The sequence below is a fragment of the Pseudomonas sp. NFACC16-2 genome (assembly GCF_900119205.1).
Classification (GTDB): domain Bacteria; phylum Pseudomonadota; class Gammaproteobacteria; order Pseudomonadales; family Pseudomonadaceae; genus Aquipseudomonas; species Aquipseudomonas fluorescens_Q.
The window spans coordinates 1-46370 of sequence record NZ_FPIX01000045.1 but is presented as its reverse complement, the minus strand read 5'-3'; the positions used below and the strand labels follow the sequence as shown (position 1 = coordinate 46370).

Annotated in this window: 39 protein-coding genes, 2 other RNA genes and 1 pseudogene; 26 read left to right on the top strand and 16 right to left on the bottom strand. The window is 60.9% G+C overall.

Annotated features, from left to right (window positions below):
- Nucleotides 1-298 precede the first annotated feature (298 nt).
- Nucleotides 299-991 carry an alpha/beta family hydrolase gene (locus BT116_RS25595; protein ID WP_072348154.1) on the bottom strand — a complete coding sequence of 231 codons (693 nt, stop codon included), beginning with the start codon at nt 989-991 and terminating at the stop codon, nt 299-301.
- A gap of 96 nt (nt 992-1087) precedes the next feature.
- On the opposite strand from BT116_RS25595, the gene ccoN (BT116_RS25590) reads away from it, so the two are divergent.
- The 19 genes from ccoN (BT116_RS25590) to BT116_RS25500 all read left to right on the top strand — a co-directional run bounded on the left by ccoN (BT116_RS25590) (nt 1088) and on the right by BT116_RS25500 (nt 18759).
- Nucleotides 1088-2512 (top strand): cytochrome-c oxidase, cbb3-type subunit I, encoded by a 1425-nt coding sequence (ccoN, locus tag BT116_RS25590; protein ID WP_060738426.1) that lies wholly within the window; start codon nt 1088-1090, stop codon nt 2510-2512.
- 10 nt (nt 2513-2522) lie between these two features.
- On the top strand, nt 2523-3131 hold the full coding sequence (gene ccoO, locus BT116_RS25585; protein ID WP_063322200.1) for a cytochrome-c oxidase, cbb3-type subunit II: 609 nt from the start codon (nt 2523-2525) through the stop codon (nt 3129-3131).
- 3 nt (nt 3132-3134) lie between these two features.
- Entirely contained in the window at nt 3135-3338 is a 204-nt protein-coding gene (locus BT116_RS25580) for a cbb3-type cytochrome oxidase subunit 3 (protein ID WP_072348152.1), read from the top strand.
- Nucleotides 3335-4288 carry a cytochrome-c oxidase, cbb3-type subunit III gene (gene ccoP, locus BT116_RS25575; RefSeq protein ID WP_072348150.1) on the top strand — a complete coding sequence of 318 codons (954 nt, stop codon included), beginning with the start codon at nt 3335-3337 and terminating at the stop codon, nt 4286-4288. Before BT116_RS25580 ends, ccoP (BT116_RS25575) begins: the two co-directional genes overlap by 4 nt.
- 481 nt (nt 4289-4769) lie before the next feature.
- Complete coding sequence (gene ccoN / locus BT116_RS25570) at nt 4770-6212, top strand: cytochrome-c oxidase, cbb3-type subunit I (RefSeq protein ID WP_003199607.1); 1443 nt, start codon at nt 4770-4772, stop codon at nt 6210-6212.
- Nucleotides 6212-6820 carry a cytochrome-c oxidase, cbb3-type subunit II gene (gene ccoO / locus BT116_RS25565; RefSeq protein ID WP_003199605.1) on the top strand — a complete coding sequence of 203 codons (609 nt, stop codon included), beginning with the start codon at nt 6212-6214 and terminating at the stop codon, nt 6818-6820. Before ccoN (BT116_RS25570) ends, ccoO (BT116_RS25565) begins: the two co-directional genes overlap by 1 nt.
- Before the next feature lie 6 nt (nt 6821-6826).
- Nucleotides 6827-7012, top strand: a complete 186-nt coding sequence (locus tag BT116_RS25560; RefSeq protein ID WP_003183474.1) for a CcoQ/FixQ family Cbb3-type cytochrome c oxidase assembly chaperone — start codon at nt 6827-6829, stop codon at nt 7010-7012.
- Nucleotides 7009-7992 (top strand): cytochrome-c oxidase, cbb3-type subunit III, encoded by a 984-nt coding sequence (ccoP, locus tag BT116_RS25555; RefSeq protein WP_003199603.1) that lies wholly within the window; start codon nt 7009-7011, stop codon nt 7990-7992. Before BT116_RS25560 ends, ccoP (BT116_RS25555) begins: the two co-directional genes overlap by 4 nt.
- A 147-nt stretch (nt 7993-8139) precedes the next feature.
- Nucleotides 8140-8394: a type II toxin-antitoxin system Phd/YefM family antitoxin gene (locus BT116_RS25550; RefSeq protein WP_072348148.1), complete on the top strand. Its 255-nt coding sequence runs from the start codon at nt 8140-8142 to the stop codon at nt 8392-8394.
- A complete protein-coding gene (locus tag BT116_RS25545) occupies nt 8394-8804 on the top strand; it encodes a type II toxin-antitoxin system VapC family toxin (protein ID WP_072348146.1) in 411 nt (136 codons plus the stop codon). Before BT116_RS25550 ends, BT116_RS25545 begins: the two co-directional genes overlap by 1 nt.
- 252 nt (nt 8805-9056) lie before the next feature.
- Nucleotides 9057-10055 (top strand): metallophosphoesterase family protein, encoded by a 999-nt coding sequence (locus tag BT116_RS25540; RefSeq protein ID WP_072348144.1) that lies wholly within the window; start codon nt 9057-9059, stop codon nt 10053-10055.
- Nucleotides 10056-10310: 255 nt separating this feature from the next.
- A complete protein-coding gene (ccoG, locus tag BT116_RS25535; RefSeq protein WP_003199601.1) occupies nt 10311-11726 on the top strand; it encodes a cytochrome c oxidase accessory protein CcoG in 1416 nt (471 codons plus the stop codon).
- A gap of 11 nt (nt 11727-11737) precedes the next feature.
- Nucleotides 11738-12277, top strand: coding sequence for a FixH family protein (locus tag BT116_RS25530; protein WP_072348142.1), 540 nt, complete (start codon nt 11738-11740; stop codon nt 12275-12277).
- Nucleotides 12278-12433: 156 nt separating this feature from the next.
- Nucleotides 12434-14884 carry a heavy metal translocating P-type ATPase gene (locus tag BT116_RS25525; RefSeq protein ID WP_072348140.1) on the top strand — a complete coding sequence of 817 codons (2451 nt, stop codon included), beginning with the start codon at nt 12434-12436 and terminating at the stop codon, nt 14882-14884.
- 24 nt (nt 14885-14908) lie between these two features.
- Nucleotides 14909-15127: a cbb3-type cytochrome oxidase assembly protein CcoS gene (ccoS, locus tag BT116_RS25520; RefSeq protein ID WP_072348138.1), complete on the top strand. Its 219-nt coding sequence runs from the start codon at nt 14909-14911 to the stop codon at nt 15125-15127.
- Entirely contained in the window at nt 15120-15803 is a 684-nt protein-coding gene (locus BT116_RS25515) for a sulfite exporter TauE/SafE family protein (protein ID WP_072348136.1), read from the top strand. The genes ccoS and BT116_RS25515 overlap by 8 nt, the downstream gene beginning before the upstream one ends.
- Before the next feature lie 119 nt (nt 15804-15922).
- Nucleotides 15923-17305 carry an oxygen-independent coproporphyrinogen III oxidase gene (gene hemN / locus BT116_RS25510; RefSeq protein WP_072348134.1) on the top strand — a complete coding sequence of 461 codons (1383 nt, stop codon included), beginning with the start codon at nt 15923-15925 and terminating at the stop codon, nt 17303-17305.
- A gap of 94 nt (nt 17306-17399) precedes the next feature.
- Nucleotides 17400-18134: a fumarate/nitrate reduction transcriptional regulator Fnr gene (gene fnr, locus BT116_RS25505; RefSeq protein ID WP_072348132.1), complete on the top strand. Its 735-nt coding sequence runs from the start codon at nt 17400-17402 to the stop codon at nt 18132-18134.
- Between the two features lie 76 nt (nt 18135-18210).
- On the top strand, nt 18211-18759 hold the full coding sequence (locus BT116_RS25500) for an adenine phosphoribosyltransferase (RefSeq protein WP_063322214.1): 549 nt from the start codon (nt 18211-18213) through the stop codon (nt 18757-18759).
- A gap of 123 nt (nt 18760-18882) precedes the next feature.
- Here BT116_RS25500 and recR read toward each other — a convergent pair whose 3' ends face one another.
- The 4 genes from recR to dnaX form a co-directional block, all read right to left on the bottom strand.
- A complete protein-coding gene (gene recR, locus BT116_RS25495) occupies nt 18883-19485 on the bottom strand; it encodes a recombination mediator RecR (RefSeq protein ID WP_003199585.1) in 603 nt (200 codons plus the stop codon).
- Between the two features lie 66 nt (nt 19486-19551).
- The gene (locus BT116_RS25490; protein WP_072348130.1) at nt 19552-20586 is read right to left on the bottom strand and encodes an NADP-dependent oxidoreductase; all 1035 of its coding nucleotides are present in this window, start codon (nt 20584-20586) and stop codon (nt 19552-19554) included.
- Nucleotides 20587-20819: 233 nt separating this feature from the next.
- On the bottom strand, nt 20820-21158 hold the full coding sequence (locus tag BT116_RS25485) for a YbaB/EbfC family nucleoid-associated protein (protein WP_003183512.1): 339 nt from the start codon (nt 21156-21158) through the stop codon (nt 20820-20822).
- A 64-nt stretch (nt 21159-21222) separates the two neighbouring features.
- Complete coding sequence (gene dnaX / locus BT116_RS25480) at nt 21223-23298, bottom strand: DNA polymerase III subunit gamma/tau (protein ID WP_072348128.1); 2076 nt, start codon at nt 23296-23298, stop codon at nt 21223-21225.
- Between the two features lie 143 nt (nt 23299-23441).
- Here dnaX and BT116_RS25475 point away from each other — a divergent pair, with 143 nt between their 5' ends.
- A complete protein-coding gene (locus tag BT116_RS25475; RefSeq protein ID WP_072348126.1) occupies nt 23442-24212 on the top strand; it encodes a substrate-binding periplasmic protein in 771 nt (256 codons plus the stop codon).
- Here BT116_RS25475 and BT116_RS25470 read toward each other — a convergent pair.
- Nucleotides 24158-25906 (bottom strand): putative bifunctional diguanylate cyclase/phosphodiesterase, encoded by a 1749-nt coding sequence (locus BT116_RS25470; protein ID WP_072348124.1) that lies wholly within the window; start codon nt 25904-25906, stop codon nt 24158-24160. The genes BT116_RS25475 and BT116_RS25470 overlap by 55 nt on opposite strands.
- 338 nt (nt 25907-26244) lie before the next feature.
- Here BT116_RS25470 and BT116_RS25465 point away from each other — a divergent pair, with 338 nt between their 5' ends.
- A complete protein-coding gene (locus tag BT116_RS25465; RefSeq protein ID WP_063322219.1) occupies nt 26245-26559 on the top strand; it encodes a helix-turn-helix domain-containing protein in 315 nt (104 codons plus the stop codon).
- Nucleotides 26560-27089: 530 nt separating this feature from the next.
- Nucleotides 27090-27938, top strand: coding sequence for a hypothetical protein (locus tag BT116_RS30860; protein ID WP_139209492.1), 849 nt, complete (start codon nt 27090-27092; stop codon nt 27936-27938).
- A gap of 162 nt (nt 27939-28100) precedes the next feature.
- On the opposite strand, the gene ffs (BT116_RS25455) is transcribed toward BT116_RS30860, so the two are convergent.
- The 9 genes and pseudogenes from ffs (BT116_RS25455) to BT116_RS25415 all read right to left on the bottom strand — a co-directional run bounded on the left by ffs (BT116_RS25455) (nt 28101) and on the right by BT116_RS25415 (nt 39518).
- Nucleotides 28101-28197, bottom strand: an RNA gene (gene ffs, locus BT116_RS25455) — signal recognition particle sRNA small type.
- A gap of 232 nt (nt 28198-28429) precedes the next feature.
- Nucleotides 28430-28936 (bottom strand): annotated as a pseudogene (locus tag BT116_RS25450) (Pr6Pr family membrane protein).
- A gap of 247 nt (nt 28937-29183) precedes the next feature.
- An RNA gene (ffs, locus tag BT116_RS25445) (signal recognition particle sRNA small type) lies at nt 29184-29280 on the bottom strand.
- Between the two features lie 461 nt (nt 29281-29741).
- Nucleotides 29742-30092, bottom strand: a complete 351-nt coding sequence (locus tag BT116_RS25440; RefSeq protein WP_139199631.1) for a hypothetical protein — start codon at nt 30090-30092, stop codon at nt 29742-29744.
- Between the two features lie 162 nt (nt 30093-30254).
- Entirely contained in the window at nt 30255-31415 is a 1161-nt protein-coding gene (locus BT116_RS25435) for a zinc-binding metallopeptidase family protein (RefSeq protein WP_072348118.1), read from the bottom strand.
- 231 nt (nt 31416-31646) lie between these two features.
- Nucleotides 31647-34004 (bottom strand): NAD-dependent DNA ligase LigA, encoded by a 2358-nt coding sequence (ligA, locus tag BT116_RS25430; RefSeq protein ID WP_072348116.1) that lies wholly within the window; start codon nt 34002-34004, stop codon nt 31647-31649.
- Nucleotides 34005-34263: 259 nt separating this feature from the next.
- Complete coding sequence (zipA, locus tag BT116_RS25425) at nt 34264-35109, bottom strand: cell division protein ZipA (RefSeq protein WP_063322223.1); 846 nt, start codon at nt 35107-35109, stop codon at nt 34264-34266.
- 258 nt (nt 35110-35367) lie between these two features.
- Entirely contained in the window at nt 35368-38856 is a 3489-nt protein-coding gene (smc, locus tag BT116_RS25420) for a chromosome segregation protein SMC (RefSeq protein ID WP_072348114.1), read from the bottom strand.
- A gap of 2 nt (nt 38857-38858) precedes the next feature.
- The gene (locus BT116_RS25415) at nt 38859-39518 is read right to left on the bottom strand and encodes a GntR family transcriptional regulator (protein ID WP_072348112.1); all 660 of its coding nucleotides are present in this window, start codon (nt 39516-39518) and stop codon (nt 38859-38861) included.
- 265 nt (nt 39519-39783) lie between these two features.
- On the opposite strand from BT116_RS25415, the gene xdhA reads away from it, so the two are divergent.
- The 4 genes from xdhA to guaD all read left to right on the top strand — a co-directional run bounded on the left by xdhA (nt 39784) and on the right by guaD (nt 45951).
- A complete protein-coding gene (gene xdhA / locus BT116_RS25410) occupies nt 39784-41238 on the top strand; it encodes a xanthine dehydrogenase small subunit (protein WP_072348111.1) in 1455 nt (484 codons plus the stop codon).
- Nucleotides 41231-43630, top strand: coding sequence for a xanthine dehydrogenase molybdopterin binding subunit (xdhB, locus tag BT116_RS25405; RefSeq protein WP_072348109.1), 2400 nt, complete (start codon nt 41231-41233; stop codon nt 43628-43630). Before xdhA ends, xdhB begins: the two co-directional genes overlap by 8 nt.
- Nucleotides 43631-43784: 154 nt before the next feature.
- Complete coding sequence (xdhC, locus tag BT116_RS25395) at nt 43785-44627, top strand: xanthine dehydrogenase accessory protein XdhC (protein ID WP_072348107.1); 843 nt, start codon at nt 43785-43787, stop codon at nt 44625-44627.
- Nucleotides 44628-44646: 19 nt separating this feature from the next.
- Nucleotides 44647-45951 carry a guanine deaminase gene (guaD, locus tag BT116_RS25390; RefSeq protein WP_072348105.1) on the top strand — a complete coding sequence of 435 codons (1305 nt, stop codon included), beginning with the start codon at nt 44647-44649 and terminating at the stop codon, nt 45949-45951.
- 106 nt (nt 45952-46057) lie between these two features.
- Here the strand turns inward: guaD and BT116_RS25385 are convergent.
- On the bottom strand, nt 46058-46370 hold a 313-nt coding region (locus BT116_RS25385), incomplete at its 5' end, for an IS4 family transposase (protein ID WP_305883636.1).

Sequence of the window (46370 nt, the reverse complement as noted above, 5' to 3'; positions counted from 1 at the left end):
GGACAGTCGGGTGTGATCTCTGTTGGAGCGTAAAGCAGAAACTCCGCGCAGCGGGGGTCGAGACCATCAGGAGGTAGGAGCCGGAAGCTCCGAGGGCCGGTCTGGGCGCTTAGATACCACAGGCGACACATCAACGGAACCAAGCTCGCTGAAGCTGTTTATCAGTAGGCAGGAACCGCCGTATACGGAACCGTACGTACGGTGGTGTGAGAGGACGGCGGCCGTGAGGCCGCCTCCTACTCGATCCTGGCAGACCGCTATCGCGAGCTTGCTCGCAAAGAGGCCGGGACAGGCACTATCAATCCTGAAGAAGAAACGCCGCCACCTTGCCCGCCGCCGCCTCCAGATGTTGCTCATGGCTAAACCCCGAAGCCTTCAGCGGTTTCAGGTCATGATCCCCCGCCACCAACCACATCACCTCGATGCCCGGTGACAATTCATACCCCTGCACCGCCTCCCGATTGCCCAACGCATCGCGCTCGCCCTGGACGATCAAGGTGGGGGTCTTCAACGCCACCAGGTGTTCGACCCGCGGTTTCTGCGGCTTGCCCACCGCATAGAAGGGATACCCCAGGCACACCAGCGCGTCGGCGCCCAATTCATCGGCCAGCAAACTCGCCATGCGCCCGCCCATGGACTTACCGCCAATGGCCAACCGCCCAGCGACATAAGGCCGCACCGTGGCGTACACCTGTCGCCAGCATTCCAGTAGCTTCGGTGCCGGATTGGGTGGGCGCTTGCCCCCATCCAAACGTCGTTGGGCCATGTAGGGAAACTCGAAGCGCAGCACGTTGACCCCATGCGCGGCAAGGCCCGCAGCCATTTCCTCCATGAATCCGCTGTCCATCGGTGCACCGGCGCCGTGGGCCAGGATCAGGGTCGGCGCCTCGGCACGGGCACCCGGCCGCGCCGCCGTCCATAGCCAACCGTGTTCGGCCACACACTGCGCCCATTGATCCCCGTCAATACTGGCCTTGTGCTGTTTGTCCATGCTGATCTCGCTTTTAGTCTGCCTATAACTCCAGGCGAAGAACGCCGCACTGCCTTGCGCAGGCGCTCACTTCGGCTGAACCGTGGATGGGGAACCATGAACACTTCTATCAGTACCGCCTACAACTACAAGGTGGTCCGCCAATTCGCCATTATGACGGTGGTGTGGGGCATCGTCGGCATGGGGCTCGGGGTTTTTCTCGCCGCCCAATTGGTCTGGCCACAGCTCAACTTCGATTTGCCCTGGACCAGCTTCGGCCGCCTGCGCCCGCTGCACACCAACGCGGTGATCTTCGCCTTCGGTGGCTGTGCGTTGTTCGCCAGTTCGTTCTATTCGGTGCAGCGCACCTGCCAGACTCAGCTGTTTGCGCCGAAAATCGCCGCGTTCTGCTTCTGGGGCTGGCAACTGGTGATCCTGCTGGCGGCCATCAGCCTGCCACTGGGCTACACCAGTTCCAAGGAGTACGCCGAACTGGAATGGCCGATCGACATTCTGATCACCATCGTCTGGGTTGCCTACGCGATTGTGTTCTTCGGCACCGTGGCCAAGCGCAACACCAAGCACATCTACGTTGGTAACTGGTTCTTCGGCGGGTTCATCCTGACCGTGGCGATCCTGCACATCGTCAACAACCTGGAACTGCCGGTGAGCCTCACCAAGTCCTACTCGGTCTACGCCGGGGCCACGGACGCGATGGTGCAATGGTGGTACGGCCACAACGCCGTAGGCTTCTTCCTCACCGCAGGCTTCCTGGGGATGATGTACTACTTCGTGCCGAAGCAGGCCGAGCGCCCGGTGTATTCCTATCGCTTGTCCATCGTGCACTTCTGGGCCCTGATCACCCTGTACATCTGGGCCGGCCCTCACCACTTGCACTACACCGCGCTGCCGGACTGGGCACAGTCCCTGGGCATGGTGATGTCGCTGATTCTGCTGGCGCCAAGCTGGGGTGGCATGATCAACGGCATGATGACCCTGTCGGGCGCCTGGCATAAGTTGCGCAGCGACCCGATCCTGCGGTTCCTGGTGGTTTCCCTGGCGTTCTACGGCATGTCGACCTTCGAAGGTCCGATGATGGCGATCAAGACCGTCAACGCCCTCTCCCACTACACCGACTGGACCATCGGCCACGTCCATGCCGGCGCACTCGGCTGGGTGGCAATGATTTCCATCGGCGCGCTGTACCACATGATCCCGAAAGTCTTCGGCCGGCCACAGATGCACAGCATCGGCCTGATCAACGCGCACTTCTGGCTCGCGACCATCGGCACCGTGCTCTACATCGCCTCGATGTGGGTCAACGGCATCGCCCAGGGCCTGATGTGGCGTGCGGTGAACGAGGACGGCACGCTCACCTACTCCTTCGTCGAAACCCTGGTGGCCAGTCACCCAGGCTTCGTCGTGCGGCTGGCGGGCGGGTCGATCTTCCTCCTCGGCATGCTGCTGATGGCCTACAACACCTGGCGCACCGTGCGGGCCTACCAGCCTGCCGAAGCCGCCGCTGCCGCGCAGATGGCCTGAGGAGTCCACCATGAAACACGAAACAATCGAAAAAAACGTCGGCCTGCTGATGCTGCTGATGGTCCTGGCCGTGAGCATTGGCGGCCTGACCCAGATCGTGCCGCTGTTCTTCCAGGACGTGACCAATAAACCGGTAGACGGCATGAAGCCCTACACCGCCCTGCAACTGGAAGGCCGTGACATCTACATTCGTGAAGGCTGCGTCGGCTGCCACTCGCAGATGATCCGTCCGTTCCGCGCCGAGACCGAGCGCTACGGCCACTACTCGGTGGCCGGTGAAAGCGTCTGGGACCACCCATTCCTGTGGGGTTCCAAGCGTACCGGGCCGGACCTGGCCCGGGTTGGCGCGCGCTACTCCGATGATTGGCACCGCGCCCACTTGTACAACCCGCGCAACGTCGTGCCCGAGTCGAAAATGCCGGCCTACCCGTGGCTGGTGACCCAAGCGGTAGACAGCAGCCACACCGAAGGCAAGCTGCGCGCCATGCGCACCCTGGGCGTGCCGTACACCGACGACGACATCACCGCCAGCGTGGCCTCGCTCAAGGGCAAGACCGAAATGGACGCCCTGGTGGCCTACCTGCAAGTGCTCGGCACTGCCATCAAGAGCAAGAGGTGAGCCATGGTTCTTGAAATGAGTACTGGAATGATCCGCGGCCTGGGCACGGTCGTGGTGTTCATCGCCTTCATCGGCCTGACCCTGTGGGTATTCAGCAGCAAACGTCGTCCAGAGTTCGCCGAAGCGCGCCTGCTGCCGTTCGCCGACGAGCCAACTGCCGACATCGCCACCCCCCAAGCCCCTGCAACAAGGAGTACCCGGCCATGACCACCTTCTGGAGTACGTGGATCTGCGTACTGACCATCGGCAGCCTCATCGGCCTGACGTGGTTGCTGATCGGCACCCGCAAGGGCGAAACCAAGGGCAGCGTCGACCAGACCATGGGCCACAGCTTCGACGGCATCGAGGAGTACGACAACCCGCTGCCGCAGTGGTGGTTCCTGTTGTTCGCCGGCACCCTGGTGTTTTCCGTCGGCTACCTGGTCCTCTATCCGGGCCTGGGCAACTGGAAAGGCATCCTGCCAGGCTACGAGAACGGCTGGACCGGCGCCCATGAATGGGAAAAGGAGATGGCCAAGGCCGATGCCAAGTTCGGACCGATCTTCGCCAAATTCGCCGCCATGCCCGTGGAGGAAGTGGCCAAGGACCCACAGGCCTTGAAGATGGGTGGCCGCCTGTTCGCCTCCAACTGCTCGGTCTGCCACGGCTCGGACGCCAAGGGTGCCTTTGGCTTCCCGAACCTGGCCGACAGCAACTGGCGTTGGGGCGGTGCTGCCGACACCATCAAGGCCACCATCATGGGCGGTCGCATGGCGGCGATGCCCGCCTGGGGCGAAGTACTGGGGGACGCCGGGGTCAAGAACGTAGCCGCCTATGTCCGCCACGACCTGGCCGGTCTGCCGCTGCCGGCAGACAGCGGTGCCGACCTGCAAGCCGGCCAGCAAGTGTTCAGCACCACCTGTGTCGCCTGCCACGGCGCCAATGGCAAGGGCACCGAAGCCATGGGCGCGCCAAACCTGACGCAACCGGCCGGCTTCATCTACGGCACCAGCCTGGCCCAGTTGCAACAGACCATTCGCCATGGTCGCCAGGGCCACATGCCAGCGCAGAGTGAGTTGTTGGGCAATGACAAGGTGCAACTGCTGGCCGCCTACGTCTACAGCCTGTCCCACACCGCCGGTGCCGAGCGCCTGCAAGCCGAACACAAAAGCGAATAAATCTTGACCGCGTGAACAGCCGTATCCGTCTGGATGCGGCTGCTCCGTGTCCCTGCGCGACGCATTGTCGCACCCTCCCATAGTCTTTCTTTCGGTTCCCCGGAATCGGGTCTAAGCTTGCCTTTGCGTGCGCTGGCGACTGCCGGTTTCAGGTCGACCCGACCCGATGCGTTCGACAATCGTTCATCAAAAAGGCCGCAAAGGCAGGTGAATACCGGCTGTTGCGACAGTTGCCTGGCATCACCCGAACGCTGTGTTTGAACACACCCCGTTACAACCGACCCGACCCCCTCGCCTCTTTCCTTCGTTGCGACATTTTGCCGAGGGTCAATTTTGTCCCTACACGGAACATGGAAAGGCCGCAGAATCAGCTTTGGAAAGCATTGACCCAGGTCATGGCGCGTTGCAATGACCCCCCGCTTTCTCCATACTTGCGACCGATTTTTATCCTAATAAAACACCCAAACCGTGGAACCTTAGAATGAGCACAGCAATCAGTCCGACTGCTTATAACTATAAGGTAGTCCGCCAGTTCGCCATCATGACGGTGGTCTGGGGGATCCTTGGCATGGGGCTCGGTGTCTTCATCGCCTCGCAACTGGTCTGGCCGGAGTTGAACTTCGATCTGCCATGGACGACATTTGGACGCCTGCGCCCGCTGCACACCAACCTGGTGATCTTCGCCTTCGGTGGTTGTGCATTGTTTGCCACTTCTTACTACGTCGTGCAGCGAACCTGCCAAACGCGACTGATCTCCGACAGCCTCGCCGCCTTCACCTTCTGGGGCTGGCAAGCGGTCATCGTCGGTGCGATCGTGACCTTGCCACTGGGTTACACCACCACCAAGGAATACGCTGAGCTGGAATGGCCCCTGGCTATCCTGCTGGCCATCGTCTGGGTGACCTACGGTCTGGTGTTCTTCGGCACCATCGTCAAGCGCAAGACCAAGCACATCTACGTCGGTAACTGGTTCTACGGTGCCTTCATCGTCGTGACCGCCATGCTGCACATCGTCAACCACGCTTCCCTGCCGGTCAGCTTCTTCAAGTCGTACTCGGCCTACTCGGGCGCGACCGATGCGATGATCCAGTGGTGGTACGGCCACAACGCCGTGGGCTTCTTCCTGACCACCGGTTTCCTGGGAATGATGTACTACTTCGTGCCGAAACAGGCCGAGCGTCCGATCTATTCCTATCGCCTGTCCATCGTGCACTTCTGGGCGCTGATCACCCTGTACATCTGGGCCGGTCCGCACCACCTGCACTACACCGCGCTGCCAGACTGGGCGCAGTCCCTGGGCATGGCGATGTCGATCATCCTTCTGGCGCCAAGCTGGGGCGGCATGATCAACGGCATGATGACCCTGTCGGGCGCCTGGCATAAGCTGCGCACCGACCCGATCCTGCGCTTTTTGGTGGTGTCGTTGGCGTTCTACGGCATGTCGACCTTCGAAGGCCCGATGATGGCCATCAAGACCGTCAACTCCCTGAGCCACTACACCGACTGGACCATCGGCCACGTGCACGCTGGTGCGCTCGGCTGGGTGGCGATGATTTCCATCGGCGCCATCTACCACATGATCCCGAAACTGTTCGGTCGTGCGCAGATGCATAGCACCGGCCTGATCAACGCGCACTTCTGGCTCGCGACCATCGGTACCGTGCTCTACATCGCCTCGATGTGGGTCAACGGCATCACCCAAGGCCTGATGTGGCGTGCAATCAACGACGACGGCACTCTGACCTACTCGTTCGTCGAAGCCCTGCAAGCCAGCCACCCGGGCTATATCGTTCGAGCCCTGGGCGGCGCGTTCTTCGCCAGCGGCATGCTGTTCATGGCCTACAACGTGTACCGCACCGTTCGTGCCTCTGACCCGGCTGAAGCTGAAGCCGCCGCCAAGATCGCCGTAGTTGGAGCTCACTGATGAAGCACGAAGCAGTAGAGAAGAATATCGGCCTGCTGGCCTTCTTCATGGTCATCGCCGTGAGCATCGGCGGCTTGACCCAGATCGTTCCGCTGTTCTTCCAGGACGTGACCAACAAGCCGGTCGAAGGCATGAAGCCACGTACCGCCCTTGAACTGGAAGGCCGTGACATCTATATCGCCAACGGTTGTGTCGGCTGCCACTCGCAGATGATTCGTCCGTTCCGCGCCGAAACCGAACGCTATGGCCACTATTCGGTCGCCGGTGAAAGCGTCTGGGACCACCCATTCCTGTGGGGTTCCAAGCGTACCGGTCCGGACCTGGCCCGCGTTGGCGGCCGCTACTCCGACGACTGGCACCGTGCGCACTTGTATAACCCGCGCAACGTGGTGCCTGAGTCGAAAATGCCGGCCTACCCGTTCCTCGTAGAAAACAAGCTCGACGGCAAAGACACCGCCAAGAAAATGGAAGTCCTGCGCACCCTGGGCGTGCCTTACACCGACGAAGACATCGCCGGTGCCAAGGATGCCGTCAAGGGCAAGACTGAAATGGACGCGCTGGTGGCCTATCTGCAAGGCCTGGGCACCATCATCAAAAGCAAACGGTGATTCTTTATGGATATCGGGATGATTCGCGGCCTGGGCACCGTCGTCGTGATGGTGGCCTTCATCGGTCTGGCCCTGTGGGTGTTCAGCCCCAAGCGCAAGTCGGAGTTTGACGACGCGACCTTGCTGCCGTTCGCGGATGATCCCGAAGCCATCAAGCACGTCGAGCAAGCTTCTAGGAGTAACAAAGAATGACTACATTCTGGAGTCTGTACGTCACAGTCCTCAGCCTGGGAACGATCTTCTCCCTGACCTGGCTGCTGCTGTCGACCCGCAAGGGCCAGCGCGCCGAGCAGACGGACGAGACCGTCGGCCACTCGTTCGACGGGATCGAGGAGTACGACAACCCACTGCCGAAATGGTGGTTCATGCTGTTCGTGGGCACCATCGTGTTCGCCCTCGGTTACCTGGTGCTCTACCCAGGCCTGGGCAACTGGAAAGGCCTGCTGCCAGGCTACAACTACCTGGACACCGAAAAGCAGACCGCCTTCGCCAACGGCCAGACCGGCTGGACAGGCGTTCACGAGTGGGAAAAGGAAATGGCTCGCTCGGACGCCAAGTTCGGTCCGATCTTCGCCAAGTTCGCCTCCATGCCGATCGAAGAAGTCGCCAAGGACCCGCAAGCCCTGAAGATGGGTGGCCGCCTGTTCGCCTCCAACTGCTCGGTTTGCCACGGTTCCGACGCCAAGGGTGCCTATGGCTTCCCCAACCTGACCGACGCCGACTGGCGCTGGGGCGGTGAGCCGGAAACCATCAAGACCACCATCATGGGCGGTCGTCACGCCGTGATGCCGGGCTGGGCTGCGGTGGTCGGCGAGCAAGGTGTCGCTGACGTGGCTTCCTACCTGGTGACCAGCCTGCACGGCCGTAAACTGCCGGAAGGCGCCAAGGCCGATCCGGCCAACGGCCAGAAACTGTTCGCGGCCAACTGCGTGGCCTGCCACGGCCCAGCCGGCAAAGGCACGCCCGCCATGGGCGCACCTGACCTGACGCACCCTGCGGCGTTCATCTACGGTTCGAGCTTCGCTCAACTGCAGCAGACCATCCGCTACGGTCGCCAGGGCCAGATGCCTGCCCAGGCCGACCTGCAAGGCAACGACAAGGTCCACTTGCTGGCCGCCTACGTCTACAGCCTGTCTCATGGCGAAAAGGCTCCTGCGGCTGACGCCCAGTAAAGTCAGCGCCTGATGCCCCCAAGGCCCCGTCAACCCAGGTTGACGGGGCCTTTTTGTTTGCCGGTGCGACAGGGCAATGGTTTTATCTTGCCCGCAATCAGCGACGGTAGTAACGTGCCTACATTCAGTTTTCTCGAGGACGCCGCCATGTCCATCACCACCATTTCCAGCCGCGAATTCAACCACGACACAAGTGGTGCCAAAAAAGCCACCCGCCAGGGGCCGGTCATCATCACCGATCGTGGCAAGCCGGCCCATGTGCTGCTAAGCATTGAGGAGTACCAGAAACTGACCGGCATCGGCACCAGCATTGTCGAGTTGCTGGTCATGCCCGACGCGCCGGATATCGATTTCGATACCGAACGTGCCGTCATCTCTCCTCGACCGGTGGACCTGTCCTGATGTACCTGCTCGACACTAACGTCATCTCGGAACTGCGTAAGCCTCAGGCCGATAAAAACGTACTGGCTTGGGCGCGTAGCGTGCCCGCCCCCAGCCTTTACCTCTCGGCGATTACCGTATTGGAACTGGAAACGGGCGTGTTGCGCTTCGAACGCAAAGACCCGGCCCAAGGCAGCCGCCTGCGCGCGTGGCTGGATAACCACGTCATGCCCGCATTCGCCGGAAGAATCCTGGCGGTCGACCGCGCCGTCGCGCTACGCTGCGCTCGCTTGCACGTTCCGGATCGCAGCAATGAATGCGATGCACTGATTGCTGCCACCGCGTTGGTTCATGGACTGACCGTCGTGACCCGCAATGTGACTGATTTCCAAGGCCGCGGCGTGGCGTTGCTTGATCCGTGGTCAAGCTAGTACATCCCACAGCGTGAGCCGCTGGCACGATCTGTTTTTCAACAGCGCTTTTGAAAGACCATGGCGAAGAGCGGTTCCACGGAGTTGGACTGTTACGCTGATGGCGACGAGGCTTTGCTCTTCCCAACCACTTCATCGAAATAAACATTATCAATATAACCGCGGCACTTTCTGGCGCCCGCATGTACGCCTCGATAAAGTCCCGCCCAGTAACACAAGAACCACTCACTATTTTCATAGAAAAGGATTTCGATGAAGAACCCAATCCATCTGAGGCTTTTATCAGCCTTACTATTTTGCTGCTGCGTAGCGGTCACCCATTCATTTGCTGCTGATACACCCCCCGACCACATCGTATTCGCTGCAAGCCCGAAGTACCCCTCCAGTGAAAGATCCGAAAACGGCGAGGCAGAGCCAGCCAGCGACACAGAGTCGCGGTCCCGATGGCTGATCGAGGCCCAGTACGCCAGCATTGCCGCGTTCCGTGGGCAGTCGGGTGGGCCTGCTGCCGTCCCGGTCATGATCAACGGCAACCTGACCCAATCAGGCCACTCCAGTGAGCGCAGCTATATCAAGACAGTCCTGCAGAACAAACTGAACAATCTTTACGACTACGGCCTGGGTAACCATGACTACGACTTCAATGTCGAAAGTTGCGCCAGTTGCTCCGCAGGAAGTGTCGATGACCTCAAAGCGCGATACTGGGGAAAAGTCCCGAACATGGACCTTTCGGCCAGAGCTTCTGGCCTGACGAAAACCTGGTACGGAAGCCTCGCCTATTCCAAGGATTTTGGCGACGTACATCTGGTTCAGTTGCACAACCAGCCGGCCTATTCAGCAAATTTTTCCACCCATGCCATTTTCAACACCACAGCCTATGAAATTACCTCGTCCCTCGACTGGCTGGAACGTGATCTGCAAAAAGCACGCTCACAGGGAAAAATCATTCTGCTGAACTTGCACCAGGCGTTCCACTGGCCCGTCAGGGAGACGGAAATCCATCGTTTCAAAAAGTTGATTGATGATTACGGCGTCACCGCCGTGTTTTCCTACAGCGCGGACAAGAAGCACGGGCATTACCCGTCCAACTATATCTACGGCGATGTGCCGCTGTTCATGAGCGGCTCGGCCGCGCGCAAGACCTGGTTGTATGTAAAGATCGCCGACGACAGAAAACAACTGACCGTCAATGTCATTGCCGACAACGACTGGCGCAACCCTGTCGCCAGCCACACCATCGACGTTCGATAAGACTCAAGGCGACGCCGATCGAATGCTCATCGGCGTCATCTGCTTCGGCTAGACAGCTATACTCGACAAGTCAATTGATCTGGATCATGCCTTGTTACATTCGCTACACCATTAACTCCCAGCACCCAACGCGACCAAAGGTCGCACCCTTGGGCTAGACCTACAGGCGTATCATTGCGCCACCGCAACACCCTTTCTGACCGTGGTCGGCACGTACTGGCCACGGCACTTTTCCACTGCCGTGGGATGCATTTGATGAGTAACCAGATTCCGGTACATGACGTCACCCCGCCTGCCAAGGACGCGAACAAAAGCGTCGACCTGTATGCCTCTCGGGAAAAAATCTACACCCGCGCCTTCACTGGCCTGTTCCGCAACCTGCGAATGGCTGGCGGCGCGCTATTGTTCCTGCTGTATTTCGGTACGGTCTGGCTGAACTGGGGTGGGCATCAGGCCGTCTGGTGGAACCTGCCGGAGCGCAAATTTTTTATTTTCGGCGCCACCTTCTGGCCCCAGGATTTCATCCTGCTGTCCGGGATGTTGATCATTGCCGCCTTTGGCCTGTTTTTCATCACGGTCTATGCAGGACGCGTGTGGTGTGGCTACACCTGCCCACAGAGCGTGTGGACCTGGATCTTCATGTGGTGCGAAAAAGTCACCGAAGGCGACCGCAACCAGCGCATCAAGCTCGACAAGGCCCCCATGGGCGCCAACAAATTCCTGCGCAAGCTCGCCAAGCACAGCCTGTGGCTGCTGATCGGCTTCGTCACCGGCATGACCTTTGTCGGTTACTTCACGCCTATCCGCGAACTGGTGTTCGAGTTCTTTACCGGCCAGGCCGATGGCTGGTCGTATTTCTGGGTGGGCTTCTTCACCCTCGCCACCTACGGCAACGCTGGCTGGCTGCGTGAGCAAGTGTGTATCTACATGTGCCCGTACGCACGCTTCCAGAGCGTGATGTTCGACAAGGACACCTTGATCGTTTCCTACGACCCGCGTCGTGGCGAAAGCCGTGGCCCGCGCAAGAAGGGCGTTGACTACAAAGCCCTGGGCCTGGGGGATTGCATCGACTGCACCATGTGCGTGCAGGTCTGCCCTACCGGCATCGACATCCGCGACGGCCTGCAGATCGAGTGCATCGGCTGCGCGGCCTGCATCGATGCCTGCGACAACATCATGGACAAAATGGATTATCCACGCGGCCTGATCAGCTACACCACCGAACACAACCTTTCAGGACAGAAAACCCATAAACTGCGCCCGCGCCTGATCGGTTATGCCCTGGTGCTGCTGACCATGATGAGCCTGTTGGCGGCGGCGTTCTTCATGCGCTCGCTGGTGGGTTTCGACGTCAGCAAGGACCGCGTGCTCTACCGCGAAAACGCCGAAGGCCGGATCGAGAACGTCTACAGCCTGAAGATCATGAACAAAGACCAGCGCGACCATACGTACGTCCTGGAAGCCGCCGGCCTGCCCGACCTCAAGTTGCAAGGCCGTCGGGAAATCAAGGTCGCGGCCGGCGAGATCTACAGCCAGCCGGTCGAGCTGTCCAGCGCACCGGAACAGCTGCCATCGAGCACCAACGAGGTGACCTTCATCCTCAAGGACGCCGATGACGAAAGCGTACATGTCGAAGCCAAGAGCCGGTTCATCGGCCCACAAACTCGTTGAGAGAACTGAACATGCCTGCAGCAACCGCCACCAGCCCTTGGTACAAGCACCTCTGGCCGTGGATCATCATCGCGATCCTGACCTGTTCGGTGACACTGAGCCTGACGATGGTGACCATTGCGGTGAAGAACCCGGACAACCTGGTCAACGACAATTATTATGAAGCCGGCAAGGGCATCAACCGCTCGCTGGAGCGCGAATTGCTGGCCCAGACCCTGCAACTGCGTGCCAACGTGCAACTGGACGAACTCACCGGTGAAGTGAACCTGCGCCTGAACGGCAACAGCCGTCCCCAGACCCTGGAACTGAGCCTGATCTCGCCGACCCAACCGGAGAAGGACCGCAAGATCGTCCTGACCCGCAACGACAGTGAACCAGGGCGCTACGTCGGTCAGTTGGCGGACAAGATCGAAGGCCGGCGCTTTGTCGAATTGCTGGGGGTGGAGAACGACAAGACCTGGCGCCTGTTCGAAGAAGAGCAGATCAATCACGGCCAGGACCTCCTGCTCGGCGATGAACCGCTGCAAGGCGCTGAAGACCTGAAGAAGTAAGCCGCTTTCCTGTGGTTCTGATTGTTCCCATGCTCCGCGTGGGAACGCAGCCCGGGACGCTCCGCGTCCCCTCGCAAGCGTGACGCGGAGCGTCACAGGATGCGTTCCCACGCCGAGCATGGGAACGATCATTGGACAACGTTCTGTGAAAACGCAATGACCACTCCACAGCCCTGCTACCACTGCGCCCTGCCCGTCCCCCCTGGCAGTCGCTTCACCGCCGTTGTCCTCGGTGAAACCCGCGAGCTGTGTTGCCCGGGTTGCCAGGCGGTGGCCGAGGCCATTGTCGCCGGTGGCCTGGAAAGTTATTACCAGCATCGCAGCGAAGCGTCGGCCAACCCCGAATCCCTGCCCGTCCAGTTGACCGATGAATTGACACTGTACGATCGCCCAGACGTGCAGCAATCATTCGTGCGCCATGAAGGCGAACTGGCCGAAACCACCCTGTTGATGGAAGGCATCAGTTGCGCCGCCTGCGGCTGGTTGATCGAAAAGCAATTACGCAGCCTGCCGGCCGTGGCCGAGGCGCGGTTGAATCTGTCCAATCATCGCCTGCATGTACGTTGGGCCGACGCTCAACTGCCGCTGAGCACGCTGCTCGCCGAATTGCGCCAGATCGGCTATGTCGCCCACCCGTACCAGGCCGACCAGGCCTGTGAACAACTCGCCGCACAAAACCGCCTGGCCCTGCGCCAATTGGGTGTGGCCGGTCTGTTGTGGTTCCAGGCGATGATGGCAACCATGGCCACCTGGCCGGAATTCAACATCGACCTGGGCCCGGAGATGCACACCATCCTGCGCTGGGTTGCCCTGTTCCTCACCACGCCCATTGTCTTCTATAGCTGCGCGCCGTTCTTCAAAGGCGCCATGCGCGACCTGCGCACCCGCCACCTGACCATGGACGTTTCCGTGTCCCTGGCCATCGGCAGTGCCTACGTTGCCGGGATCTGGACGTCAATCACCGGGGTCGGCGAGTTGTACTTCGACGCCGTAGGCATGTTTGCCCTCTTCCTGTTGGCCGGCCGTTACCTGGAACGCCGGGCCCGGGAGCGTACCGCTGCCGCCACCGCCCAACTGGTCAATCTGTTGCCGGCCTCGTGCCTGCGCCTGGAAGACAACGGCCAGAGCGAACGCATCCTGCTCAGCGAGTTGCGCACCGGCGACCGGGTATTGGTGCATCCAGGCGCGGTGCTGCCGGCCGATGGCAGGATCCTGGATGGCCAGTCCAGCATCGACGAGTCGTTGCTGACCGGTGAATACCTGCCACAACCTCGCCAGGTGGGCGACGCGGTCACCGCCGGCACGCTGAACGTCGAAGGAGCCTTGACGGTCCAGGTGCTGGCCCTCGGGCAGGACACCCGATTGTCGGCCATCGTGCGGCTGCTGGAGCGGGCCCAGGCCGAGAAGCCACGGCTGGCGGAAATCGCCGACCGCGCGGCCCAATGGTTCTTGCTGTTCTCCTTGATCGCCGCTGCCGTCATCGGGCTGGTGTGGTGGCAACTGGACGCTTCGCGCGCGTTCTGGATCGTCCTGGCGATGCTGGTCGCCACCTGCCCTTGCGCGTTGTCCCTCGCCACGCCGACCGCCCTCACCGCCGCCACCGGCACCCTGCACAAGCTCGGTCTGCTGCTGACGCGCGGTCATGTGCTGGAAGGCCTGAACCAGATCGACACGGTGATTTTCGACAAGACCGGCACCCTCACCGAAGGCCGCCTGGCGTTGCGCGCCATTCGGCCATTGGCGGCCCTCGACAGTGTTCAATGCCTGGGCTTGGCCGCCGCCCTGGAAAACCGCTCCGAACACCCTATCGCCCGCGCCTTCGGCCGCGCGCCATTGGCCGCCGAACAGGTGCAAAGCACCCCGGGGCTGGGGCTGGAAGGTTTGGTGACCGAACAGCGCCTGCGCATCGGCCAGCCCGGTTTCGTCTGCGAACTGAGTGGCGCCGCCGTACCACAAATGCCGGACGAACCCGGGCAATGGCTGTTGCTGGGCGATGAGATCGGGCCCCTGGCCTGGTTCGTCCTCGATGACCGCTTGCGCGTCGATGCCCCGGCACTGCTGGCGGCCTGCAAGGCACGGGGCTGGCGGACGCTGCTGTTGTCGGGTGACAGTTCGCCCATGGTTGCCAGCGTCGCCGCCGAGCTGGGCATCGATGAGGCTCGCGGCGGGCTGCGCCCGGACGACAAACTGGCCGTGTTGCAGCAACTGCATCAGCAGGGCCGCAAGGTGCTGATGCTCGGCGATGGCGTGAACGACGTGCCCGTGCTGGCGGCGGCGGACATCAGTGTCGCCATGGGCTCGGCCACCGACCTGGCCAAGACCAGCGCCGACGCGGTGCTGCTGTCCAACCGCCTCGACGCCCTGATCCACGCCTTCAGCCTGGCCCGACGCACCCGCCGTGTGATCATCGAGAACCTGGTGTGGGCCGGGCTGTACAATGGCCTCATGTTGCCGTTCGCCGCCCTCGGATGGATTACGCCGGTGTGGGCGGCGGTCGGCATGTCCATCAGTTCGTTGATCGTCGTGTTGAATGCGCTGAGGCTGACACGTCAGCCCAAGACGCAGGTTTTCGACACCACGCCCGATACCCGCCCGCTGCCGGCCTGAGCCGCGCGGGCATGGAGTTCCGACATGCCAGCTCTCTACGTGATGATCCCGGCCGCACTGCTGATCGTGGCCATCGCCGTGTACATTTTCTTCTGGGCCGTGGACAGCGGCCAATACGACGACCTTGACGGCCCGGCCCACAGCATCCTGTTCGACGATCAGGACCCGAACCACAAGGCGGCCGTGGATGAAGCCAGTGGCGAGGCCCGTGAACCGGACGACAAGGCCCCGCCCCATGCTTGATCTGGCGCCATTACTCGTCTCGGCGGTCATCCTTGGCCTGCTCGGTGGCGGGCATTGCCTGGGCATGTGCGGCGGCCTGATGGGCGCCCTGACCCTGGCGATTCCCAAGGAACAGCGCAGTCGGCGGTTCCGGCTGCTGCTGGCGTACAACCTGGGGCGGATCCTGAGCTACGCCACCGCCGGCTTGTTGATCGGCCTGGCCGGCTGGGCCGTGGCCAATAGCCCGGCGGCGATGATCATGCGGGTACTGGCCGGTTTGCTGTTGATCGCCATGGGCCTGTACCTGGCGGGTTGGTGGAGCGGCCTGACCCGCATCGAAAGCATTGGCCGTGGCTTGTGGCGGCATATCCAGCCCGTCGCCAACCGTTTGCTACCAGTGTCGAGCCTGCCCCGGGCCTTGCTGCTCGGCGCGCTATGGGGCTGGCTACCATGTGGACTGGTCTACAGCACCCTGTTGTGGTCCGCCAGCCAGGGCAATGCGCTGGACAGCGCGTTGCTCATGCTCGCCTTCGGCCTGGGCACCTGGCCTGTGCTGCTCGCCACGGGCCTGGCCGCCGAACGCATCACCGCCCTGCTGCGCAAACGCAGCGTGCGCATGGCCGGTGGCTTGTTGGTGATTATTTTCGGGGTATGGACACTGCCGGGGCCGCATCAACATTGGCTCATGGGCCATTGACCAAGTCGCCCTCAATCGCGAGCATCGACAACTCCCAATGCCCCGTTGACGCAAATCAAAACGGCCACCCCCTCGCGCCCCTAGACTCGCCCCATGCCAGTCTATCCGGGAATGCCCGCATGCTCGACACCATTTGTTGGGACTCAAATCTTATCCGCCGTTACGACCTGGCGGGACCACGCTACACCTCGTACCCCACTGCAGCGCAGTTCGGCAGCCAGGTGGGCACCTTCGACCTGCTCCACGCCCTGCGCGACAGCCGCAAGGCCCTGCGACCGTTGTCGCTGTACGTGCACATACCGTTCTGCGCGAACATTTGCTACTACTGCGCCTGCAACAAAGTCATCACCAAGGACCGCGGTCGGGCCCACGCCTACCTGCAACGCCTGGAGCAGGAAATCCAACTGATCGGCTGTCACCTGAACCCCACCCAGCGCGTGGAACAGTTGCACTTTGGCGGCGGTACCCCGACATTCCTCAGCCACGACGAACTGCGCCAACTGATGGCCAAGCTGCGCCTGCACCTGAACCTGCTGGACGACGATTCCGGTGACTACGGCATCGAAATCGACCCCAGGGAAGCCGACTGGTCGACCATGGGCCTGTTGCGCGAACTGGGTTTCAACCGGGTCAGTATCGGCCTGCAAGACCTTGATCCAGCGGTGCAGCGGGCCGTCAATCGCCTGCAAAGTCTCGAGGAAACCCGCGCAGTGGTCGAAGCCGCCCGGACCTTGCAGTTCCGTTCGATCAACATTGACCTGATTTATGGACTGCCCAAGCAGACCCCGGAAAACTTCGCCCGCACGGTCCAGGAAGTCATCCACCTGCAACCGGACCGGCTCTCGGTGTTCAACTACGCCCACCTGCCGGAACGCTTCATGCCCCAGCGGCGCATCAACAGCCAGGACTTGCCGCCCCCGGAGCAGAAACTGGCAATGCTGCAAGGCACCATCGAACAACTGACCGCCGCCGGCTACCGCTATGTCGGCATGGACCACTTCGCCCTGCCCGACGACGAACTGGCAATCGCTCAGGAAGAGGCTACGTTGCAGCGCAACTTCCAGGGCTACACCACCCATGGCCATTGCGACCTGATCGGCCTTGGCGTGTCAGCCATCAGCCAGATCGGCGATTTGTACTGCCAGAACAGCAGTGATCTGAGCCATTACCAGAACACCCTCGCCGACGGGCAACTGGCGACCAGTCGCGGGCTGATCTGCAACGCTGACGACCGGCTGCGGCGCGCGGTGATCCAGCAATTGATCTGCCATTTCCACCTGCCCTTCGCCGAGATCGAGCAAACCTTCAACATCGATTTTCGCGGTTATTTCGCCCCGCAATGGCCGCAATTGCGGGCCATGGCCGCGGATGGGCTGATCGAGCTGGATGACACCCACATCCGGGTACTGCCCGCCGGGCGCCTGCTGGTTCGGTCCGTGTGCATGGTGTTCGATGCCTACTTGGACCAGCACAACCGACAGCGTTTCTCCCGCGTTATTTGAGCGCGACAATTTGACGACGAAACCGCACTGGCCGGAGTGCCATCTCTGGAGTACCCTTACGCCTTATGCGTGATTTCCCACAAGGATTTAAGAAATGTCCGAGCCAGTCAAACTGCGCGCCCACAACCAGGCCCATTGCAAGGATTGCAGCCTGGCCCCCCTCTGCCTGCCGCTTTCGCTGAACCTTGAGGACATGGACGCGCTGGACGACATCGTCAAACGGGGCCGACCGTTGAAAAAAGGCGAGTTCCTGTTTCGCCAGGGCGACGCCTTCGACTCTGTCTACGCCGTGCGCTCGGGCGCCTTGAAGACCTTCAACCTGAGCGATGGCGGCGAAGAACAGCTCACCGGCTTCCACCTACCCAGCGAACTGGTGGGCCTGTCCGGCATGGACACCGAGTCCCACCCGGTCTCGGCCCAGGCGTTGGAAACCACCTCGGTGTGCGAAATCCCCTTCGATCGCCTGGACGAGCTGGCCATACAGCTGCCGCAACTGCGCCGCCAGTTGATGCGGGTCATGAGCCGGGAAATCCGTGACGATCAGCAAATGATGCTGTTGCTTTCGAAAAAAACCGCCGACGAGCGTATCGCCACATTCCTGGTCAACCTCTCGGCACGCTTCCGCGCCCGTGGGTTCTCGGCCAACCAGTTCCGCCTGAGCATGTCGCGCAATGAAATCGGCAATTACCTGGGCCTGGCGGTGGAAACCGTCTCCAGGGTATTCACCCGCTTCCAACAGAACGAGTTGATTGCCGCCGAGGGCAAGGAAATTCACATTCTAGACCCGATCCAGCTCTGCGCCCTGGCCGGCGGTTCGATCGAAGGTTGATGGCCACGCGCGGCTGGGGGATGTTCCCAGCCGCGCTATACTGCCGCGTTTGCAGCTCAGCCAGGACACCTCCACGATGGTCTTCGACTCCTTCGATATCAAATCCCTGATCCGCCCCGTGATCGATTTCCCCAAGCCCGGCGTGATCTTTCGCGACATTACCCCACTCTTCCAATCCCCGACCGCCCTGCGCCTGGTCATGGACAGTTTCGCCCACCGGTACGTCGAGGCCGAGTTCACTCATATCGGCGCGATGGATGCGCGGGGTTTCCTGATTGGCTCGATCCTGGCCTATCAGTTGAACAAGCCGCTGATCTTGTTCCGCAAGCAAGGCAAGCTGCCGGCCGATGTGCTGGCCGAGGGTTACCAGACCGAATACGGCGAAGCCTTCCTTGAAGTGCACGCCGATAGCTTGTGCGAGGGTGATTCGGTGGTGATGTTCGATGACCTGATCGCCACTGGCGGCACGCTGATCGCCGCTGCCAACCTGATCCGCCGTATGGGCGCCAAGGTCCACGAAGCCGCGGCGATCATCGACCTGCCGGAGCTGCTCGGTTCCCAACGCCTGGAAGACATGGGGATTCCCACGTTCTGCCTGACGCAGTTCTCGCTCAGCGAAAGGTAATTGGCAGGCAACAATCGAACCTGTGGGAGCGAGCTTGCTCGATGGCGATTTATCAGTCGCATGGATATTGACTGATCCACCGCTATCGCGAGCAAGCTCGCTCCCACAGGTACCGTGTAGCGGCTACAACGCGATCGGCTTGCGCCCGGCAAACGAATGCGCGAGCGTCCCGCCATCCACCAACTCAAGCTCCCCACCCAGCGGCACGCCGTGGGCGATGCGCGAGGCGATCAAGCCTTTGTTGTTGAGCAGTTGGGCAATGTAATGGGCGGTGGCTTCGCCTTCGACCGTCGGGTTCGTAGCAAGAATGACTTCCGTGAACGTACCCGCTTCTTCGATGCGCGCGATCAACTGTGGAATGCCGATGGCTTCAGGCCCCAAGCCGTCGAGCGGTGACAAATGGCCCTTGAGCACGAAATAACGGCCACGAAAACCGGTCTGCTCCACCGCATACACATCCATCGGCCCTTCCACCACGCAAAGCAGGCTGTCGTCCCGACGCGGATCGGCACATTGTGGACAGAGATCGTCTTCGGTGAGGGTGCGGCACAAACGGCAATGCCCTACGCCTTCCATGGCCTGGCTCAGGGCCTGGGCCAGGCGCGAACCGCCGCTGCGATCACGCTCGAGCAATTGCAACGCCATGCGCTGGGCAGTTTTCTGACCTACACCCGGCAACGTTCGCAGGGCATCGATCAGTTGGCGAATCAAAGGGCTGAAGCTCATGGAGGAAATGTCCGACATAACAACGAGACGCGGTTTATACCCGCGCCTCTGATTAGCGTCAAATACTCAATCCTGCGCGACCCGCACCACCAACTTGCCGAAGTTGCGCCCTTCCAACAGGCCGATAAACGCCTGTGGCGCATTTTCCAGGCCATCGACCACGTCCTCACGGAACTTGACCTTGCCATCGCGCACCCAAGGGACCATGGCGCTGATGAACTCCGGCTGACGGTCACCGTAGTCATCAAACACGATAAACCCCTGGATCCGCACACGCTTGTTAAGCAACGTGCGCTGCAATTGCGGCAAGCGATCCGGGCCGCTCGGCGCTTGATGATCGTTGTAGGACGCGATCAGGCCACAGAGCGGGATCCGCGCCTTGGCGTTGAGCAGCGGCACGACGGCATCGAAAACCTTGCCACCGACGTTTTCGTAATAGATGTCGATGCCCTTGTCGCAAGCCTGCGCCAGCTCCTCGGCAAAACGTGCGCTCTTGTGATCGACACAGGCGTCAAACCCCAGCTCGTCGACCACGTACTTGCATTTCTCGCGGCCACCCGCGACGCCGACGACGCGCAGGCCCTTGATCTTCGCCACCTGGCCGACCACCGAGCCCACCGCACCCGAGGCCGCCGCGACCACCAGGGTCTCCCCGGCCTTGGGTTGGCCGATGTCCATCAGCCCCATGTAAGCGGTCATGCCCGGCATGCCCAGCACACCCAGGGCCATCGACGGGCTCGCAAGCCCCGAAGGGATGGGCATCACGTTGCGCCCGTCGCTGATGCTGTGGCTCTGCCAACCGGTGGCCCCCACCACCAGATCACCCTCCTGGAATTTCGGGTGCATCGAGCGCTCCACGCGGCTGACGGCGCCACCGGTCATCACCTCGTCGATTTTTACCGGAGCAGCGTAGGAAGGTGCGTCACTCATTCGCCCGCGCATGTAAGGGTCCAGCGACAGGAACTGCGTCTTGAGCAGGATCTGCCCTTGCGCCAGCTCCGGCAGCGTCACGTGCTCCAGGCGGAAATTCTCCGCGGTCGGGGCGCCGTGGGGGCGGGAGGCAAGGACGATGCGCTGGTTGGAGGTCGATGCTTGTGACATGGAAGCGTCTCCTTGATCGTTGAGTGGCACGTATAGGGAGCAGACCATTGCCGAAGGGGCGGCGTTCGATGTTTGTTCGGCTGGACCGCAGTGACCGCATCGTCGGAACGCCACCCGGAGCGAGCTTGCTCGCGATAGCGGCCTGACATCCACCGAAGTGTCTGGACCAGAAACAAAAATGCCAGGCGCGATGCCTGGCATTGTGTGTAGCCCATCCCGACCGGGATGGCGAATCAGAACGGCAGTTTCATGCCCGGCGGCAGTTGCATGCCGGCCGTCATGCCAGACATCTTGTCCTGGCTGTTGGCTTCGATCTTGCGCACCGCGTCATTGACGGCGGCGGCGAACAGGGCTTCGAGCATTTCCTTGTCGTCTTCGCTCAGGCCTTCGACCACGCTTGGGTCGATGCTGACGCGCTTGATGTCGTGGCGACCGGTCATGACCACGGTCACCATGTCGCCGCCGGACTTGCCGGTGACTTCGGCGTTGGCCAGCTCTTCCTGCATCTTGGCCATTTTTTCCTGCATCTGCTGCGCCTGCTTCATCAGGCCGGCCATGCCACCTTTCATCATGGGAATCACCTCGAAAGTACTTGGATAAACAACGCACCCGGCCCGTTCGGCCCGGTGCCTTCAGTTATGAGCCCTGGGTGACCGGGGCCTCGACAGGTTCGATAGTATCGTGACGGACCACAGCGCCGAACTGTTGCATCATCTGCTGGATGAATGGATCACCGTGGATCGACTCCTCGGCCTCGCGCTGACGGTCGGCACGGCGCCGGGACGCGGCCTGGGCCGGGGTCTCCTGCTCGGGCTTGATCAACTCGATGGTCAGCGTCAGGGTGCGCTGGTGATACTGGTTCAGCGCATCGTTGAGGCGACGCTGCTGGGTCGCGTTGAACAGCGCGCTGTGGGCCGGGTCCAGGTGCAGCAGCCAGTGGTCGCCTTCCACGGCCATCAGCGTGCAGTTGGCGGCGATGCTGCCGGTCATGCCGCTGATCGGCAGTTTAGGGAACAGCTCCAGCCATTGCAGGGCCAGCCCGGTGGCTGGCATCGCCGCGGGTTCCGGCTCGGGCTCCGGGGCCGGCTCAGCGGCGTGCTCGCTGGCCAGGTCGTCCAGGTAGCTGTAGGCCGAATCCAGGTCTGGCTCGATGTAATCCTCGTCCAGCGGCGGTTCGTCGTCCTGATCGATGCCTGGCGTGGCGACATCGACGTCGGCCACTGTCGGTTCGGGCACCGGCGCGGCGACCCACTCAGGCGCATCGGGCACCACGCTGTCGGGCGTCGGCAACGGCATCGGCGGCAACTCGGGCTGCTCGGCGATGGTCTCCAGGACCGGCTCCACGGCAGGTTGCTGGACAACCTCGGGTTCGATCGGATCGTTCCAGGGCAGATCGACAACGGCTTCGGCGACCGGTTCAGGCAGCGCCTCGACGATCGGTTCAGGTTCTGGCTCAGGGGCCGCGACAACGGGTGTCGGGGTCGGGGGTGCCACAGGCGCCGACGCTACCGGAGCCGAAGCCACTGCCGGCGCAACGACGGGCGCGGCAGCCACTGGCTTGGCGGAATCAGCTGTGGCCTGGCTGATCCCCACTGGCTTTAGCGCTTGCCTCGGGGCATCCACCGTGTCGGCTGGCCGGAACGCCAGCATCCGCAGCAGGACCATTTCGAAGCCGCCGCGCGGATCGGGGGCCAGGGGCAGGTCGCGACGACCGATCAGGCCCATCTGATAGTAGAACTGCACGTCTTCGGCCGGCAACGCCTGGGCCAGGGCCAGTACCCGATCACGGTCGCCGTGGCCGTTGTCGACGCCCTCGGGCAGGGCCTGGGCAATGGCGACGCGGTGCAGCACGTTGAGGATTTCCGAGAGTACGCCATTCCAGTCCGGCCCCTGCTCGGCCAGGTGACGCACCGCCTCGAGCAACGCCTTGGCATCGCCTTCGATCAGCGCATGCAAAACGTCATAGACCTGGCCGTGGTCGAGGGTGCCGAGCATGGCCCGGACATCGGCGGCCATGACCTTGCCTTCACCGAAAGCGATGGCCTGGTCGGTCAGGCTCATGGCGTCGCGCATCGAACCATCGGCCGCGCGACCCAGTAGCCACAGCGCATCGTCCTCGAAGGGCACGTTCTCGACGCCCAGTACGTGGGTCAGGTGCTCGACGACCCGTTCCGGCGTCATGTTCTTGAGGGAGAACTGCAGGCACCGCGACAAAATCGTTGCAGGAAGTTTCTGCGGGTCGGTGGTCGCCAGGATGAACTTGACGTAGGGCGGCGGCTCCTCAAGGGTCTTGAGCAGCGCATTGAAGGAATGGCTGGAGAGCATGTGCACTTCGTCGATCAGGTAGACCTTGAAGCGCCCACGGCTCGGCGCGTACTGCACGTTGTCGAGCAGCTCGCGGGTGTCTTCGACCTTGGTGCGGCTGGCGGCGTCGATCTCGATCAGGTCGACGAAACGGCCTTCGTCGATTTCCCGGCAGACCGAGCACTCGCCGCAAGGCGTGGAGGTGATGCCGGTTTCACAGTTCAGGCACTTGGCGATGATCCGCGCGATGGTGGTCTTGCCCACGCCACGGGTACCCGTGAACAGGTAGGCATGGTGCAGCCGCTGGCTGTCCAAGGCATTGATCAGAGCCTTGAGCACATGGGTCTGGCCGACCATTTCGCGGAACGAGCGCGGACGCCATTTACGTGCAAGAACCTGATAACTCATCGAAAACCGTCGCAACGAAGGAACATAAGCGGCTAATGCTAGCGGAGCAGGGGCGAAATTGCATCCGGTGTGCTCGTCTAATCTGACTAAGATGGGATCAAGGACTCGGTTGTCGACGCGGTTTTGCACAGTCAGGAGAGTTTATGCGCTCAGCCATGGGGGCTTTGCTGTTGTTGGGGACAGGTTGTCTTGCTGATGAAGTACCTTTGCGTTTTGCCGTTACCGACGGCTGGGCGATGCCCATGGTGCAGATCGAACGGGGTCGCCCGACCCAGGGCATCCTTCCCGATATAATGACCAGCCTGGCGACCCAGATGGGACTGCCAGCGCAATTCCACGTCCTGTCCCGCGCCCGGCTCGACGGCGCCATGAAACACGGCGAGATCGACGTACGTTGCTATGTCAGCCCTGAATGGGTAAGTGATGGCGGCGATTATCTGTGGAGCATCCCATTGTTTTTCCAGCGCGACCTGCTCGTCGCCACGACAAGCACACCTGCGGCAGTAACACCGGCAACGCTGGCGCACCAGGCCATAGGCACGGTGCTCGGCTATACCTACCCGACCTTGCAACCCTTGTTCAACAGCGGCCAACTGCACCGAGACGATGCTCGCAGCCAGGAGCAAGTGCTGGCGAAACTGCTGGCAGGCCGCTATAGCTATGCGGTCAGCAACCAATGGGCACTGGACTGGTTCAATCAACGCCATGCTGCGGATCGACAACTCCGTGCCGTGGCAGTGCTTCAGGAACAGCAGTTGAGCTGTTACGTGCGCAACGATCCGAACATTCCAGCGCAACGCATCCTGAGAACCTTGCTGAACATGAAGACCTCCGGGGAAATCGACGCGATCGTCCAGCTTTACACTGGCCGCAGTGACGCATCGCAGACCAGGAGAGAGGCACCCTCCCCCTGATCGCCTGGCCGCTGCTGCCATTGCGACGGCGGGATGAAGCCCTGCACCCAGCCGGGTATCCGTTCGGGCGGCATGGGCCGTGCGATGAAATAACCTTGTGCCACCTCACAGCCCAGGTTCAACAGCAGTTGGCCGTGCTCAAGGCTGTCCAGCCCTTCGGCGACCACCTCACGGCCAAACGCCCGAGCCAGGCCGATCACCGCTTTGGTCAGTGCCAGGTCGTCGCGGTCATGGAGAATGTCGCGGACAAAGGTCTTGTCGATCTTGATCGCTTGCGTACGCAGGTGCTTGAGATCATTGAGCGAGCAGTAGCCGGTGCCGAACCCACCCAGCGAAAAACCCACGCCCAAGGCATGGCAGGCCTGGAGGCAAGCGCTGACGTGGGCAAGGTTCTCCACCGCGACCGATTCGACAATCTGCAGATCCAACAGGCGTGGCGGTACCGCCGGATGCCGCTCCAACACCTGTCGCAGCCGCTCGACAAAATCCGCTCGCTGGAAATGCCGCGCCGAGATATTGATGCTCACCGGCCAACCCTGCCCCGCTTGCAGCCATTGCTGCAACTGGGTCAATACCTGCTCCATGACCCACTCGCCGATCTCGACGATCAGGTCGGTCTCTTCCACCAGCGGCAGGAACTCCCGAGGCGGCACCAGGCCACGTTGCGGATGCTTCCAGCGCAGCAGCGCCTCCAGGCCGACCACGGTGCCGTGACGCATGTTGACCTTGGGCTGGAAATGCAGTCGCAACTCATTGCCAGCCAGCGCCTGGCGGACCCGCTCGACGGTCTGGTAAGTGGCTCGCACCTCCTTGTCCCGGGACACATCGAACAAATGGAAACGATTGCGACCGCTTTGCTTGGCCACGTACATCGCCTGGTCGGCGTGACGCAACAAGGTCTCGGCGTCTTCGTTATCCCAAGGAAACAATGTGACGCCAATGCTGGCGAAGACCTTGATGTCCTTCCCGTCAATGCCATATGGCATGGAAACAGCGATCAACACCCGGTTCAACGCGGCATGCAACTCATCCATCCCACGCACATGGCGCAGCACCAGCACGAACTCGTCCCCACCCAGCCGCGCCACCACATCCTCGCCCCGCACGATACTGCGCAGGCGCCTGGCGACCTCCACCAGCAGCCGATCGCCACTGGCGTGGCCGTAGCCGTCATTGACCGCCTTGAAGCCATCGAGGTCGAGCATGCACACCGCCAGGGGCAAGTTTTCCGCACGAGAAAACTCCAGGGCCTGGTCCAGCAGATCGGACAGATAAGTGCGATTGGGCAACCCGGTCAGCACATCGTGACCAACCCGCCATTGCAGGGAATGCAGCAGGCGACGCTTTTCGCTGACATCGAAGCGAATCGCCAGGTAGCGTTCGACTTGTCCTGTATCGTCATCGATCACTGGCACCAGGGTGGTATCGACCCAGTGCAGCGTACCGTCCTTGGCCCGGTTGCAGATTTCCCCTTTCCAGACCTGGCCCAGGGCAATGGTGCGCCACATGGCGCCGAAGAATTCGCCGGGGTGCTGGCCGGAATTGAGCAGGCGATGGTTCACCCCCAGCAACTCATCGCGCCGGTAACCAAAAAGGCTGCAAAATTGATCGTTGACGTAGGTGATGCGCCCGCTCAGATCGGTTTCGGAAAAAATCGCGGCGGCGTCAACGGCTCTGCGGTACTTCTTATCCATCGAAGCAGTCATCCATGAGTCAGGCTCATTTGTCGCGCGCGGTTGCACCGCCTTCAAGACAGGCGAAAATCAACTAGGCTCAAACACTTTGAGAGAAGCTGGAGCGCGGGCCCTGGCGGTACTAAGGGAGCGCTGCAGCCCTTGCCGAGTATCGCGGCAAGAACGCAAGGCCCGGTCCCTGCACACGCCCCCGGCTTCTGAAGCAGGTCGCCAAATACCCGTGCTAAAGGCCGATTCTACGAAACACATCACACTTTGCAAAGCAAGGTGATGGATCACGCGGTTGCCTAATGCGAAAATCTATCGTTAAGTTCTTGATTCTAAATGGGAATTAAGCGATGCAAATTTCAAGTTTGGGTCCAGCCATCAGACGCTACCGCAAAGTAGCGGGGCTTACTCAGGCTGAACTTGGCGAAAAAACCGGTTTTGACCCCAAAACCATCAGCCGCTTCGAAACCGGCACCTACACCCCCAGCGTCGAAGCCTTGTTCCTGCTTGCCAATGTGCTGGATGTACAACTGAAAGCCTTTTTTGCCGACATGGGCGATGAGGACGAACAGCGGGCCTATCTGTTCGGTGTCATACACAGAGCCACCCCGAAGGATCTGGGAAAGCTGATCGCTGCGGTCGACCAGGCCTTGTCCAAGCCTTGATGAAGTCATGAAAAAGAGAAGCCAGTATACCTGCCGACCCTGCTGCTTCTGTTCGACGGCGGGTACCTGCGGCGTGACAACGCGCTCAGCCTGGAACAAGTACTGGTCAAACTGCTGGCGAACACGTTGATGCTTTTGCCATCGATGGCATGGAAACCGCCGGGGCAGATTCTCTCCTCGGGGAAATCCCAAAGCATGCCTTACCCCAGCGTTGCACGGGATACTGGGCCCGCCGATGCCGGGAAGGGATGGTCAGTAGAGCTTGGTAGCCGATGCACACCGACCAATTGGAAGGAATCAATAACCGGCTCAAGCAGAATAAGCGCACGCCCGTGGCTACCGAACAGTGAGTTCCTTTTATATAAAACGACTCTCCCTGCAAATCGTGAAGAACTTAAAACCACCGCTCGTCCGGACTGTCAGTTCTGACAGTAGACAACAAATATGGCAAAAAAAACAATCAAAGGACGAGAAACCGCTAACTTCTTGCAGCGCCGCACCAACTCAGGCCATATTTGCTGGATAATCAAATGAAAACCAAATCAGTGACCGCATCAAATAAAACGCCCATGACAATCAGATCTTCGAAGGCGCTTTTATTATCAAAGAGCTTGTATACCCGGACTGGCCTTACACATCCAGAATGGAGACTGGTTGAAACCTGGCAAGTCGAGCCATTCCTTTTCCCTACAACAACAGATATACGCCCTAACCATTACGGCTTAATAGTCGCCTACATCCCTGACTCAATCACTCTGAAAATGAGTGACCCGGAAACAGGGGCCATATTCGAAATAAAAAAATTTGGAGACCAAGTTACTTATACATCAATGAACTCACAGGGGTCGGTCGCGACATACTTTGAGTGGGACATCCTCGTATCCGTGGCTCTTATCGTTGGCGGGCAAAGCCAGTCATCTCATAACAACAAAAACCAGTTTAATGAAGAAAATGGCATCCAACACCTTATAGCAGTTGGCGAGGAACAGGGTTCCATTTTCAGCAATGGAAAAGAATCCGTCATAGTTCCGAACACAACATATTTTTCATTTACAACAAATACCAGCTTGTATTTCTCCGCAGGAGAAAACCAAGCTAGCTCCATCCATCAAGTGATTAATGAGAAATTAGTAAAAGTAGAGAGTCGCATCCTCCAGGGCTATGCATCTTCGGGAGGAAGCTATGCCCTTACCGACAACAAGGACAAGCTTTACCCTGACGGAATATCAATCTTGAATATAGATGATGGATTTTCGGAGAGTGTAGCTAAAATAGAATTCAACCATAACACCACCGACGGAACCGTTAAAATATCGGTACTGTCGAAAACAGTTAGAGTTTGTGAACTAAGAGAATCGATGATTGTATTTGCACTATAACTTCGGGGGTGGAGCACCTCACCAAAGCACGGGGCGTTTTCACCAGCAATAAGCTGCGCTATCCCGGCAAATTTCAAAGCGAAAAGGATCACCCCGCGTCAGACTGACCGCAAAGGCATCTCATAGACCTTACGAACAAAGGCCTGGGTGTTATGGAGGCAACCCCACCAGCCACACCCCGGCACACAATGTTCCCGCTGTGGCTGCTTCCTTCCGGATCTGACCAGGTTCACGGGTAATCGTTGCGGGGGGACCGATAGGGTCACCATAACGACGCCCGCCTGACGGCGAGCCGCGCTATTGTATCTATCTGACGAGAAGTTACAACCGTCGGAGGCGGATAAAAAACTTAATATGTTCAAGCACTTGCTGTAGGCGCATCGCTTGCTTGCGATGACGTTGGCACATTCGACATGGATCTTTCGCGAGCAAGCTCGCACAGGGGGATCTGTGGGGAACACCGCCCCCCCCGAGACGGCATGATCGGCCGATCAGCGCTGGCCTTTCACCCGGTCAGCAGCAATCAGCACCAGTGATATCACCACGAACCCCAGCAGGACCATCAGCGCATTGCCAAGTACCTGTGAATAACCCAGCCTATCCACTTCAATGAAGGGATAGGGGTAGGAACCGATCAGATGGCCGCGCACCAAGGCGTAAATGAAATAGACCAAGGGATAGATCAGCCATAGCCACACAGCAGCCCAGTGCAATCCCTTGGGCACGCAGAACCACCAGTAGATCAAAAACACTACTGGCATCACGTCGTGGAGCAACTCATCGGCCACCACCACAAACCCTGGGGGTTCCACACATTACGTAACAACAGATTGTAAGCCAGACCGACCAATAACAATGGCGGCAGCCACACCGCCCTGTGTCGAGAGCCGGAGGAAGAAACGCCGCACCGTCGAGTTGCCGGTCGTCGCTGCATAGGTCAGCACGACCGCCACCAGGATATTGGTCAGGATAGTGAAGTAACTGAAAAAGATACCCACGCCCCCCCCAACAAAAGAGAACGATACGAGACTCTACTGTCAGATTTGACAGTCCCGATCAACGGTAGTGGATATTTAACATGGTTCGAGGTTGCTTTGCGCCGAACTCATAGGATTTTTCACTGATCCCCTGCCCCGCCGGGATTCGGACAACAGAAGACAGCGACCAAAACTGATCGGAGAAAAAAAGGGGATTTGGGGATTTGGACAAGCCTTGCGAACGAAGGCCCGGGCGTTATGGAGGCAACCCCACCAGCCACACCCCGGCACACAATGTTCCCGCTGTGGCTGCTTCCTTCCGGATCTGACCAGGTTCACGGGTAATCGTTGCGGGGGGACCGATGGGGTCACCATAACGACGCCCGCCTGACGGCGAGCCGCGCCATTGTACCTATCTGGCAAGAAGTTACAACCGTTCGTGCCGGATTAAAAAACTGAAGGCGTTCAAGCACTTGCTGTAGGCGCAAAGCTTACCCGCGAAGGCATCGGCACATTCGACATGGATACAAGCTGACCTACCCCTTTCGCGAGCGCGTCCGCTCCCACAGGGAATGTGTGGGGACACCGAAACGGTGAACACCCGAGGGCCCGTGTGGGAGCGGGCTTGCTCGCGAAGACGCCGGTACATTCAATATGAGTGCTTGAACTACATTCCCAATGATTATCGATGCTAAACCTCAGCAACAGTTAGACCCCTGGCCTAAAGACTATTGGTCATTCTTCTTTCGCTGACAGATTTAATATTCCGACAAAGGCCATGACAGCCGCTAGAAATAGCGGACGTTATTACTTGGCCACCTTCTAATCATGACGAGGTATTACAAACCACCGCCGGGCAGAACGGTCCATATTCACCATTAAGCGCCTGGGCCCGAACTTGAACATTGAAGTACACCGGCCTGGAGCCACCACTGACGCCTATTTCATGGCGGTACCAACCACGATGGTCCGGCCGGACAGTGGTGGCGGGGACAAACTGGCCCTGCCCAGTAGACACGGCAGTCACTCTGAACGTATGAGCGGCAATCTGGTCGGGGCAGACGTTATCCGAAATTTGCCAGGCCAATATAATGGTGTAAGTGCTTTGTCCGGCCTGGGAAAGCCTCCGGGGCGCATTGGGAATGGTCGTTGCCTTATCCATCTGATCGTGTTTCATAAAATTTTCCATAATAAATATAGCCATCATCCATGGCGGCCTTAGGGTAAAGGAAAGCTAGAATATAAAACCACTGTCAAAACAAATGGCATCACTTTAACTTCGCCCAGCCTCTTATCGAGAGTCGACTCTGTGGCGAGCAAAACTTCCTGCGTAAGCAAACTACAACAGCACCCCATCCGCCCGACCACCCTCCTCCTGGATCACCAGATGGATGAAGTGCAGCTTGGTAATCACCGCGGCCGGTACGACGAAGGGGTAGAAATCCGGCTGGCCCATGCTGCGGGACAGTTCGTTGAGCATGCCGGCCAGTTCGATCCAGGCGTTGACGAACGAGAGGAAGGCCGCACCGCCAGTGTGTTCGGGATCGTACAAGGTCTCGGGTGGGAACGGCTGGTAGTCGAAATCCATTTCCCGGGCACTCATGCCGAAGCCCAGCGCCGTGTCCACCGCGTCCATCATGTGCAGGTAGTGGGCCCAGGTTTCGGCCCAGTCTTCCCATGGGTGCATGGTGGCGTAGGCGCTGACGTAACGGGTTTGCCAGTCCAACGGCGCGCCTTGCTGGTAGTGCCGTTCCAGGGCCTCGGCGTAACTGGCGCGCTCGTCACCGAACAGTTCGCGAAACGCCTCGAGCCAATGACTATTGGCGACCAGCCGATCCCAATAATAGTGACCCACTTCGTGACGAAAATGCCCGAGCAAGGTGCGATATGGCTCGCGCATCTGCTGGCGCACGTATTCGCGATGAGCGTCGTCAGCCTCTTTGATATCGAGGGTGACCAGGCCGCTGGCGTGACCGGTGGTCGGTGGCGTGCCGTCGGGATCGACACCGATGAAGTCAAAAGCCAGGCCGATATTTTCATCGACGGTTTTCGGGATCACCGGCAAACCGAGGGTGATCAATTGCGCTACCAACCGGCGCTTGGCGGTTTCTACTTTGCGCCAGCGTTCGGGGTTTTCTGGAATCGACAGATCCGGAATGGTGCGATTGAGGCTACAGGCGATGCACAGGGTATCGTAGCCGTTGGCCGGCAACAGCCAGTTGCACGCCGCCGGCGTGTCGAGGTTGGCGCAGCGGCGGAACAGTCCGGCTTGCGGGTCGGCATCCAGCGTCCAGGTGCCAGGTTGCTCGCCGGGTTGCAAGGATGAAAGGCGACTCTGCTCCGGCTGATAGCCCAGCATCGCCAGGCAGGCCAGGCATTGGCTGTTGCGAAAAAACAGGGACTGACCGCAACGGCACGACCAGATCTTACTGCTGCGTGAGCGGTCGCCCAGGAACGGCGCGGCGATGCGTGAAGTCAGTTGTTCGAAGAAACGGTACATGGCGATCTCCCTGGAGCCTGCAAGACTAGATCCCCCCTGTCCATGATCGTTCCCCCCGCTTTGCGTCATAGCACGGGATAAACCGTAGCGAGGGAGCTTGCTCCCGCTGGGTGGCGCCGCCGCCCCAATCGGAACGACGCAACCTCCCCAAACGGACCGCGTCAGGAGGCTTTACGACGGCTGCGCCGCCGAGCGGGAGCAAGCTGCCTCGCCACAGCGGCGCCCTCACGATTAAACCGTGATGCCATGCTTGCTCAAGAAAGCCACGAACGCCTCTTCATCCAGCACCTTGAGCCCCAGTTCATTGGCCTTGGTCAATTTCGAACCGGCACCCGGCCCCGCCACCACGCAGTGGGTTTTCGCCGACACCGAACCGGCGACCTTCGCCCCCAGGCTCTCCAGCTTGTCCTTGGCGACGTCGCGACTCATCAACTCCAGCGAACCGGTCAGCACCCAGGTATGCCCCGCCTCGGGCAAGCCTTCGACGACCTTCTTCTCGCTCTGCCAATGCATGCCAAAGTCGCGTAACTGTCGCTCCGCTGCCTCGGCCTGCTGACGGTTGATGGCATTGGCGAAGAACTCGCGCACGGCGTTGGCCTGCTTTTCCGGCAACGCCTGGCGCATGTCCAGCCAGTCGGCATTCATCACCGCTTCGAGCGAACCGAACTTGTCTGCCAGTTTCTGCGCCCCGCCGGGTCCGACCGAGGGGATGTCCAGTTTGTCGAGAAAGCCGCCCAGGGTCGTGCTGGCGGAGAACTCGGCACCCAACTCGCCTTGGTCCTGGATCTCGAGACCGTGGCGCAGCAGGTCCTTGATCACTTGGCGGTTGTGTGGGTCTTCGAAGAAGCTGTGGATCTCGTGGGCCACTTCCAGGCCGACGTCGGGCAAGTAGGTGAGCACCTGGGGCAAAGCCGCTTGTACGCGCTCCAGCGAACCAAGAGAGCGAGCCAGGACCTTGGCGGTTTCCTCGCCCACGTCCGGGATACCGAGGGCGTAGATAAAACGCGCCAGGCTCGGTTTTTTGCTGTCGACAATCGCCGCCAGCAGGTTTTTGCTCGACAGTTCGGCGAAACCCTCCAGGTCGACCACCTGTTCGAAGGTCAGGGCATACAGGTCGGCGGGCGAACCCACCAGGCCCTCGTCCACCAGTTGCTCGACACTCTTCTCGCCCAGACCTTCGATGTCCATGGCCCGACGCGAGACGAAGTGAATGATCGCCTGCTTGAGCTGCGCGCCACAGGCCAGGCGACCAACGCAGCGGTACACCGCGCCTTCGCTGATGGTTTCACGGCCCTTGCTGCGCTTGATCAGTTGCGTGCGCTCGACATGGGAGCCGCACACCGGGCACTGCTGTGGGATCGCGACCGGACGAGCATGCTCCGGCCGACGCTCGGTGATCACCTGCACCACTTGCGGAATCACATCCCCGGCGCGGCGGATGATCACCGTGTCGCCGATCATCAGGCCCAGACGCGCCACTTCGTCCATGTTGTGCAACGTGGCGTTGGCCACGGTCACGCCAGCGACCTTGACCGGCTTGAGGCGCGCCACGGGCGTCACGGCGCCAGTGCGACCGACCTGAAACTCGACGTCCAGCAACTCGGTGAGTTCTTCAGAGGCCGGGAATTTATGAGCGATGGCCCAGCGTGGCTCCCGGGCGCGGAAACCCAGTTCGCGTTGGGAGGCGATACTGTTGACCTTGAACACCACCCCGTCGATTTCATAAGGCAACGCGTTGCGCCGCTCGCCGATGTCGCGGTAGTAATCCAGGCATTCGTCAATACCATGGGCCAGCTTCAATTCACGGCTGATGGGCAGGCCCCAGGCCTTGAGTTGCTTGAGATTGCCGATGTGGGTATCGGCAATGTCCGTGGTCACCTGACCGATACCGTAGCAGCAGAATTCCAGCGGGCGATTGGCGGTGATCTTGGAGTCCAACTGGCGCAGGCTCCCCGCCGCCGCGTTGCGCGGGTTGGCGAAGGTCTTGCCGCCCGCTTCCAGTTGCGTAGCGTTGAGGCGCTCGAAACCGGCCTTGGACATGTACACCTCGCCGCGCACTTCCAGCAGTGGCGGCCAGCCACTGCCCTGCAACTTAAGGGGGATGTTGCGCACGGTACGCACATTGACGCTGATGTCCTCGCCCGTGGTGCCATCACCGCGCGTGGCTCCGCGCACCAGCAGGCCGTCCTGATACAACAGGCTGACCGCCAAGCCATCGAGCTTCGGCTCGCAGCTGTATTCAACCGCCGCGCCACCGCCCAGCAAATCACCCATGGGCAGGTCGAGGCCTTCAGTCACCCGCCGGTCGAACTCACGCATGGTGGCCTCGTCGAAGGCGTTGCCCAGGCTGAGCATCGGGATCTCGTGACGCACCTGGCTGAACGCCGACAGCGCCATGCTGCCGACGCGCTGGGTCGGGGAATCGCTGGTCACCAGCTCCGGGTGCTGCTCTTCCAGGGCCTTGAGCTCGTGAAACAGACGGTCGTATTCGGCATCGGGGATGCTCGGCTCGTCGAGGACATGGTAACGGTAGTTGTGCTGGTCCAACTCGGCGCGCAGCTGTTGGATGCGGGTTTCGACGGCATTCATGGGTGTTCTCTCATAAAGCAAAAGAGCAGCCTAGGCTGCTCAATCTTTTAAAATCGTTGGCAGTTCGAACCTGAACCTACCAATACAGAACCTGTGGCGAGGGGATTTATCCCCGCTGGGCTGCGAAGCAGCCCCAAAAGTCATCAATTCAATTAGCCTGATCAGGCTAGGGCGTCAGGTTTCAGGGCTGCCTTGCAGCCCAGCGGGGATAAATCCCCTCGCCACAAAAAGCCCCTGCGCCACAAAGACTTTGCCGATTTCAGCGTTTCTGGGTCAACGCACGACGCTCGAATTCGACGATGCGCTGGCGGTAGTGCTCGATGGTCTGGGCGGTCAGCACGCTGCGCTGGTCATCCTTGAGTTCGCCATTGAGCTCCTGGGACAGCTTGCGCGCCGCAGCCACCATCACGTCGAAAGCCTGCTTGGGATGACGTGGACCGGGGAGGCCGAGGAAGAAACTGACGGCAGGGGTGCTGAAATGATCGATGTCGTCCAGGTCGAACACGCCGGGCTTGACGGCGTTGGCCATGGAGAACAGCACCTCGCCGTTGCCGGCCATGCTCTCGTGACGGTGGAAAATGTCCATCTCGCCGAAACGCAGGCCGCTTTCCAGGATGTTCTGCAGCAACGCCGGGCCCTTGAAACCGGCCGGATCGCGGCAGATCACGCTGATCACCAGCACTTCTTCAGCCTGGGCCTGGTCCTTGTCGGCGCTCGAGGTTTTGTTCTCGTCCGGGAAGTCGCTGTCGCGACTGCTGAAGCTCGGGCCACCATCCAGATCGAGGTTCAGGTTCAAATCACCCTGGGATGGCTCGCTGTTGCGCTTGCCGCGCTTGGAACCCGATTCCCGTGGCTCACGGGCAGGCGCGCTCATCGACGGCAAGTCGTGTTCGTCCAGCTGCGGCTCCTTGTGGGTGTCTAGCACCCGGGGCGGGCCCAACAGCTCGGCGTTGTCGTCCTCATCCGGCAGGTTCGACAGGCTGCGGTCCAGGCGAAACTTCAGCTTCCCCTTGCCGCCGCGCATGCGACGCCAGCCGTCGAAAAGAATACCGGCAATGACAATGATGCCGATGACGATCAGCCACTCGCGCAGACCGATTTCCATGTAATCCCGTGCCTCTATAAAAATGCTGAAAAATAAGGGGCTTAGCTATTTGCAAACCGCTTTAAAACGTGGCGCCAACTCTATGTTCTGAATGGCCTTTTGCCCACGCATACGAAAAATTGACATTAAACTAGCACGACCAAAGATAACTTTACACCGTCTGTCGCACAGGCTTGTGCCCAATCTGTGATTTGAACAACAGGCCCAAGGGTAAAAAATACCTACAGCGTTCCAAGTAGAAGCCCTACAACCGGTTGTTCAGGCATCCACCATGGCCATGGCCTCCTCCACATCCACCGCCACCAGCCGCGAACAGCCCGGCTCATGCATGGTCACGCCCATCAACTGATCGGCCATTTCCATGGCGATCTTGTTGTGGGTGATGTAGATGAATTGCACCGTTTCAGACATCTCCTTCACCAGCCGTGCGTAACGACCTACGTTGGCGTCGTCCAGTGGTGCGTCGACCTCGTCGAGCATGCAGAACGGCGCCGGGTTCAATTTGAAGATGGCAAACACCAGCGCCAGTGCGGTCAGCGCCTTTTCGCCACCGGAGAGCAAATGGATGGTGCTGTTCTTCTTGCCAGGAGGACGCGCCATGATTGTCACCCCTGTATCGAGTAAATCTTCGCCCGTCAGTTCCAAGTAAGCGCTGCCGCCACCGAAAACTTTTGGGAAAAGGGCCTGCAAACCGCCGTTGATCTGATCAAAGGTATCCTTGAAGCGGTTGCGGGTCTCCTTGTCGATCTTGCGAATGACGTTTTCCAGGGTCTCCAGCGCTTCCACCAGATCGTCGTTCTGGGCGTCCAGGTAACGCTTGCGCTCGGACTGCTGCTGGTACTCGTCGATGGCCGCCAGGTTGATTGCCCCCAGGCGCTGGATGCGCTGGGCAATGCGTTCCAACTCCTCCTCGGCGTCCTTCTCGTTCGCCCCGGCCACCAGGGTGGCGAGCACACCATCGAGGTCGTAGCCGTCTTCCAGCAGCTGGTCCTGCAAGGCTTTGCGCCGCACCGTCAGGGCTTGCCACTCCATGCGCTGCTGTTCCATCTGGCCGCGGATCAGTTGCGATTGCTGCTCGGCCTGGCTGCGACGCTTTTCCGCGTCGCGCAGTTCACGGTCGGCGTCCTCCAGGGCGATCTGCGCCGTCTTGAGTTCTTCGTCGACGCTCATGCGCTTGTCGAGCAACTCTTCGAGCTTGAGGCGCAGCTCTTCGAGCGGCGCTTCGCCCTCCTCCAGATTGAGGCTCAACTGCTCGCGTTTCTCGGTCAGGCGTTCGGACTGCATTTCCAGCCGTTCCAAGGCCTGGCGCGTGGAATCGTGCTGGGCCTTGAGCGAGCCCAGGCGCACCGCCAACTGATGGGCATGATCCTTGTGCTGGCGTGCTTCCTGGCGCACCCGGTCCAGGCGCTCACGCAAGCTGTCACGCTGGGCCAGCAGCAATTCACGCTGCTCGGTGTCCAGCGCCATGGCGTCGAGGGCTTCTTGCAGTTGCAAGCGCGCCTCGCCGATCTGTTCGTGTTCCAGCGCCCGCTGCTCGCCCAGTTCGGCGATTTCTTCTTCCAGGCGGGTGCGGCGCAACGCCAGCTGTTCGACCTTGGCCTTGCCGGCCGACAACTGTGCCTTGAGCTCGCCTTGCTGGCGCGCCTCATCCTGCAATAGCCGCCGCAGGTGTTCGCGGCCGTTTTCCTGCTGACGCTGTTGCGCCCGAAGGTTTTGCAATTCGGTTTCCAGAGCTTCGACGCTGGCCTCGCGCTCTTCGCGCTCGGCCCCCAGGCGCTGGATTTCCTGGCCCCGGGCGAGCATGCCGCTCTCGGCTTCGCTGGCCCGGCGCACCCGCAGGAAATGCCGGCCGACCCAATACCCGTCACGGCTGATCAGGCTTTCGCCGGCCGCCAACTGCCCACGCAGGGCCAAGGCCTGTTCAAGGCTGTCCACCGGTTTGACCTGCCCCAGCCAGGGCGACAGGTCGACGAGGGCCTCGACCTTGTCCAGCAAGCTGCCGGGGATGCGTACGCCGTCGCCAGCCGGGCTGAGCAGGCGCAGATCGCCCTGGGTGAAACCCGACAGGTCGAAGCCACCGAAGTCATCCACCAGCACCGCTTGCAGGTCGGCACCGAGTACGGTTTCCACCGCCAGCTCCCAACCGGCATCGACCTTCAGGCCTTCGGCCAGTCGCGGACGCTCAGCCAGGTGCTGGTCGCGCAGCCATTCGGCGGTGCCGGTGCCTGGGTCCAGCGCGGCTTGCTGCAAGGCTTCCAGCGACGCCAAGCGCCCATTGAGCCGCTGCAATTCGCCCTGGGCCTGTTGCTGGTTCTGCAAGGCCAGTTGCAAGGCCTGGCGCAGTTGCTCAAGCCGTTCGACCTGGGCGTCTTCGCTGGCCTGCAAGTCTTCGAGGGTGGCTTCGCTGGCGGCCAGTTGCTCGCTCAGGTCCAGGATCGCCGCGTCTTCCGGGTCCGCCGCGAGCAAGGCGCGCTCTTCGGCCAGGCGGCGCTGACGTTCGGCCAGGCGCTCCATGCTGGTTTCCAACTGCTGGATGCGCGATTGCTGGACCTCAGCCTGACGCCGTGGCTCGGCCGAGGTCAGGTTGAAACTGTCCCACTGCTCTTGCCAGGCGTGCATGGTCAGCTCGGCTTCTTCCAGGGCGGCAGCGGCTTCTTCGGCGGCAGCGCTGGTGATTTCCTGCTCCGGCGTGAGCCGGTCCAGCTCTTCGCCAAGGGTCAGCAGCAACGTGCGGTCGTGGCCCAGGTGGGATTCGGTTTCCAGGCGCGCCCGCTCGGCTTCCTTCAAGTCATCCTGCAACTGCCGCAGCCGTTGCTGACCGTGCTGGATGCTCTGCTCGACCCGGGCGATGTCGCCCCCCACGGAATAGAAGCGCCCCTGCACCAGATTGAAGCGCTCGGACAGGTCGTGGTGGCCGTCACGCAGGCGTTCGATGGCGGCGTCGGCGTTGCGTTGCTCCGCCACCAGGGCCTCGAAACTGACTTCCTGGTTGCCGATGATCGCCTCACGCTGACCGACCTGCTCATTCAACGCCTGCCAACGCAGGGCCGAAAGTTGGGCCTTGAGCTGGCGCTCCTCGCCCTTGTATTCCTGATACTTCTTCGCGGCCTCGGCCTGACGGTGCAGACGTTCCAGCTGGCGCTCGAGTTCTTCGCGCAGGTCGGTCAGGCGCGCGAGGTTTTCGTGGGTGCGACGAATGCGGTTTTCGGTTTCCCGGCGCCGTTCCTTGTATTTGGAAATACCGGCGGCTTCTTCAATGAAGTTGCGCAGGTCTTCGGGCTTGGCCTCGATCAGCTTGGAGATCATGCCCTGTTCGATGATCGAGTAGCTGCGCGGGCCCAGGCCGGTGCCGAGGAAAATATCAGTGATGTCGCGACGCCGGCACTTGGCGCCGTTGAGGAAATAGCTGTTCTGGCTGTCGCGGGTCACTTTGCGACGAATGGAGATTTCCGCATACGCGGCGTATTCACCCACCAGGGTGCCGTCGGAGTTATCGAACACCAGCTCGATGCTGGCCTGGCTCACCGGCTTGCGGCTGGTGGAGCCGTTGAAGATGACGTCGGTCATCGACTCGCCACGCAGGTTCTTGGCCGAGCTCTCGCCCATCACCCAACGCACGGCATCGATGATGTTCGACTTGCCGCAACCATTGGGCCCGACCACCGCCGCCATGTTACTGGGGAAGTTCACCGTGGTCGGGTCGACGAAGGATTTGAACCCCGCCAGCTTGATGCACTTGAGCCGCACGTTCAGGCCTTCGTCAGGGCAGAGACCACCAGATCGCAACTGCGCTGGGCATAGGCCGTCAGCACGAGGCGAATCTGCGGCAGATCACGGGCCAGCACAGCGGCGAGCAGGCGCTGGAACAGGTCGAGGAACTCGCTCATTTCCGCCTTGCGCTGGTCCAGGGCCAGGAAATAGGCGCGGCTCATGGCCGGTTGCAGGTTCTCGACGGTTTCCTGCAAATACGGATTGTTGGCAAAGGGATAGGCGGCGCGCATCACGCTGAAGCTTTCGTCGACGAAGGTGCGGATGTCCTGGCGCGCGTAGGCGTCGTTGAGACGCTGCTGGATCGCCACGAACGGCGCCATGTCGGCCTGCTCTTTCCAGCCATGGGCCACGGCGTTGCCCAGCAGGATGTACAGCTCGCTCATCAGCGTACAGAGGCTGCGCACCTTGTGCTCGGTGAGTTCGGTGACGTGGGCGCCGCGGCGCGGCAGGATCGCGATCAAGTGGCGTCGCTCCAGGATCAGCAAGGCCTCGCGGACCGAACCGCGGCTGACATTGAGCGCCAGCGTGACCTTCTGCTCCTGGATGCGCTCTCCCGGCTTCATTTCGCCGCGAATGATGCGTTCGGCGAGATGGTGGGCGATTTGCTCGGCGAGGCTGTCCGGGGCCTTGAACGTCATGGTTGTCCTTCAAACTCTTCGATTTGCACAAGCGGCGCAGTGTAGCGCACTCGATACGTCATGGCGCAGGGCCTGCAGCGGGTTTTTGGCACGATTCAAGCAAAAAAAGCAGGGCGTCACCCAAGGGTCAATACTGAACCTACACGTTGCTCATCGACAAAACGAATTTTCCTGACCTTTAAGTCAGAAAATCGTTGACCGAAAAGTCAAAACTGATAAATTCGGCCCAAGTCGATACAACAATAATGAGTCTGCGAGGCCTTCCGTGATCCAGTTTTTACTCAACCAGGAACTCCGTAGCGAGCACGCCCTGGACCCGAACCTGACCGTGCTCAACTATTTACGCGAGCATGTTGGTAAGTCCGGTACCAAAGAAGGCTGCGCCAGCGGCGACTGTGGCGCGTGCACCGTGGTGGTGGGCGAACTGCATGTGGATGAAACCGGCCGTGAGCGCATTCGCTACCGCAGCCTCAATTCGTGCCTGACCTTCGTCTCGTCCCTGCACGGCAAGCAACTGATCAGCGTCGAAGACCTCAAGCACCAGGGCCAACTGCACAGCGTCCAACAAGCGATGGTCGATTGCCATGGCTCGCAATGCGGCTTCTGCACACCAGGCTTCGTCATGTCGCTGTTCGCCCTGCAAAAGAACAGCGAACAATCCGACGCCCATAAAGCCCACGAAGCCCTGGCCGGCAATCTCTGCCGTTGCACCGGCTATCGGCCGATCCTGGCCGCCGCCGAGCAGGCTTGCTGCGGCAAGCAACCAGACCAGTTCGACGCCCGCGAGGCCGAGACCATCGCCCGCCTCAAAGCCATCGCACCGACCGAGACCGGCGAGCTCAACAGCGGTGACAAGCGCTGCCTGGTGCCGCTGACCGTGGCCGACCTGGCCGATCTCTACGACGCCTATCCCCAGGCGCGCCTGCTGGCCGGCGGCACGGACCTGGCCCTGGAAGTCACTCAGTTCCACCGCACCCTGCCGGTGATGATCTACGTGGGCAACGTCGCCGAACTCAAGCGCATCGAGCGTTTCGACGATCGCCTGGAGATCGGCGCCGCCACCGCCCTCTCCGATTGCTACGAAGCCCTGAAAGCCGAATACCCGGACTTTGGCGAACTGCTGCAACGCTTTGCCTCGCTGCAGATCCGCAACCAGGGCACCCTTGGCGGCAATATCGGCAACGCCTCGCCGATTGGCGACTCGCCGCCGCTGCTGATCGCCCTCGGCGCGCAGATCGTGCTGTGCAAGGGCCAGACCCGCCGGACCCTGGCGCTGGAAGACTATTTCATCGACTACCGCGTTACGGCGCGCCAGGAAAGCGAATTCATCGAGAAGATCATCGTGCCCCGAACCAGTGCCGAGCAGGCGTTCCGCGCCTACAAGGTGTCCAAGCGCCTGGACGATGATATTTCCGCGGTGTGCGCGGCGTTCAACCTGCGCATCGACAACGGCGTGGTCCGCGATGCCCGCATTGCCTTCGGCGGCATGGCCGCCACACCCAAGCGCGCCAAGCATTGTGAAGCGGCATTGATCGGTGCACCGTGGACCGACAGCGCCGTCGAACGCGCCTGCGCCGCCCTGGCCGAGGACTTCACGCCACTGTCGGACTTCCGTGCCAGCAAGGAATACCGCCTGCTCAGCGCCCGCAACCTGTTGCGCAAATACTTCATCGAACTGCAAACGCCGCACATCGAGACTCGGGTGACCGCTTATGTCTAACCATCACGCCGTAGAGAAGACCCAAGCCGAACTGGCCGAGCTGTTCGCCCGCGACCTGACCACCGGCGTGGGCCGTAGCGTCAAGCACGACAGCGCCGCCAAGCATGTGTCCGGCGAGGCGCAGTACATCGATGACCGCCTGGAATTCCCGAACCAGTTGCACGTCTATGCCCGACTGTCGGACCGCGCCCATGCCCGGATCATCCGCATCGACACCGCGCCCTGCTACGCCTTCGAAGGCGTGCGCATTGCCATCACCCATGCCGACATTCCAGGCCTCAAGGACATCGGCCCGCTGCTGCCCGGCGACCCGCTGCTGGCCATCGATGACGTGCAGTTCGTCGGCCAACCGGTGTTGGCCGTCGCCGCCAAAGACCTGGACACCGCCCGCAAGGCCGCGATGGCGGCCATCGTCGAATACGAAGACCTGGAACCGGTGCTGGACGTGGTCGAGGCCCTGCGCAAGCGGCATTTCGTGCTCGACAGCCACACCCACCAGCGCGGCGACTCGGCCACGGCCCTGGCGAGCGCCGAGCATCGCATCCAGGGTTCGCTGCACATCGGCGGCCAGGAGCACTTTTACCTGGAAACCCAGATTTCCTCGGTAATGCCCACCGAAGACGGCGGCATGATCGTCTACTGCTCGACCCAAAACCCCACCGAAGTGCAGAAACTGGTGGCCGAAGTGCTGGGCGTGTCGATGAACAAGGTCGTGGTGGACATGCGCCGCATGGGCGGCGGCTTCGGTGGCAAGGAAACCCAGGCCGCCAGCCCGGCGTGCCTGTGCGCGGTCATCGCCCACCTCACCGGCCAGCCAACCAAGATGCGCCTGCCTCGGGTCGAAGACATGCTGATGACCGGCAAGCGTCACCCCTTCTACATCGAATACGACGTCGGCTTCGACAGCCGCGGGCGCTTGCACGGCATCGCCCTGGATCTGGCGGGTAACTGCGGTTGCTCGCCAGACCTGTCGGCCTCGATTGTCGACCGGGCGATGTTCCATGCCGACAATGCATATTACTTGGGCGATGCGACCATCAACGGCCACCGCTGCAAGACCAACACCGCCTCGAACACCGCCTACCGTGGTTTCGGCGGGCCGCAAGGCATGGTCGCCATCGAAGAGGTGATGGATGCCATCGCCCGGCACCTGGGTCTGGATCCGCTGGCGGTGCGCAAGGCCAACTACTACGGCAAGACCGAGCGCAACGTCACCCACTACTACCAGACCGTCGAGCACAACATGCTCGAGGAAATGACCGCCGAGCTTGAAGAAAGCAGCCAGTACGCCGAACGCCGCGAGGCGATCCGCCGCTACAACGCCAATAGCCCGATCCTGAAAAAAGGCCTGGCGCTGACCCCGGTGAAATTCGGCATTTCGTTCACTGCCAGTTTCCTCAACCAGGCCGGCGCGCTGATCCACGTTTACACCGATGGCAGCATTCACCTCAACCACGGTGGCACCGAAATGGGCCAGGGCCTTAACACCAAGGTCGCCCAGGTGGTGGCCGAGGTATTCCAGGTGGAAATGGACCGCGTGCAGATCACCGCGACCAACACCGACAAGGTGCCGAACACTTCGCCCACCGCCGCCTCCAGCGGTGCCGACCTGAACGGCAAGGCCGCGCAGAACGCCGCCGAAACCATCAAGCGGCGCCTGGTGGAATTCGCCGCGCGACAGTACAAGGTCAGCGAAGAAGACGTGGAATTCCACAACGGCCATGTGCGGGTGCGCGACCACATCCTGACCTTCGAGGCGCTGGTGCAGCAGGCGTATTTCGCCCAGGTCTCGCTGTCGAGCACCGGTTTCTACAAGACCCCGAAAATCTACTACGACCGCAGCCAGGCCCGTGGCCGCCCCTTCTACTACTACGCCTTTGGCGCGGCCTGCGCCGAAGTGATCGTCGACACCCTCACCGGCGAGTACAAGATGCTGCGCACCGACATCCTCCACGACGTCGGCGCCTCGCTGAACCCGGCCATCGACATCGGCCAGATCGAGGGTGGTTTCATCCAGGGCATGGGCTGGCTGACCATGGAAGAGCTGGTGTGGAACGACAAGGGCAAGCTGATGACCAATGGCCCGGCCAGTTACAAGATTCCGGCGGTGGCTGACATGCCGTTGGATCTGCGGGTCAAGCTGGTGGAAAACCGCAAGAACCCCGAAGACACGGTGTTCCACTCCAAGGCCGTGGGCGAGCCGCCGTTCATGCTCGGCATCGCCGCGTGGTGCGCCATCAAGGACGCCGTGGCGAGCCTGGGGGATTACCAGCACCAACCGAACATCGACGCCCCGGCAACGCCGGAGCGAGTGTTGTGGGGGTGTGAGCAGATGCGGCAGTTGAAGGCCGTGAAGCCTACGCAAGCCGAAGCCGAGATGGCTCCGCTTTGAAGAGCGGACGCGGAGCGTGATGATCGTTCCCACGCTCTGCGTGGGAATGCAGCCCCCGACGCTCTGTGTCGAAGTTTGAAGAGCGGACGCGCAGCGTCCAAAGATGCATTCCCACGCAGAGCGTGGGAACGACCAGTCAGATGTCGAGGTGAATATGTACAACTGGATCAGCGCCCTCGCCGACCTGCAAACCCGCGGCGAACCCTGCGTGCTGGTGACGATCATCGAAGAACTCGGCTCCACCCCACGCAACGCCGGTTCGAAGATGGTCATCAGCGCCAGCCAGACCTTCGACACCATCGGTGGCGGGCACCTGGAATACAAGGCCATGGAAATCGCCCGGCACATGCTCGCCAGCGGCCAGCAGAACACCCATCTGGAGCGCTTCAGCCTCGGTGCGAGCCTGGGCCAGTGCTGCGGCGGCGTCACCGTGTTGCTGTTCGAACCCATGGGCCAGGTCCAGGCGCAAATCGCCGTGTTCGGCGCCGGCCACGTCGGCCGCGCCCTGGTGCCGCTGCTGGCCAGCCTGCCCTGCAAGGTGCGCTGGATTGATTCGCGGGAGGCGGAGTTTCCCGAACACCTGCCCCGTGGCGTGCACAAGATCGTCAGCGAAGAGCCACTGGATGAAGTCGACGACTTGCCCGTCGGCAGCTACTGCATCGTCATGACCCACAATCATCAGCTCGACCTGGAGCTGAGCGCCGCGATCCTCAAGCGCAACGACTTTGCCTACTTCGGCCTGATCGGTTCGAAGACCAAACGGGTCAAGTTCGAGCATCGCCTGCGTGATCGTGGTTTCGACAGCGCCGCCTTGCAACGCATGCGTTGCCCCATGGGCATCGGCGAAGTCAAAGGCAAGTTGCCTGTGGAAATCGCCATCTCCATCGCCGGCGAAATCATCGCCACCTATAACGCGGATTTCGGCCAGCACACCGCCCGCGCCGAACCGATCGCCAAGCTACTGCCGGCCTCGCGCCGCAGCCAGGCGAACCGTTGAACACTCGTTGAGAATTCCCATGCCCCTGACACGCAAAGCCTACCGCGCCGCCCTGCTCCACAGCCTCGCCGACCCGGCCGAAGTCGGTATCGAGGCGTCCTATGAATATTTCGAAGACGGTTTGCTGGTGGTGGAAAACGGCCAGATCAGCGCCATCGGCCATGCCCGTGACCTGCTGCCGAGCTTGGCGGCGGATATCGAAATAGCCCATTACCCGGACGCGCTGATCACGCCAGGTTTGATCGACACCCACATCCACCTGCCCCAGACCGGCATGGTCGGCGCCTATGGCGAACAGTTGCTGGACTGGCTCAACACCTACACCTTCCCCTGCGAAAGCCAGTTCGCCGACAAGGCCCACGCCGACGCCGTGGCCGATATTTTCGTCAAGGAACTGCTGCGCAACGGCACCACCACCGCGCTGGTGTTCGGCAGCGTGCACCCGCAATCGGTGAATTCGTTTTTTGAAGTGGCCCAGAAGCTCGACCTGCGCATGATCGCCGGCAAAGTGATGATGGACCGCAACGCCCCGGACTATCTGGTCGACACGGCCGAATCCAGCTACACCGAGAGCAAGGCGCTGATCGAGCGCTGGCACGGCAAGGGCCGCCTGCACTACGCGGTGACCCCACGCTTCGCGCCCACCAGCACTGCGGAGCAATTGACCCTGGCCGGTCAGTTGCTGGGGGAATATCCCGATTTGTACATGCAGACCCACATCAGTGAAAACCTGCAGGAAGTGCAATGGGTCAAAGAGTTGTTCCCGGAGCGCAAGGGTTACCTGGACGTCTACGACCACTACCAACTGCTCGGCGAACGCTCGGTTTTCGCCCACGGCGTGCACCTGTGCGACGACGAATGCGCTCGCCTGGCCGAGACCGGTTCGGCCATCGCCTTCTGCCCGACCTCGAACTTCTTCCTGGGCAGCGGCCTGTTCAACCTGCCGATGGCCGAAAAACACAAGGTGAACGTGGGGTTGGGCACGGATGTGGGCGGCGGCACCAGTTTTTCGCTGCTGCAAACCCTCAACGAAGCCTACAAGGTGATGCAGTTGCAGGGCGCGCGGCTGAGCCCGTTCAAGTCACTGTACCTGGCCACCCTCGGCGGCGCCCGGGCCCTGCGCCTGGAGGACAAGATCGGGACGTTGCAACCGGGTTCCGATGCGGACTTCCTGCTGCTGGACTACAACGCCACGCCGCTGCTGAGCTATCGCCTCAAGCAGGCCAAGGACATTGCCGAGCGGTTGTTCGTGCTGATGACGCTGGGGGATGACCGGACGGTGGCGCAGACTTATGCGGCTGGCCGGTTAGTACATCAGCGGTAGTCCCACTGATCGTTCCCTCACTCTGCGTGGGAACGCAGCCCGGGACGCTCCGCGTCCCCAAGAGCCGAACGCGGAGCGTCCGTTGAGGCATTCCCACGCAGAGCGCTCATCGTTCTACACAACTCTCGATGAGCGCACGCTGGGCTTCTAACGCGATAACAAACTCGCGTATTCGTTGCATCCCTATCCACATGGCCTTAGGGCCAGGAGGCCCGTCATTTTTGCGCCCTAAGTAGCCTCCCAGGCTTGTGACCAGTAAAACCATCTCGCCCAAAGAAGGTGGTACAGAGGGCGGTTGGCACCGTTTGACCACAACATAGGCCGCTTTCCATTCCGAAGCCTCAAACACCATCTCGCAGCTTAAATCCGGACAAGCACGTCCCAGCATCAGGCCGTAAAGCACGCGCCATGTGGTAATC

Bases quoted from the DNA above. Each gene is read 5' to 3' on its own strand.
- BT116_RS25485 (WP_003183512.1), bottom strand. From the start codon at position 21,158: ATGATGAAAGGTGGCATGGCCGGCCTGATGAAGCAGGCGCAGCAGATG.
- zipA (WP_063322223.1), bottom strand. From the start codon at position 35,109: ATGGAAATCGGTCTGCGCGAGTGGCTGATCGTCATCGGCATCATTGTC.
- BT116_RS25550 (WP_072348148.1), top strand. From the start codon at position 8,140: ATGTCCATCACCACCATTTCCAGCCGCGAATTCAACCACGACACAAGT.
- xdhB (WP_072348109.1), top strand. From the start codon at position 41,231: ATGTCTAACCATCACGCCGTAGAGAAGACCCAAGCCGAACTGGCCGAG.
- dnaX (WP_072348128.1), bottom strand. From the start codon at position 23,298: ATGAGTTATCAGGTTCTTGCACGTAAATGGCGTCCGCGCTCGTTCCGC.
- BT116_RS25560 (WP_003183474.1), top strand. From the start codon at position 6,827: ATGGATATCGGGATGATTCGCGGCCTGGGCACCGTCGTCGTGATGGTG.
- BT116_RS25580 (WP_072348152.1), top strand. From the start codon at position 3,135: ATGGTTCTTGAAATGAGTACTGGAATGATCCGCGGCCTGGGCACGGTC.
- ccoN (WP_060738426.1), top strand. From the start codon at position 1,088: ATGAACACTTCTATCAGTACCGCCTACAACTACAAGGTGGTCCGCCAA.
- ccoS (WP_072348138.1), top strand. From the start codon at position 14,909: ATGCCAGCTCTCTACGTGATGATCCCGGCCGCACTGCTGATCGTGGCC.
- BT116_RS25530 (WP_072348142.1), top strand. From the start codon at position 11,738: ATGCCTGCAGCAACCGCCACCAGCCCTTGGTACAAGCACCTCTGGCCG.
- BT116_RS25515 (WP_072348136.1), top strand. From the start codon at position 15,120: ATGCTTGATCTGGCGCCATTACTCGTCTCGGCGGTCATCCTTGGCCTG.
- ccoP (WP_003199603.1), top strand. From the start codon at position 7,009: ATGACTACATTCTGGAGTCTGTACGTCACAGTCCTCAGCCTGGGAACG.
- ccoO (WP_063322200.1), top strand. From the start codon at position 2,523: ATGAAACACGAAACAATCGAAAAAAACGTCGGCCTGCTGATGCTGCTG.
- ligA (WP_072348116.1), bottom strand. From the start codon at position 34,004: ATGAATGCCGTCGAAACCCGCATCCAACAGCTGCGCGCCGAGTTGGAC.
- BT116_RS25465 (WP_063322219.1), top strand. From the start codon at position 26,245: ATGCAAATTTCAAGTTTGGGTCCAGCCATCAGACGCTACCGCAAAGTA.
- BT116_RS25595 (WP_072348154.1), bottom strand. From the start codon at position 991: ATGGACAAACAGCACAAGGCCAGTATTGACGGGGATCAATGGGCGCAG.
- ccoO (WP_003199605.1), top strand. From the start codon at position 6,212: ATGAAGCACGAAGCAGTAGAGAAGAATATCGGCCTGCTGGCCTTCTTC.
- BT116_RS25545 (WP_072348146.1), top strand. From the start codon at position 8,394: ATGTACCTGCTCGACACTAACGTCATCTCGGAACTGCGTAAGCCTCAG.
- BT116_RS25470 (WP_072348124.1), bottom strand. From the start codon at position 25,906: ATGGATAAGAAGTACCGCAGAGCCGTTGACGCCGCCGCGATTTTTTCC.
- ccoP (WP_072348150.1), top strand. From the start codon at position 3,335: ATGACCACCTTCTGGAGTACGTGGATCTGCGTACTGACCATCGGCAGC.
- ccoN (WP_003199607.1), top strand. From the start codon at position 4,770: ATGAGCACAGCAATCAGTCCGACTGCTTATAACTATAAGGTAGTCCGC.
- BT116_RS25435 (WP_072348118.1), bottom strand. From the start codon at position 31,415: ATGTACCGTTTCTTCGAACAACTGACTTCACGCATCGCCGCGCCGTTC.
- BT116_RS25475 (WP_072348126.1), top strand. From the start codon at position 23,442: ATGCGCTCAGCCATGGGGGCTTTGCTGTTGTTGGGGACAGGTTGTCTT.
- BT116_RS25415 (WP_072348112.1), bottom strand. From the start codon at position 39,518: ATGACGTTCAAGGCCCCGGACAGCCTCGCCGAGCAAATCGCCCACCAT.
- fnr (WP_072348132.1), top strand. From the start codon at position 17,400: ATGTCCGAGCCAGTCAAACTGCGCGCCCACAACCAGGCCCATTGCAAG.
- recR (WP_003199585.1), bottom strand. From the start codon at position 19,485: ATGAGCTTCAGCCCTTTGATTCGCCAACTGATCGATGCCCTGCGAACG.
- BT116_RS25540 (WP_072348144.1), top strand. From the start codon at position 9,057: ATGAAGAACCCAATCCATCTGAGGCTTTTATCAGCCTTACTATTTTGC.
- BT116_RS25440 (WP_139199631.1), bottom strand. From the start codon at position 30,092: ATGAAACACGATCAGATGGATAAGGCAACGACCATTCCCAATGCGCCC.
- BT116_RS25500 (WP_063322214.1), top strand. From the start codon at position 18,211: ATGGTCTTCGACTCCTTCGATATCAAATCCCTGATCCGCCCCGTGATC.
- BT116_RS25490 (WP_072348130.1), bottom strand. From the start codon at position 20,586: ATGTCACAAGCATCGACCTCCAACCAGCGCATCGTCCTTGCCTCCCGC.
- guaD (WP_072348105.1), top strand. From the start codon at position 44,647: ATGCCCCTGACACGCAAAGCCTACCGCGCCGCCCTGCTCCACAGCCTC.
- xdhC (WP_072348107.1), top strand. From the start codon at position 43,785: ATGTACAACTGGATCAGCGCCCTCGCCGACCTGCAAACCCGCGGCGAA.
- BT116_RS30860 (WP_139209492.1), top strand. From the start codon at position 27,090: ATGAAAACCAAATCAGTGACCGCATCAAATAAAACGCCCATGACAATC.
- hemN (WP_072348134.1), top strand. From the start codon at position 15,923: ATGCTCGACACCATTTGTTGGGACTCAAATCTTATCCGCCGTTACGAC.
- BT116_RS25525 (WP_072348140.1), top strand. From the start codon at position 12,434: ATGACCACTCCACAGCCCTGCTACCACTGCGCCCTGCCCGTCCCCCCT.
- ccoG (WP_003199601.1), top strand. From the start codon at position 10,311: ATGAGTAACCAGATTCCGGTACATGACGTCACCCCGCCTGCCAAGGAC.